The organism is Acinetobacter sp. ESL0695, assembly GCF_029392135.1.
In the GTDB taxonomy this organism is placed as follows: Bacteria; Pseudomonadota; Gammaproteobacteria; order Pseudomonadales; family Moraxellaceae; genus Acinetobacter; species Acinetobacter pollinis.
Map to the genome: position 1 here is coordinate 980415 of NZ_CP113932.1, position 57671 is coordinate 1038085.

A 57671-nucleotide genomic window follows, 5' to 3' on the forward strand; every position below is an offset into this window, starting at 1 on the left:
ATTCAGGTAAGAATATATGGCAAGAGTGATCAAGAATTAGCAACGAATGTATTAAGTTATAAAGTTGCAGATCATTTAACGACAGCATTAGATATAGATGTCAAACCATTAGATTTTATCCATAACAATAAGCATGAATCTATACGATTAGAGGGTAAAGTCATTAAGTCATATAGTTCTACATGGTTGTACTTTGCAATTATGATAGATAACTTGGCTTCAGGGTTGGCAGGTGCTGCTTTTATTGCATTTTTGTCAAGTTTGACCAGTGTATCTTTTACTGCTGTACAATATGCAATATTCAGCTCATTAATGACCTTAACACCAAAAATTCTAGGTGGATACTCAGGGACAATAGTCACCCATATTGGATATCCGAAATTTTTCCTCATGACAGCTTTGTTAGGAATTCCTATTTTAATATTGGTTTTATGGGTAGCAAAACTATTAAAAGCGCACAATGAAACTACTATCACACACAAAGGATGAATGATAATGCGTATGTTACATACCATGTTACGTGTAGGCAATTTAGATCGCTCTTTGGCATTCTATACTGAAGTATTGGGTATGAAGGTTCTTCGTCAAAATGATTATGAGGAAGGCCGCTTTACTCTGGCTTTTGTAGGCTATGGAAGCGAAGATACACACACTGTTTTAGAACTTACTTATAACTGGGATCAGAGTGAATATACATTGGGTGATGCTTATGGTCATATTGCTATAGGTGTTGCAGATGCATATGTCGCTTGTGATGAAATTAAAGCAAAAGGTGGTCGTGTAGTACGTGAAGCAGGACCTATGAAGGGTGGTAAAACGGTTATCGCTTTTGTTGAAGATCCAGATGGCTATAAAATTGAACTGATTCAGCAAGATGAATATGCACGTGCATAAATACATTAAAGCTTTAAATAATATTCGCTTACTGGCAGAAAATTAGGTATAATTGTAAGACTTGTTGAGCCTTGCCCTAACCAAATGAGTTTCGGTGGGCCAAAAGAATGGTCTGTTGTGGTGTTGATCTGCACTTTTAGTGCTTTCCTCTAATACATTAGAGAGTGATCAATTGCGATGACAGCATAAGCCTTTCTTAACTTAGGAGTAATCGAGCATGCGTGCCGGTATTCACCCAAAATACGAAAAATTAGTTGCGACTTGTTCATGTGGTAACGTTATTGAAACTAAATCGTCTGTAGGTAAAGATACACTTTACTTAGACGTATGTTCTGCATGTCACCCTTTCTACACTGGTAAGCAAAAAAGTGTTGATACAGGTGGTCGTATCGATAAATTCAAGCAACGTTTCTCTGGTATGTCTCGCTCAATCAAGCGTTAATATCTTAGAAATTAAGTTTAAAAAAACGGGCTATTTAGCCCGTTTTTTATTAGTCTTGATTATCTAATAATCTATCTAATTTCTTTTGGAAATAGTTACCCTGTAAGAAGCGTGCGTCTACGTTCCAAGCGTTTGCAAAGGTGCTCATGCTATTTAATTGATTCAGAACAAATGCTGTATCTGCACTAAGTTCGGTATAGTACTCTAGGTGTTCCTGAAGTTTTTCTAAGTCTTCATCACTGTTGAGTGCATCAGTTAACTGATCATCTAAATAGCATAGACTCGGTTGTAATTTTTCAAGTAGTTTGCCATGCGCTTGCACATTTGTACCAAACTGACGTAGTGCAATTTTAATACCTAGATCATCTAGCATTTTCCAAATTGAATGTGACTCTAAACCTTCTTCAATCAGTTCTAATGCACTGAATTTGAGAATGAGTGAATCTTGATTCGCACTACTGAGCATAGCCAGAATTTTCTGTAATAATGGAATAAGCTGATCGCCACCTGTAAGGATATGAGTATTCAGGTTAATGATTAACTTGGTTTCAGGGTGCTGTACGGCAAAATTATTCAGTTGTTTACATGCTTCAACGATGACCCAACGATCTAAGATAATTGATAGTGCAGGAGAGTCACGTAAGTCTTTTAGATCAATTAGGTTTACCCATTCATTATTATGAATAATACCGTTCAGCACTTCATACATATAAAGTTGAGCGTCTGTTTTATCATATAACTGTTGGTATTTTAAATGGATATTATTGTCTGCGAGAGCTTCTTTAATATGATCTGTAATTTGTTCCGCAACCGTAAATGCTGAAGAAGCAGCTTGGCTAATTGCTGAAATTTCTACATCAGATTTAAATTTGATCTCAGAACTGATCCCATTTTTTTCTTCAAATGTGAGTGGGTGAGCAAACGCATTAATATAACATTCATTAAAATGTTCTTGTGACTGAATTGGCTGTGTAATATCTGTGACATTTAGATGAAATGAAACGGTATAGTTGTTTTTATTAATTTCAATTAAATTATCTTTAGATAAATGCTCTAAACTCATAAGTTTAGATTTAAGTTGTGTTTGGTCTTTAGCTTGTACTAAGCCAATGTAAATAGAAGGTGTAAGCTTGATAACAGTATTTTGAATCTGTTCATGAAGAAAGTTATTTATAGCAGTAATATAGTTTTCAACTTCATTTGACTGAAGTTTAGCAAGATGTGATTGCTCTTCTGATGAAATTTTGAGTCTAAATAATATAAGCGTATTGAAAGGAATATTTTCAGTTGTAATTTTATGATTAATTGACTCATAACTATATACGCTACTGGTCGATGAAGAGGTTTTTGAATCACCATGGTCTATAATAAGACGCAAGCCTTCGTCATCGCTGTTTGGAAAAAAGTTTAGGTCTAAATTTTTATCTTTTAACGAAACATTTTTTGAAACAATAGAGAAATTCATTACCTCAGGTTGAGGTTGACTTACTTTTTTAAAGTTTTGCTTAAACTGTACGGCATCTTCAGGCTGTAATAAATCTAACAGTGGAAGTCCAATAATTTCATCTTCACTTTCAAGATGGAAAAGCTTGAGGTATTCCTCACTAGCTTCCATATGAATACCTTCTTGGATGAGGGCAATTGCATTTGCATTCTCTTTTGCACTTGTTTTTATTTGTGCATCAACTTGTTCTAATTCTTTCTCTAATTTTTTCTGTGATTGTAGCGCTCGACTAAAAGATAGAGTGCGTAATAGTCCAATATAAAAGCGCTCAGGGTAATCTAGATTAAAAAGGTCATATACACCTTTATTAATATAAGAAAGGTATTGTTCAGGTTGATAGTCTTCAGGATTCAACAACAGTAGTGGAAGCTGAGGCTGTTCTGATGCCTTAATTAAGGTAAGTGCTTGCTCAACTTTTAAATCGTAAGCGCGGCCAAATAAGATAATATCCCATGGTAGATTTAATTGTTTTTCAAAGCTGTTTAAATCATCGAGAAGACTTGCATGAACTTGATGTTTTTTTGTAGAGAGCAGCTCAGTTATTTGATTATACCGGATTTGGTTGTCATCAATAATGAGTAATCGTATTTCAGTTTGTTTCAGCTTATTTTGTAAAAAAGAATTTCTCATTTAAGACTATCCCATAAATCCAATTTTTTAAGAGACTCAGCATGCTTTTCAAGAAAAGTGTTCAGAGTAACTTCATCACTGTCATCAAGTAAATCAAATTCTAAAAGTGTGAAACTTTGATTAATTAGCTTCGCATTCATTAAATAAATTTTAATTTCCTTTTTACCCAAACGTAAAGAAACAGTTTGCTGTTCTTTAAATACTTGAGAACCAGGAACTATAATAGATAAGGATACCTCATTTAGTACATCTTTTCTAACAAGTAATGCAGGATGATAAGATGTAGATGTTTTATTTACAAAAAGTTGAACAGCACAAGGTGTAATATCTTGTGATAAGATTTCAATACCAAATTCAATATGATGGTTTTTTACTTGTTTTAACCAGCGAATGACACCTGCTCGCCAAGGACTTTGTTTATTTTCTTGAACGAGAATGAGTTCTCCTGTACGCAGTTGTTTCGGAATTTCTTGCGTCCATTTCATTCGATATCCATTTACACTGATATCTATAATCGTACAGCTATAAATTTGCTTTTGGCCTTCATCTTCAAGAGATAGTTTTTTCGTTTTAATGAGAGGTTTTTGCTGTTTTTTTACATCTGTATCCCACATCGAAGACTGAAGCTCAGAATGCCATGAAGAGGTTTGTCTAGACGCTGAAGATTTAGGAAAATCTTTTAATTTTTCTAAAGTATCTTCGAACTCCTTGCCGTTAGATAAATAGTAATGGGCAGATTGAAGTCCAAATGTAATACAAATGTTAGATGTGAAGTTATAACGCTCGAAACGACGTTCTGGAGAGTTATTTAGAATATTGAGTGTATGAAAAACAAGTGAGGAAGTTAAATTTTGCTGTTCTATCTTAGAAAGAGATTTTTGGCCTGGTAAATTTACTAAATTAATATGCTCATAGAGCGATTGTGTTTCTAAATAGAGTACACCATCTTCCATATCATTCTGAAAATGATTCATGACTGGTGGGAAGTCTTTATTTAAATCAATGATGTATCTGGAAAAATTATTTTCTTTTAAAGACAGTTTTAAGAATTTTACCCACTGGAAACTGCATTGATAGAGCTCATAAATTTCGACAGGCCGTACTTGATGTGTATTTAAGATATCAAGTAGGCACATTTGTTTATAAACATCTAAAATTGTTTGTGGTGCTTTTATGCTAGAAGAGAATTGATATTTAGATTTGATGTCCTGATCATCAAAATCATTATCTTGAGCAATGGTATAGAGTTGATGAGCACAACGCCATTGTCCAATGAGTGCACCTTTATATAAAAGTAATTGCTGGTACCTTAATAAATTTAACTGCTCTAATGCAAGATAAATACTTACAATCCGTATTTGTTGTAAGCTCTTACGTTTGAGTACAGAAAATATGGAAAATTTTGCATGATTTAATGTCTTATCTAAATCATGAGCAATATGATTATAAATACGTGCGATATAGCATCTGAATAGCTGAGTAAGATCGGTAACGCCTTCTTGATGATTAATATTGAGTGTATAGCTCCCAATAAAATTCTTTTCTAAAAAACTGATCGTTTGTTCTAACAATGAATGTAGACTTTGAATGAATTGATATCTTAATTCGGGTGCACAATCTAATTCTGATATTTCGACAATAGCATTCAACAAAGCTTTGGAGGAGTCTCCAAGCTGAGAAGAATTAAGTTGGTCAGCCCACTGTTGAATACTTTTTACATTTGTTTCACAAAAGCTTAAAGTTTCGCGAGTGGTCTCATTTGGTATTGTAAAAAAATCTGGAGATAAATTCTGCGTGTCCATAACTCACCAGTTTATTTCAGGATTTCCCATATAAAGGGGTTTTATTAGGTTCTCCCGCAATCTCTCTTACAAGTTTCGGTACGAGATAGCCAGGTAAATTTGCAAGCACTTCTGTATAAATATCGTCTACATATTCGGAATCTAAATCGAAGTGGTGGGCGCCTTTTACCTTATCTAATACGTGAAGATAGTAAGGAGTGATATGGGCCTCAAAAAGACGATAGCTTAACTTTACTAAAGTTTGAGCTGAGTCATTCACACCTTTTAACATGACTGCTTGATTAAAAAGCATAATGTTAGGATGTAAAAGACTTTTAAATTTCTCAATGGTAAAGTCATCTAACTCATTGGGATGGTTAGAGTGTAACACTAGAATGATGCGCATCCTACTTTTTTTTAGTATTTTTGTTAACTCGTTATCAATTCTAGAAGGCAAAACAATAGGTGTACGTGAGTGAATACGTAATATTTTAATCTGTTGAATTGTTTCCAAGCGTTCAATCCATAGCGATAATTTCTCGTTAGAAATTGTAAGTGGATCACCACCACTTAAGATAATCTCATTAATTTCTGGGTGAGATTCAATATATGTTTTTATATTTAGCCAATCCTGGCTCTTTGGTAAATTTTCTTGGTATGGAAAGTGTCTTCTAAAACAGTATCTGCAATGAACTGCACATGCACCAGTAATAGTTAATAGGAATCTTGATTTATACTTATGTAGCACACCAGGCAATTGATTTGCTTCTTCTTCTCCAAGAGGGTCAACAACATATCCATCGTGTTCTTCGAGCTCTAAATGATGCGGTAGAATTTGTAAAAGTAGAGGATCAAGTGGGTCTTCTTTTTTTATTTTTTCTACGAAATGACGAGGCACACGTAATTTAAATGCCTTTGACGCAAGTAATGAACCTGACAATAATTGATCTTTTGATAGGTTTAATATATCAAGGAGCTCTTCTGGATCTGTAATTAGATCACTTAGTTGAGTTTTCCAGTTTTGCTCTTGGTACAAATAGTTTATCATGCCACTTGCTGAAAAAAATGCTAGTCTAGCATTAATCGATTTAAATTAGTAAGTTTGGAGTGTGCCAGCCATGGCCAATTATTCTACAAATGAGTTCAAGCAAGGCTTAAAAGTCATGCTTGATGGTAATCCATGTTCAATTATGGAGAATGAATACGTAAAACCTGGTAAAGGTCAGGCTTTTAACCGCGTTAAACTGCGTAATTTAAAAACAGGTAAAGTATTAGAAAAAACTTTCAAATCTAATGAATCATTAGAGTCTGCAGATATTGTAGAAGTTGAAATGGAATACTTGTATAACGATGGTGAAATGTGGCATTTCATGGATCCAGCATCATTTGAGCAAATTGCTGCAGATAAAACAGCAATGGGTGATGCGACTAAGTGGTTGAAAGACGACTCAAATGAAAAATGTACAATTATGCTATTTAACGGTGTTCCTTTAACTGTGAATGCACCTAATTTTGTTGTTTTACAAATTGTAGAAACAGATCCAGGTGTAAAAGGTGATACTGCTGGAACGGGTGGCAAGCCAGCCAAACTAGAAACAGGTGCGGTTGTACGTGTTCCATTATTTGTTCAACAAGAAGAAAAAATTCGTGTAGATACGCGCACTGGCGATTATTTAGAGCGTGCGTAATTATTTTATACTGAATCATCTTTAATATTAAGGGTCTCTTTATGAGGCCCTTAATTATTATAGTGCATTTGTTGAATTATTTTTGTGCTTTATATTATTTTTCGCACCATAATATTACTTTTATATATATTTATTATTTTTCATCTAATTCATTAGTCTAATAACAGTATTTAATTATTATTTTTATTTTTTAATTATAGTATATTGATTTTCCGCTACTTTTGAATGAATTTTGGGCGGATATATTTTAAGACTATTTTGTTTCTGACGGGGAAAGAAATGAAGAAAATACTATTGATGACGGTAATATTAACATCTTTATATGCAGCTCAAACACATGCCGAAAGTACATTAGATCGAATTAAAACATCAGGAAAAATTACTATTGGTTATAGAGATGCAGCTGATCCTATTTCTTATACAGTAAATGATAAACCTGTGGGTTACGCATTAGATATTTGTAATCAGGTTGTTAGTGATATTAAAAAAACACTAAATAAACCTGATTTACAGGTGAAATATGAGTTAGTTCATCCAATGACACGTATTCCAGATGTAATTACTGGAAAAATCGATTTAGAGTGCGGAACAACAACCAACACAAAACAACGACAGGATGTAGTAGATTTCTCTACTAGCTATTTTGTAACTGAAGTGCGTATGGCTGTAAAGAGTAATACGAATTATACAAAAATCACTGACCTCAATGGCAAAGCAATTGTAACAACAAAAGGTACAACTTCAGATAAATACATTCGAACTTTAAAACGAAATGATTTAATTGATGTTAAGAATATTTTTGGTTCTGATAATAATGAAGCATTTGCTTTACTTTCTTCAGGTAGGGCTTCTGCATTAGTTATGGACGATAATACTTTGGCTGGTTTAATTGCAAAATCAGGACATCCACAAGATTATAAAATGATAGGTCCAGTATTATCAAAAGAACCATATGGGATAATGATTGCTAAAAATAATCCTCAATTAAAATCTATGGTAGATCATGTTATTCATAAAATGTGGATTTCAGGTGAAATGGCAAAATTATATAAAAAATGGTTTCAATCACCTATTCCACCAAATAACTTAAATTTAAACATTGCACCAAATAGCTCATTTAAACAATTTGAAAAAGCACCCAATGATGAAGGTATCGATTTATCCTAAATTGCTTTAGATAAAAGAGACTTCCTTGAAGTCTCTTTTTTATTAATATATAGAAAATATAACTATTCTTAATTAAAGTATTGTAAATTCTACACTCATTTTTTCACATAAATTTATATAATTGTGATGGAGTTTATATTTTGAGTAGTTTTAGTAAGTTTTTATTATCAATGACGGTTATCTTTTCTGGTTTTACAACAGTGCATGCTGAATCAGGGTATCGTGTATGTGGCGCATTTGCATATGTTCCTGGTTCTGGACAGCTTACCAAAGGTTTAGTTACCAAGGTTTCCAAAGGAAATGGTGGAGACACTTGTGGTAAAAAAGTAAGTTTTATGACCAACTACTATGCAAATGCTTATAAAGGTGAGAAAGCAGACCAGTCTATGAAAATGATAACATGTGAAGATTTTTCTAATCATATGGGAATATCAGGTGACATTTGCAGATCTATGCAAGTGAACAAAATTTATAAATACAATACGATTTATGATCGGAATCCAGCTGTAAAGAATCCAACGGTAACATTTTGGCATAATTAAAATTAGACCACCTACGTTGTAGGTGGTACTTATAGATTAATAATAAATATACAAAAAAGATAAAATGTAAATAAATTTTATATTATTATTTAATTTGTGATATATATCACATTTTAATAATTTTGAGTTTTAGTTATGTTTAACAGAATTTTTTTATCTATTTTATTATTATCTGGAACAACACTTATTTATGCAGAACCTGGCTATCGAGTTTGTTCTGTCTTAAACCAAAGCGATATGCGTACTGGATTAGTGGTAAAGGTTGCAAAAGAAAATAAGGACGATACTTGCGGTAAAAAGGTCAATTTTATGCGTAGTTATTATGGAAACGCATATCCTGGCCAACAGGCAACATTTAATACGCGGTTAATGACATGTGAAGACTTTTCACAGGGTTCTATTCGAGCAACAGGCGATGTTTGTAAATCGATGCAAGTCAATAAAATCTATAAATATACAGTCAAAACACAATATACAGATGCTGGGGTTAAATTTTGGCATAATTAATTTATAAAATGTTATTTTTCAAATATGGAGTATTTAATTGAAAAAATTAAGAAAAACATTTTTTTATTCAATTTTTATGACGGTTATTTCTTTATTTGGTTTTACCACACTACATGCAGAATCTGGTTATAGAGTATGCGTGGTGACGAACGATACAATTTTTATCAATCCTGAAACTAATTTAGTGAGAGGTTTAGGACGAGGACTTGTGGTTAAAGTTGCGAAAGAAAATAAAGACAATACTTGTGGTAAAAAAATAGCATTCATGCAACAAAACTATGGTTTGGCTTACGCAGGCGATAAATCAAAGTATAAATTTGTGATGCAACAATGTGAAGCTTTTTCAGAAGTCATTGGTTTAGATAAAGCAGATTTATGTAAATCAATGGAAGTGAATAAAATATATAAATATAGCTCAAAATATGGATACCCGCATGGAGTTTCCAATCCGAGCTTAGTGTTTTGGCATAATTAATAGTAAACCGCCTATATGGCGGTTTTTTTAATGTTGGATGGATGACACAACATGAATAAATATTAGTTTTCTAATCATAATGATAATTTCAATATAGAGCAGTAAGTAAATGCTCTATTTATAAAATGATAAGGAATAAAACAATGACAACAAACAATGAAACCTCCGAAGAAAATACTACAGTCACAACTGAATCTATAGTGACTAATATTACTGATGCAACATCTCAAAGTATATTCAATCAAAAGAGTATAACGATTGTTGAAAGTAGTAATGAATTAGAAAAACTAGATAAATGGGATTTAAGATCCGTTTATGTCAATAACGATGGGAAATATGATTATTCAGTTTCGAAGTCATTATGGGTAAAAGATGAAACTTACAATACTTATGACTTTAAAAGTGCACAGCCGATTCAATATTATTTTGATCAATTGAATGATTGGAATGATGCAATTGAATTAGCGCAACTGAATATGTTTATTAAGGGTTATTCGCCTAAAATGATTTTCCCTTCCGGTGTGATTAAAATTAAAAGGCCTATTTGGGGTGCAGCAGCACTAGGAATGTACTTAAATGAAAAGTATCCAGATTTAGGGATATACAATAGTACAAATAATACTTTTTTAGCTTACCCGCCTTTAATTATTGAAGGTCAAGGGAGAGATGCGACAACAATTGAGTTTGCGGGAGGGAAAGGACGAGGCACTCCAGACGATTTGACTTGGGTAAATTATGGAGCAATTCATACAGCACCATATGATGTATTGGAACAATGTAGTGGAAATGCAAAGATTTTTTATCATCATGGCTATTGGACTAGAGTAAATTTAAAAGGATTTACACTCTATGGTTATAACTCAGATACAAATGGTGATCGACCAAACTGTCATGGGATTGTGTTATTTAGGGGGAATCGTGCATTTGTAAGTGATGTTGTTATTAACTGTTTTAATGGTGCAGGGTTATTGTGTGATGGATATTACGATTCATTTTTAGAAAAGTTTGAAATTTTTCAATGTGGTCGAATGTCACCTGTTTATGGTGAATATAAAACAAAAAAATTAACCACATTAGATTATCAAACATATGCACCCTTACACGTGATGAAATCTGATATTGGTGATGGATGGGACAATTGTAACTTTCTACGTTTCTTAAACTTTCATATAGAAGATAATTATAATGCTGTAGCCGATATTATTGTAACAGGGGACTCCTCACCAATTTGGATTGAAAATATACATTTCGAATGTGATAGTTCTGATGGAATTGGCCAGTTAGGTACAAAAACCGTAATTGCTTTAGGTGAATATGGTGTGAGTCGATTTGCACAGGACGGTATTGAAAATTATGTATATGGCTCTGAGAAATTTACAGGTAATGGTGGAGGGTATGTATATTGGTCTAGAGGAGCTGGCTATGTACCAGCCTATGCTGATGGAATAGTCTTAGGTCAATATACACAATTAAATATTGATAATTTAGAGTTTCCTAATGCTTTAAGTGTATCTATAAATGGAGGTAATGCAAGTGCCTTGCTAAAAGCAAATAAATGTAGCTTCGGTAGCATTAATAATTCAGCAAATGCCTCTCAGATACAGTTAACTGATTGTAATATTTCAAGTTATAAACAAAGCTACGGCTTGTGTCCTGTAATGAATAATGTAAATGTATCGGGACCTATAGAGATAAACAATAGTCTCAGTACTCTAGAAAATATGATTGTTTTGAATAATGTAACCTGTGAATATGCTACAGGAACAATTCAATATGGAAACGTAAATTTGGTGTCTACAAGCTCAACTACGGGTACGACATTATTTATATCTGATGGAAGCAATAATATATATGATAATTATATAGTAAATACATTAGGAGAATTAAAATGAATAATAAAACAATGAATATTTCAAGAAGTATAGATCTAAATGAATTTAATGCACTTGGTTCATATATTTTTACAGTAAGTTTAAATACTTGTTTAAATATACCTTCAGATCAATTAACAAATACAATAAAGAGTTGGAGGTTAGAGATTTTTTCTAACACAGCTGATTTAACAATACGAACACAAGTTCTTGTTATTCCGCAAGAGGGCAATGAATACGCGAGGTATGAACGTACTGTAAAAAATACTGTAGGCGGAAGCAATTTCGGAGGTGGAACTATTTCTGTTCAATCATGGCATAAGGTTTACTTCCAAGGAGATCTCATTAATACGAATTTAGAGTTTGATAAATCAGCAACTTATAATATCGGATCATCATTAAATACAGTAAACAATCTGTATATGCAAAATGCAGTTACAGTGGTTTCTGATGAAAATCATAAAACAGGAATACAAGATATTCCCGATAATGTTCTAGAAGCATGGTCTAAAGTTAACTTTCAAATGTATAAGCTAAATAGCGAAGTACAAGAAAAAGGTGAAATTGCTCAATTCCATTTTGGTGTAATTGCTCAGCGTATCAAAGAAGTGTTTGAGCATGCTGGGCTTAATTTTAATGATTATGGACTACTAACCTATAAAAAATGGGATGCAGTTCAAGCGGTTGAATATATGCCAGCAACCTATGATAAAGAAGGGAATCAAACCTCACCTGAAATAAAAGCAGTTGAAGCAAAAGAAGCAGGAGAGATTTACATGGTGCGTTATGATGAGTGTATAATTCTAGAAATGGCTTATCAACGGAAACGTCTTGCAAATTTAGAAGAGAAACTTAAAGCCTAGAGAATGTATTTGTTGGAAAATCCATCAATAGATGGGTTTTCTTTTTATAGAAGACTGCGCTATTTAAATTTTTATGAGTATAATGATATTTATTTAGAAGAAAAATCATCTGGTAAGTGTTATAAGATAATGAAGAATTAAATAAAACTTTTAAACACAAATTATAGATTTCATGTAGAAATGAAACAGATGCATATGAGTGTATTACAATGTGTGAAATCAATTATTTTTTAAATTTTGGTCTACTCTCAAAATAGAATAGACCAGAAGCTATATAAATAATTATAATTTTTAATATAAACAGAAATTTTTAACCACCAACCATCATCCCACCATTTGCATGAATGGTTTGGCCAGTGATGTAAGACGAATCGCTACTTGCTAAAAACACAAAAATTGGCCCCATTTCGCTCGGTTGCGCACAACGTCCCATTGGTGCACCACCACCATAGTTTTCAACCAATTGAGGATCTGTTTGTCCTAAGGTTGCAGGTTGAAGTGGGGTCCAAACTGGGCCTGGAGCAACCGCATTCACTCGTATACCACGATTCATAATCTGATTGGACAATGCACGTGTAAAGATAATTTGTGCACCCTTTGTGGTTGAGTAATCAATAAGATTGCCAGGTGCAAGGTAGCCGTTTACAGATGAGGTATTAATGATAGTATCGCCTTCATGTAAGTGAGGTAATACAGCTTTACTTAAATAAAACATAGAATGAACATTCACCGCAAAAGTATCCAACCATTTTTCATCTTCTAAGGTTGCTAGATCTTCATTAATAAATTGAGTACCTGCATTATTTACAAGAATATTTATTTTTGAAAAGTCTTTTAGAACTTGTTGTACTAAATTTTGACATTCTTCACTATAACGTAAATCTACTGGGTAAATCCGACATGTGCCTCCCTGATTTTCAACCCAACTTTTAACCCATTCAGCATCTATTTTTTCCATTTCACAGTCTTTTATATAAGTAATCGCAACCTCAGCTCCTTCTTTGACAAAATGCAAAGCTGCAGCGCGACCAATACCACTGTCTCCACCTGTAATAAGAGCAACTTTACCTACCAATTTACGACTGCCTAAATAGTCTTCTGAAATAAACTCTGCTTGTGGTTGAAGTTGAGCATCACTGCCAGGAAATTCTTGTTTTTGAGCATGTATATTAAATTTATTCGTCATTATTTGAACCTTTTCATTTTTATATATTTAAGTGCAACACATTACTGCGCTTTAAGGCGAATCTGTGCAGTAAATATGTTTCATAAATTAAAAATTATGTAATTTATGTATAAGTTCTAAAAAATTGAAGTTATGAGATATATGGATTGAGAATAGTTAAGACAATATGAAATGCTAATATTCTGTAAAAATGTCTGAATCATTATAAAAGATATAGTACGATTGTTTTTGTGAACTAATTCACAATTTATTCGAGTTGATTTATGAAATTTTTTAAAAATAATTTACTCAAACTTCTGAGTTTTTTGACGGTTATTGGTGGGTTTGGATTAACAAATGCATACGCTGAATCTGGCTATAGAGTATGTGCAGTTTATCATCAGGTTGATGGAAAAGAGTTTCCTGCAGATGGTTTAGCGACAAAAGTTGCAAAGGAGAATAGAGGTGATACATGTGGTAAAAAATTATCATTTATGACTAATTATTTTGGAAATGCTTATCCTCGTGTAAAACCAACAAATAATTTTAAAATGGTTACATGTGAAGACTTTTCAAAGCATATAGGTACGGATTTTAATGAAGATATTTGTAGGTCGATGGAAGTAAATAAAATATATCAATATCACTACTACAGATATACATCTAATAAAGGAAAAACTTATTATTCTAGAATGCCAACACTTAAATTTTGGCATAATTAGATAATATTTTACATACTGCAATTAAAAACCAAATAATATTTATTATTTGGTTTTTTTATGTGTAATAGAAAATAAAATAGATTTATAAAATGTTGTATAGCAGTTAAGACAATCATAATAACTTAAAAATGATAAATACATCACATATTATTCGATTTGTATTTAATTTAATACATTTATAAATTTATATTAATATTTTAGGTGAAATATGATAACCAATGAAAATACTGTAGCAGAAACAAATAATACATTAAATGAAAGTCAGTTTAATGAAACGTATGCGGTAGATCTAAAGTTAAAAGGTGCAAAAGGTGATGGTATATCAGATGATAGTAAGTATGTATCTGATGAATTAAATAAAGGATATCGTATATTCAATGGAGGTATATATGCAGTTTTTGATAGGACTATTATTCACTCTCTTAAGTTTACTTCAGGAAATGCATATTTAATGTATGAAGGAAATAAATATCCTTTTGGTAATATTGTAAATCAACATATTGAATTAAATGTACCAAGTGTTTTTTATAATATTCAACACTGCTTTGAATGGTTAGATGGTAAAAGAATTATTGGTGACTCCAGTGTTACTATTAAAATTGCCGATGGAGTTTATCAGCAATCATGGGTAAATACTGTGAATCATGTAGATGGTAATAATATATATATTCGTGGAAATGAAGCAGATCGATCAAAATGTATTATTGAAGTTGATAATTTAAATAATCGAGATTGTTTTCTTATTTCTAATAAATGCTCTTTAGGCTGGTTAAATGGAATAACAATTAAAGGAATGAAAGGCTGGCTGAGCGAAGGTACATGGGCAACACAATGTTATGGTAGTGGTATTCGAGCAATTGATGGCTCTTCGATTGTTTGTGGTACAGAAATTGAAATTGATAAAATGTACTACGGTATGCGCTCTATGCATGGTGCAACAATTTCAGCAATAGGAAAAAGCGCAGACAATATTAAAGGCGGTGGAGTTCGTGTTACAAATGCTGGTGATGTTGGTTTTCATGCTCATGCTGCGACCATTTATTGTAACTGTGCAGAAGCTTCAAATGTAGGTCATAAAACAGAAGGTTTAGGCTTTGGATTTTGTGCTGAGGCAGGAGGTTATATTGTCTGTGAATATGCATGCGCAACTAATAATATAAAAGCAGGATTTTATGCACTTAGTCAGGGAACGGTTTGGGCACATGGCGTCAATTCTAGTAATAATTTATATGGTGTTTTGGCTTGGGGTGGAACGGTCGAATGTAATAGTTTAGGAAAATATCAAACTATACTCAATAATAACTTAATTGCTGGTATCCGAGCTACATATGGGGGGTTGGTTGGTGCGAATTCAGCAAAAGTAATTTCAAATACAATGGGGATACTGGCTGACGAAAATGGAATCATTGATGTTACAGCTGTGCAATCTAATGACAATGCACAGCATGGTTTTAGTGCTATATCTGGTGGATATATTACAGGTAATTCTGCCGTTTCAGAGAGAAATAATATTAATGGGTTTAATGCCGAAGATGGAGGAATAATTAAATCCATTGACTCTAGTGCAAATGACAATGGAAGTTATGGTTATTTTGCTAAGAATCATTCAAAAATATTTTGTAAGGGATTTGGGGGAATGAGAAATACTCTATTTTGTTCTCCTTTACAAAACTCAATTACAGAATTGGCAGGAAATAATAGCTCATTTATTATTGATGTTTAATTTCAAGCATCCCATGAATGCAAAATTCATGGGATGCTTGAAAAATATGCGCTAAGAAAGATCTATCTGTTTTAAGTAGTTGTAAATCACAATTTTTGCTGCTTCCATAAGCTGAGATGCATATCTTTCATTTTCTGTTCTCAGGTGTTTGATATTAATATTTGCTTGTTTTAATTCACAGTGATGTCCGATGAGCCATTTTTCTAAGTGTTCATCGTCTACTTCTAAATGAAATTGTAAAGCGAGCGTATTTTTAAATTGAAATGCTTGGTTGGCATAGTGAGCAGAGCTAGCAAGATGTTGAACATTTTGAGGCAATTCGAATGTATCACCATGCCAATGTAAAACAGGAATGTCTAAAAGAGGAGACAATATGTTTTCATCTAATTGAGGGAGGGTGAGGGTACTCCAACCAATTTCTTTGATAGAACCCGCGTATACATTTGCACCAAGTGCTTTAGCAATAAGTTGGGCACCTAAACAAATACCTAATGTGGGTTTATTTTCTTCAAGTCTTTTTTTGAGAAGGTCTATTTCTTGTTGTAAAAATGGATAATCTTCGACGTCATTGACACCAATAGGACCACCTAAAATAATTGTTAGTCCATCATAGTTGAATGCTTTAGACAAATCATCTACGCCAGCTTCGAAATATCGAATGCGATATCCCTTTTGATAAAAGAGATCTTCAAGTGAACCTAGGTCTTCAAATGCAAGGTGTTGAATTGCGTAAATTGTTTTAGCAAATTTTTGCATAATAGAACCTATGATGGTTAGGAAATGGGTGTTTAGACTAGCATTATTCTTGAATAAATCAATGAATTTACATCTTTTGAAATAAGATGAATGAATTAAATTTAAAGAGAGAAACTTAACTTTTCTATAAAAAATAGTTAGGCTATAGCATTCATTTTTAGAACATGGTCTTATGAAGCAAGAAACTGCATTGAAACTGTTAAAAGCGGGTGAAAATGTGTTTTTGACGGGGTCAGCAGGAGCTGGCAAGACGTATACACTGAATCAATATATTCAATATTTAAAAGCACGTAAGGTTACTGTTGCAATTACGGCATCTACGGGCATTGCAGCCACACATATGAATGGGATGACTATTCATACATGGGCTGGCATTGGAATTAAGGATCATTTATCTGATGATGACCTTAAACGTCTAAAAGAACGAAAATATTTGAAAGAGCATTTAGAAAGTGCGCAGGTGCTTGTTATAGATGAAATCTCAATGTTGCATGCGAAGCAATTGAATTTAGTCAATCAAGTTTTAAAGTATTTTAAAGAAACCGACCAAGCATTTGGTGGTATTCAAGTGATTGTTGCAGGTGATTTTTTTCAGCTACCTCCTGTAGGAAAAAATAGTGAAAAAAATAGAGATAAATTCTGTTTTATGTCAGATGCATGGGTAGAAGCAAAATTTAGAATTTGCTACTTAACTGAACAGCACCGACAAGAAGATGCAATACTTGATCAAATATTAAATGCGATTCGTGCGCAGTCTTTAACGCCACAGCACTATCAGGCGTTAGCTTCAACAACCTCACAAGATATTGGTGAGACCTTTACACGTTTATATACACACAATATGGATGTTGACAGTTTAAACATCGAACATTTAAGTCGTTTAGAGGGTAAATCACATGAATTTACTGCCAATGTAGACGGTAATGCAAAGTTAATTGAAACACTTAAATCTTCAGTGCGTGCACCAGAAGCACTCAGCTTAAAAAAACATGCCAAAGTTATGTTTGTAAAAAATAACTTTGATATGGGCTATATTAACGGTAGTTTAGGCGAAGTTGTGGGGTTTGAAGATGATGACGAATTTGGATTATTGCCTAAAGTCACTTTAACAGATGGTACGACATTAGTTGCTCCACCTGAAACATGGTCTGTTGAAAATGATGAAGGTAAAGTTATTGCAAGTTTCCAACAAGTTCCGTTAAGGCTTGCATGGGCAATTACGATTCATAAAAGCCAAGGTATGACCTTAGATGCTGCTGAAATTAACTTAAGTCACACCTTCGAGAAAGGTCAAGGCTACGTTGCCTTATCACGCTTAAAATCTTTACAAGGGTTACGTTTATTGGGTTTTAACGATGAAGCGCTGGCTTTAGATAGTTTGGCAATAAAAGCAGATCGTCGTTTTCAAGAACTGTCGCAAGAAGCAGAAATAAATTTTGAACACGTAGATCTCTCGGTTCAGCATAAAGCATTTATTCGCCATTGTGGTGGAACCTTAAACGAAAAAGAAATTGAGCGAAATCAAAAAAGATTAGGTCAAGGTCAAGCACAAAAAAGCTATGGTGCTGCAACCTTGGAGGAAACGAAAGAGTTATTTGAAAATGGCTATGAAATTCAAGATATCGCTCAAGAACGACAACTTACGCCGTCTACCATTATTAACCATTTAGGAAAATTACAAAAAGAAGGATTGGATATTTCTGTTGCTCATCCAGGCGATGAAGTGGTCGAGCAAGTTCGTAAAATTTATAAAAAACTTCAGCGAACAAAACGTACAGAAAACTTTAACGATGATGGTTCAATTCGTTTACGACCTATTGTTGAGGCGACGCAGCCACGAATGGGATATGACCAAGTTCGTCTTGCATTACTTTTTATTGAATAAACCTCGTCATATACGAGTTGTGAAATAACACTGTAAATGTAAGTAATTAAAACAAGAATACTTACTGACATAGTGCTATGGTGTTATTTCATTCATGGGATTTTATTTATTTGTCAGTTGATATCATTCAGACGAAATAAACAATAACGAGATAAGGGGAAAGTAGTGCGGTTATATATTTATGAACATTGTCCATTTTGCTTAAGAACACGCATGATTGCGGGTTTTAAAAATTTACCTATTCAATATAGCATTATTATGGAAGGCGACAGTGAAACACCAATTCATTTGGTGGGTAAAAAAGTGGTGCCTATTTTACAAAAGTCGGATGGTCAATACATGACAGAAAGTCTAGATATTGTAAAATATTTAGACGATTTGAGTCCTCCATATTATGCTCAAGGTGAGGTAAATACAGAAATTGAGGCATGGATTAAGAAAAATTCATCACTCATTTTTAGATTGATTGTACCAAGATTTACACAAAGTGATTTCAAAGAGATCTCTACACCTGAAGCAAGACAGGCATTTATTGAAAGAGAAACGGCCTCTTTTGGCGACCTTAAGCAGTTGTATGAAAATAGTGAACCAGATATTCATGCAATGAATACGTCTTTAACAGAAATAGATTCATTGATAGAGCATCATGAAGAGATGAATATAACAGACTTTATGATTTTCCCATGGTTACGTTCTTTAAGTATAGTTGAAGGCTTAATATTTCCATCTCATACAAAACGCTATATGAATAGGATTGCTACAGCAGCAAAAGTAAATTTACTATTTGATCAGGCAAGATAATATTCAATTATCATATATTAATAAAACCAGTATATATATACTGGTTTTATTGCACTAAAATAGCGTTTTTCTTATATATTGCACATCAAGTGTGCATATTCTTTAGTTAAAAGGTCTATAGACTTTAGTTTAATTTATTATCTAAAAATATGATTTTTATAGTTAAATTTGTAAAAAAGAAGAATTACACTTTCTTGACCAAATAAAAAAAAAGCGTATTGTGAATGTGAAGTGATAAAAAAGAAGGAAACACCTGAACCTTTCTAATATTTCTATGGAAAGAAACATTACATTTAAACAGGAAATCACCATTTCATCTTAGATTATTTCGTTAAAACCAAGGTTGGCATTATATATGCATAGTTTTATTCGGATGAATAGTGAAAATTTCAAATATTTAAAAGATAATTAGGTGTGTTTATGACACAAGCAAAGTCAACCAATCTTTCACAAGGATTAAAAAATAGGCATGTTACGATGCTTTCTATTGCAGGAGCAATTGGAGCAGGCTTATTTGTTGGTTCTGGACACGCAATTGCAGCGGCAGGTCCCGCTGTTTTAATTTCTTATATTGTTGCAGGTACATTAGTTGTACTCGTAATGCGAATGCTTTCAGAGATGGCAGTTGCACAACCCGATAGTGGATCGTTCTCAACTTATGCAGACCGCTCTATTGGAAAATGGGCTGGTTTTACAATTGGCTGGTTATATTGGTGGTTCTGGGTGTTGGTTATTCCATTTGAAGCCAATGCTGCCGCAGCTATTATGCATTCTTGGATACCGGATGCACCAGTTTGGCTACTTGCTTTTCTAATTACTATTGCTTTAACAGTAACAAACTTATTTAGTGTAAAAAACTATGGAGAGTTTGAGTTTTGGTTAGCAACCATTAAAGTAGGTTCAATTATCATCTTCATTATGATTGGTTGTGCTGCAATTTTTGGTTTTTCTTTAAATCCTTCTGTCAGTGGTGTACAACATTTATACGACCATGGTGGTTTTTTGCCAAATGGTTGGGGTGCAGTACTGGGTGCATTGTTAACAACGATGTTTTCATTTATGGGTTCTGAAATTGTAACGATTGCTGCAAGTGAGTCTAAGGATCCTGAAACACAAATTACTAAAGCAACGAACTCAGTCATATGGAGAATTGGTTTATTCTATATACTGTCTATTTTCATTGTGATTAGCCTTGTGCCATGGAATGACCCAACTTTGGCTAAAATTGGTTCATACCAAGCAGTTTTACAATTATTAAATATTCCATATGCGAAACTTATTGTAGATATTGTTGTATTAACTGCTGTAACAAGTTGTTTAAACTCTGCATTATATACAGCATCTCGTATGGTATTTTCGCTTTCTAAGCGTGGCGATGCACCGCACTTCGTACAAAAGTTGAATAGCCAACAAACACCAGTTTATGCAGTATTACTGTCTACGGCTGTCGCTTTTATCTGTACTTTTGCAAACTATGCTGCTCCAGCAGAAGTATTTAACTTTCTGTTAGATAGTTCAGGTGCTATTGCGTTGCTTGTGTATCTCGTTATTGCATTTTCTCAGTTGAATATGAGAAAGCAATTGATCAAAACAGGTGAACCTATCCGTATGAAGATGTGGCTTTATCCATATTTAACATGGGCTGTCATCATTTTTATTATTGCAGCATTGGGTATTATGGCATTTGATCCAAAACATGTTCACGAAATTACTTCGACAGGAATTTTATGCTTAATTGTTGTAATTTCTGGTGTAATTGTATCTAGACGACATCGTACAAAAAAAGCGGTGAAATATAATACAGCGCAAGACCAGTTATAATAAGAAAGACGTTATAGAAAGTTATTTATGGCATGAGGGTAATACTCCACCTCATGCCATTTTTTATTGTTTATTTTAGAGCTTGAGGTGTAGTCGAACCATAAGAGATACTTTTATAAGACGGAACAAATTCACCTGTATTTGCATCTCTGCCTTGTAGTAAGTACTTGGCACTGTCTTGTCCGTATGTATCGACAGCAAGCTTAGAAAAGTGGCCTATGTCTGTGGTTGGTTTTCTTAAGCGATTTACAATGAGAACTTTCTCTGTTTCTCTAAAGTCTTGCATCATGTTTTGGTCGCCCTCGCTGTCACCTGCAATAAAAATAGGACCATAACCATACTGGCTTACTAAGAATTTTTTAATCATTTGACTTTTGCCTATACCTTGAGTTTGAAAGTATCCTTTTCTAAACTCTGGCAAAATTCTTCCTTGAGAATCTCTTTCTAGTTCCATTGCCAATACATGTTTTTCATTTACGCCGTAGCCAATTTTGGGATTAGATACAATTTCTTTAACCACATCAATGAATGATGCAGAGCATACATAGACTTGAATTCCATTTTCTTGGAATGTCGCAAATAGATTTTGCATTTCTTTATACGGACGTAAACCATTATCCCAACGAATTGAAACAACACCTGCTTTACCTACAAGTGACTCAGGAGAAGTCCATTTAATCGGTTCAATGTTCTGTCGCTTTTGCCACTCTACAGTATGTTTAACTAGATCTCGTACTTCAGGCGCAGTAAAACCTGTAAATAGATAGGTAACCCAAGGGTATGATACATCATGTGCAAATGTGTCGCCGATTGCAGCATAGAGGTAACGCATTTTTGTAATGAAGTTGCTATAGTTTGGATTTTGACGAACCTGTTCGAGTGTTTCTGTACCTTCTAAGCCTTTATAGTGATGATATAGCCATGTATAGCTTTCAATAATATCGGGGGCGACTTTTTCGATATTTACAGATTGTCCTTGAGCATTATTGTATTCAGAAACAAAGTCTTTATCGCTGATATTTTTTCGAATGATACTATTGAGTTGTTCAGGAGTTACTTTGAAACGTAGATGCTCCAATTGATAGATCAATGTAGCTTCTTCGATATCTAGAAAAACGGATGTATTGTCAAAATCGGCAACAATATAAGAGGGTTTCGCTGGATTGTAGTTTGGACTATGTTTGCCGTATTTTAAAATAAGTGAATTAATTTGCTGTCGGTTAAATTGATCCCAATGTCCTTCGGCTAATAAAGGTATATTTTGTGTGTGTGCCACTTCTTTAGCATAGGTACCAAAAGGCGTAATAGCACTAATTGCAAGCGCAAGAGAAATACTGAAATGTTTTTTTAAATTGCTCATTTTAAGTAATGAATTTCTATATTGAATAAGCAAAATAATATAGGAAAGCTCTATGACATTATCATTAATAAATAAAATAAAGTTTTGCTAAATGTTCCATGTATAAAAATTTTGCTCTCCAGTCTCTAAAATTTCTAAGACTTGAGCTTCGCCTGAAGATTCTCTCCAATCACCGAGTACAATTCGTTGCTGATCGTGTAGGTAGTATTGATGAGGACGATGCGTATGGCCATGAATAAGTATATCTACACCTGTTAAAGCCTCTTCTACAGCATGATGATTTACATCCATAATTTGATAGGCTTTGTTTTGCTGAGAAGCTGTACTTTTTTTACGAAAGCCATTAGCAAGTTTTTTGCGAAAGTTTAGAGGGGTTCTTTTTAGTAGCCCCAAAAGCAATGGATTTCTAATGATTTTTTTAAATCGTTGGTAGGAAATATCATCGGTACATAATGCATCGCCATGCTCTAAGCGATACTTTTTATGATGAATTGTCAGTACATAGGTATCGGGTAAGAGTTGACCTGAAAACTGGTTTAAAAATTTTTGTCCAAGTGCAAAGTCTCGATTACCAACTTGAAAATAAATATGATTACCTGCTTGGGTAAATAACTGAAGGTGTTGAACAATTTCTTCTAGCCATGGGGCAGTATCATCATCGCCAATCCAAGCATTAAACCAATCACCTAAAATGTAAAGCTGGGTATGTTTATCTCTATAATATTCAAGCAATGCCAAAAACCCCCGAACGAGTCGAGGGTGATTTTGAGATAAATGTAAATCTGCAATAAACAGATAAATCACTAAATACTCAGTTTAACTTATTCAGCAATAATTTTAGCAGATTCGATGACAACATTTTCCAGTGGTACGTCTGCATGGTAGCCACGGTTGCCAGTACGAACATTTTTAATTTCGTTTACGATGTCCATACCTTCAACAACTTTACCAAATACAGCATAGCCCCAACCTTGTGTAGTTTTACCACTGTGGTTTAAGAAGCTGTTATTTTTAACATTAATAAAGAATTGTGCAGAAGCAGAGTGAGGTGCTTGAGTACGCGCCATAGCAACAGTACCTACATCATTGCTTAGACCGTTGTCAGCTTCATTCTCAATTGAATCGCGTGTTACTTTTTCTTTAAAGTTTTCATCAAAGCCGCCACCTTGAACCATAAAGCCATCAATCACACGGTGAAAGATAACACCATCGTAGAAGCCATCACGTACGTATTCTAGAAAGTTTGCAACTGTTTTTGGTGCTTTTTCGCTATTTAATTCAAGAACAATACGTCCTTTATTTGTATTTAATTCAACTTGAGGCAAACTCATATTTGTATCTCCTATACATGGACTAAATTAGCCATGGGTTTTTGGTTGAGAGAAGCATAAGCAAACTGTAAACTAGATAGCAAGTATAAACGTTAATTATCTTAGAAAAAAAGTTAAGATAACGTTTCATTCAGTCAAAATTTAACTTTATAGAAGTGAATTATCTATTATGAAGCCAAATGATGTTGTTTCAGATCTGCCAAATCACCCGACACAAAACAGTCAAGCCTCTACTGATTCTGTGCAGCAAGAACAACAACCCGGCTTAGATTTTGTACGCCAAGTGATTACTGATGATTTAGCACAAGGTCGTACAAGCTCAGTCGTTACACGTTTTCCACCTGAACCAAATGGCTACTTACATATTGGTCATGTAAAAGCAATTTGTCTAAATTTTGGTGTTGCTGAAGAATTTAAAGGCGTATGTAATTTACGTTTTGATGATACAAACCCAGACGCAGAAGAACAAGAGTACGTTACTGGCATTGAAAATGATGTGAAATGGTTAGGTTTTCAATGGGATGGTGAGGCGCGTTATGCATCAAAGTATTTTGATCAGTTGTATACGTGGGCTATTCAACTCATTGAACAGGGCGATGCATATGTCGATTTACAATCTCCTGAAGAAATTAAATTAAATCGTGGTAACTTTGTAGAGCCAGGTAAAAACTCACCTTACAGAGAAACAAGTGTAGAAGAAAACTTATCACGTTTTGAAAAAATGCGTGATGGTGAGTTTGGCGAAGGAAAAGCTGTACTTCGTGCAAAAATTGATATGTCTAGTCCGAATGTACATATGCGTGACCCAATTTTGTATCGTGTATTACATGCATCACATCATCAAACAGGCGATAAATGGAAAATTTATCCAATGTACGACTATGCACATCCTTTATCTGATGCTATTGAAGGTGTAACTCACTCATTGTGTACCTTAGAATTCCAAGATCACCGTGCATTTTATGACTGGGTTGTCGCAAAGGTAAATTCAACTGCTGTACCTCGTCAGTATGAATCATCTCGCTTAAATGTGGACTACACAATTACCTCTAAACGTAAGTTACGCCGTTTAGTAGAGGGTAACTATGTTCATGGTTGGGATGACCCTCGTATGCCAACAGTGGTAGGTATGCGCCGTCGTGGCTTTACAGCGGAAGGTTTACGTGACTTCTGTAAACGCGTTGGTGTGTCTAAAACAGATGGTATTGTCGATGTTGCGATGCTTGAGTTCTGTATTCGTCAATCATTAGAAAATACGGCTGCCCGTGGTATGGCAGTACTTAATCCACTTAAAGTAACACTGACTAACTTATCTGAAGCAATGGATTTGGTACATGCACGTCATCCCAATGTAGATATGGGCGAGCGTACGATTCCATTAACCTCAGAACTGTATATCGATCGTTCAGACTTTGAAGAAGTTCCACCAAAAGGCTTTAAACGTTTGGTGCCAGAAGGTGAAGTAAGATTACGCCATGCTTATGTGATTAAGTGCGATGAAGTTGTTAAAGATGCTAATGGTGAAGTGGTTGAACTTAAATGTTCAATTGATCCTGACACATTGGGCAAGAAACCTGAAGGGCGTAAGGTAAAAGGTGTTATTCATTGGGTATCTGCTGAGCATGGTCTGCCTGCTGAAGTACGTATTTATGATCGTTTATTTACAGAAGCTGACCCTGAAGTCGGTGAAGATTTCCTAGATAACTTAAACAAAGACTCTTTGAAAGTTGTTCAGGCGATTATTGAACCTGCTTTGGCAAATGCAAAAAATGAAGAACGTTTCCAGTTTGAGCGTGAAGGCTATTTCGTAGCAGATCGTTATGATCACTCTAGTGATAAACCTGTATTCAACCGTATCTTGGATTTAAGAGATAGCTTTAAACCAGAAAAATAAGCGCTTTTGGTTAGATTACTGTCCTCACAATCTTAATGATTGTGAGGATTTTTATTTTTTTGTATACGTTTTAAAAAAAGATGAATAGGGCCTTCCATTTTTGCTTTATCCCTCAATTTCTTTTTTATATACAATACCAATGCGAAACTTGCAGTTGCAACAGTAATAAAAATGCCATTCATATAACTCATTAAAGAGCTAATGTAGCCAATAGTTGTAAGCCTACGCATCATCTTTTCAACTTGTGGGCTATCTTCTATACCTGTAATTGCCCATGAACATAAATGCTCGCAGTTATTCATAATTAAATGATAGTGGTTTTCGTTCATACGTAAACGCATTCGCCGTACTACAGCACGACCTTTAAATTTTGGATTTTTGTAGGTACGAATATGTAATGGCTTATGATGTGAAAATTTTTCAAGTTTTGTAATTTCAATAGGATGCTTTTTAAAGAAATGGGCAAATCCAGAGTAATGGATGACGCGGCCTTTACCTGCATAAATACCGTGGTGCGTATAACCAAAGTGTTTCACTAAAAGATGTGAACCAATTGGAATATTTAAGGCATGATGTTGTCGTTTTCTCATAGCAGAAACAAAAGTATCTATATGAAACCTGAGTAATTATAACAAAATTATTGGCTTTTCTAACGGTTTCCTCACAAATGCTCACGAAAAGTCATTTTAGAAAAGTTAAGATTGGCATGTGATTTGCTTGGTCATTCCTATAAAGAAATGATAAGGATAAAGTGATGAAGCAACGTCAAATCGCTTATGAAGATGAATATCTCGGATTAAATAAAAGTATTGCTTATGGATTACAACACGTTTTAACAATGTACGGTGGAATCGTTGCACCACCATTAATTGTAGGTTCTGCAATTGGTTTGACACACATTGAAATTGGAATGTTAATTACTGCTTCTTTATTTATTGGTGGATTGGCAACACTATTGCAAACGCTTGGTATGAAATGGTTTGGAGCAAAACTCCCCCTTGTTCAAGGTGTTTCTTTTGCAGGTGTAGCAAGTATGATTGCAATAGGAACAACTGGGGGTGGTTTTCAAACAATACTTGGGGCAGTTTTGGCCAGTTCACTTATTGGATTAATTGTTGCACCATTTTTTTCAAGGATTATTCGATTTTTTCCACCTGTAGTGACAGGTAGTGTGATTACAATTATTGGATTTTCTTTGTTGCCTGTTGCACTCAATTGGATAATGGGGGGGAACAATAAAGCATCAAATTGGGGAAGCTTATCTAATTTGGGTTTAGCTGCATTTACATTAACTGTTTTACTTGTGTTTAGTCGCTTTGGCACGATTGGACTACGTCGAGTTGCAATTCTATTGTCAATAGTGATTGGTACTGTATTCGCTTATGCTTTAGGGTATTGTAATTTTTCAGGAGTAGCAGATGGTCAGTGGCTTGCTATTCCAAGCTTTTTATCATTTGGGATGCCTATATTTAGTATCCCTGCGATCGTTGCTATGTGTATTGTTATGATCGTAACGCTGACAGAAACAACAGCAGATATTTTAGCAGTCGGTGAAATTGTTGGCAGTGAAGTGACACAGCGACGCATCGCCAACGGACTGCGTGCAGATATGCTATCTTCTGCGATTGCACCATTTTTTGGGACCTTTATGCAAAGTGCATTTGCTCAGAATGTTGGATTGGTTGCAATTACAGGAGTAAAAAGCCGTTTTGTTGTGGCAGCAGGTGGCATGATTCTTATTTTACTGGGATTATTTCCTATTATGGGAAGATTTATCGCTGCAATACCCGCACCTGTTTTGGGTGGCGCAGGTATTGTCCTGTTTGGCTCGGTGGCGGCAAGTGGTATACGAACACTTGGACAAGTCGATTTTAGCGATCAAAAGAATTTAATTATTGTTGCTGTGGCACTATCTGCAGGCATGATTCCCATGATTAATCATGACTTCTTTATTCATTTCCCAAAATGGGTGCAAATGATGTTTCATTCAGGAATTAGCATTACATGTGTCATGGCAGTAGGATTAAATATCTTTTTTAACCATTTACGTGTGAAAAAGCCAATATCTAATTCTGCGTCCTCCTCACTTTTGTCACATAAATAACTATTTAGGAAATATCTCGTGGTCGAGTAAATAATTTGATTCGATAATCTTTTTTACAATATAAAGGTTATCTTTTTTACGAATAAGAAGGACTTGTGTGTGGGTAGGGATTTCACCAAATTCAGAACATACCATGACATAGTGAATTTGACCGTATTCATCTCTTACACGTGCTGTTGCCTGAATTTCTGGTTTTGCGCTACCTGTAGAAATAGTCGCCAATCGACCCAAAAGATTAAGTTCTCTATGAATAAATTTAGGCTTAATGACTTGGTCTAAGCAATGAATCATAAAAATAGTAAAAAATAATGCTGTAACGAGTGTGGGTATAAGCACATAAATACTTGAGGCAAAAGATTGCTGATAAGCATAATAGGCGAATTGGAAGAAGTAGCCTGCAAAGCTAAAATTAATCAGGAAGAAAACTAAAATGAGTGTTCGAGAGAACTTGATTTGTAATAGCGGGTTATTTGGTCGAAAAGGAATAAGCCGTTTTAAAAATCTAAATGGTGAAATACCAATATAAAGCCCAAGTGTTTCCGATGCACTTAAGAGAATGAATGTTACTACGCACAGATGAAAAGGGAGTAGTTCTGGACTTTGTAAGAAATTATCTAGGCTATTATTCATCATAACGTTGCTTATGCGAGATAAATGCCGCCGTCAGAATGAACTTGAATAGGAACAACTGTAAGTGATTCTCCCAAACAAGGCCCAGAGATGCATTCACCAGTTTCGACCTGAAATAATGCACCATGGGTTGAACACTGGATGAATTCTTTGTCTTGGTCTAAAAATTCATTTTCTAGAAACTCAAGTTCTACTTGTAGGTGAGGGCAAATATTTTTATAAGCAAAAAATTGGCCATCGCGTTGAGTAATAAATAATGTGCCATACGCCGTTGTATCAAAAGCGCGCGCTTCTCGGTCGGGAATATCATTCGTCATACAAAGTTTTAACATTCTTCCACCACATTCCTTGTTGTAGCTGACTTTGTATTTTACCATAAAAAAGCATATTACAAACAAATAGAGGTCGATTGTGTATGATCGGGCCCCCATGTTCTATAGCCTTGAGTATCGATATGAATTTGGCCTGTTGTATAAGTACCTAAGCCCATATTTAGATCTGAACCGTACTGTTTCCAGAATTGGCATAATTTAAATTTTGTTTTTTCAATATTGGTATAATCTTTTGCTGTAGGGTGTTCAGGGCCAATACGAAAATCAATTGCAGCATTTAAGATATGACGAGATGAAACAGCACCACCTGCACAGCGGTTCATCTGAAAGTCACGATAGGCAGATGTTACTTCAAATTGTGTTAGTGTTTTTGTGGCCATAAGGTATCTAAATACCTTTAAAGTTGGAACTTGGTTTTCCCAAACTGTTTTTGGAGGAATTAAATATTCTTCTCGTCCACATTGTTTCCAATCTCGAGCTGTTCTTAATAACTCAAAAGTAGGAATTACATTGTTTACATTATTCTTTGTTAAAAAATCTTCATAGGCTTTGACATGTTGTAAATGATTGTCTTGAGAAATCCATAAGAAGTAGGACGAAGGAATTTTTTTAATCAGATAATAACTTGGAATAGGGTTCACAATTAAAGGCACAGAAGGTTTTGCGGAACTTGAGCCACATAAAAGAAAGAGAATAGATGTAATTCCAATTTTTCCCAGTTTTAGCGTATTTGGCATAAGTCGTAATATAGATATTTTAATTATGAACACATTTTATAGTTGAAAATAAAAATAGGATATTTAATTTAAGTAAATATTCGAGTGATAAAAAAGACCAGCATATGCTGGTCTTTTTTTATTTTTCTAAATATTGAAGCTTGTCTGCTTTACCATTCCATTCTTCACGATCTTCTGGTTGCTCCCCAATCTCGGTAATGTTCGGCCATTTTTCAGCAAGTTCAGCATTGAGTTCAATGAAGACTTCTTGTCCTGCTGGTAGCTCATCTTCTGAAAAGATTGCATTTGCAGGGCATTCAGGCTCGCATAAAGCACAGTCAATACACTCATCTGGATGAATGACAAGGAAGTTTGGACCTTCGTAGAAGCAGTCTACAGGACAAACTTCAACGCAATCTTGATATTTACATTTAATACAGTTTTCAGTGACAACAAAGGCCATAGCGACAGCTACCTAAAAAATTTGGTGTTCATCTTTAATTGCTATATTGTAGGCAAAAAATGGGGCAAGTAACAATTCCTTTTATTGATATTAATTATTTAAATCTATGAAATACCCATTTCTATATGATTTTTACTGATAATGAGAATTAATATCAGTATGTTATTTACTGTATTCCACCAAATATCACATCAAATTAAAGAATAATTGCCAATTTTAATAATTTGAGGAAGATGTCATGAACTCTTCTTATATTTGTCATATTTTGTTCAAAAAGATACGTGATGCTGAGAATGAAGTTTATTTTAATTGAACTTTCAACTGTGTATAAAAATACGGAAGGTAGAATGAATATTAAAGCAGAACTTAACTATCAGAAACAAATGAAGAATGCAAAACGTGGTGGACACAAACCCAATATCGCAAAAGATGTGAATAAACATAAAATACAAAAAGTACAAAAATTAATTAAAGAATTAGAAACAGAATATATGGAACATTGGGAATTCTGGCGAGAAAACTCTGAAATGTATGATCAAGGATATGCAAATGCAATTAGTCATGTACAAAATAAGCTTGTAGAAATATTACAAGTGAAATAAGCGGAAAGCCATGCAATCTACTAAGGAGTGCATGGCTTTGTATATTTATTTTGGAGGATGCCACGCAAATGAAGCTGGCTGAATAGGGTTTGGAATTAATTTTAAGCTAAAGAACAGATTTCCTAAATCTTGCTGGGACTGTAAAACCACAGGTGTAAGTGGTTCAACGGAATTAGGATTTGGTTTGGTTGTTAGTACTTTTTCTGCAATATTCAGGCTTAGGCCTGTACTATTTGCCAAAATTTGTGCTGTTTCTTTGGGGTGGGTATTAATCCATTGGTCTGTTTCATTCAGTACTTGTAATACTTTTTTTGCACTATCTGGGTGTTGTTGAATAAAACTTGGCTGTGCAAGGTAATAACCATAGGTTTTAGGAAGAGTTGTTGAGTCAAAAACAGCTTTTGCTGTACCAGATAGTTCAGTAGCACTGACGTATGGTTCCCAAACAGCCCATGCATCTATAGCTTTCTTATCCAACGCTGCGCGTGCATCTGAAGGAGTCAGCCAAACAGGTTCGATATCTGCCCATGTAAGATGAGCCTTTTGTAAAACTTCTGCTAAGAAATTATGTGCACTTGATCCTTTGGTTAAACCAATACGTTTACCTTTTAGATCTTCAATTGATTGTATATGACTATTGTTTGGAACAAGTAGGGCATGACCACGTTTTGCAGCTTCTTCATAACCCAGATAGTTGAGTTTTTTTCCTGCCGAAAGTGCAAACACAACAGGTGCATCGCCTGTATAACCAAAGTCAATCGCACCTGCAGAAAGCGCTTCTAATGTAGGTGGTCCTGCTGGAAATTCATTCCAACTGATTTTCACATTTGGAAATTCTTTTTCAAAAAAATGATTTTGTTTCGCGACAATGAGCTTAAGTGCTGCTTTTTGATAACCAATATTGAGCGTGGTAAGTGCCTCACTTGTATGAGGTGAGTTGGTTTGAACTGACTGCACATGATCAGATTTTTGGCATCCCAGTATTGAAATGCTAATTGTAAGAATTGTCGCTGTTGTTGCTAGAAAACTTTTCATTGTATTTTCAATAAATATAAATTTATATGTAATGTATAGCGTTTCTTTTGTTCCTAAAATCTGAATATTTTATATACTTATTAAAAAACCGAGCATAGGTAAGCTCGGTTTTTTGGTTTTTTTGCAAAAGTTAAGATGAGTGTTTGAGCAACGCTTTTAGCTGATAAAGCTGATCTAATGCCTGACGTGGTGTCAGGTTGTCGATATCTATTTCAGTGAGTGTATCTTCAACAACGGATTGTTTAGGTACTTCAATCAACCGTTCGACAGTTTCAACAGAAGGCATGTCCAACGATGGTTGTTCCTCTGAAAATAGGTCATTTTGAACGCTTGTATTTGTGGCAGTAATATTTTGTTTTTCTAAAATTTTTAGACGTTTTTGAGCCTCTTTAATGACGCTTATAGGTATGCCCGCCAGTTTTGCAACTTGTAGGCCATGACTTTGACTTGCAGGGCCTGCCTGTACTTTATGTAAAAGGATTAGGTTTCCATTCAGTTCCTTCGCCGTCACATGATAGTTATCAATCGTACTTTCATGCCCAAGTTCGGTAAGTTCAAAATAATGTGTTGCAAATAAACACAAGCACTTAATGCGTTTAGATAAATCGAGTACACAGGCCCATGCTAAAGATAAGCCATCATAGGTACTGGTACCGCGACCAACTTCATCCATAAGTACGAGAGATTGCTGAGTAGCATGATGCAAAATCTGAGAGGTTTCTGTCATCTCTACCATAAATGTAGATTTACCTGTAGACAGATCATCTGCTGAACCAATACGAGTAAAGATGCGGTCAATTGGCCCAAGAGTTGCACTTTCTGCAGGAACAAAACTACCGCAATAGGCAAGTAAGCTAATAAGGGCTGTTTGTCGCATAAATGTTGACTTGCCACCCATATTTGGCCCAGTAATAATAGCAAGACGATGATGGCTATTTAGTTGTGTACTATTGGGTGTAAAAGGAGTTTTACTGACAGCCTCTACGACTGGATGCCTACCTGCAACAATATGAACGCCTACTTCAGGACTAAAGTCAGGGCGTGCCCAGTGGCGTATACGTGCTTGATGTGCAAAATTAGCAAGAACGTCAATCTGAGCAATGGCACTACTCATTAATTGTAATTCAGCAATGTTTGCGCGCAACTGTTCTAAAAGTTGTTCAAACAGCATTTTTTCACGTGCCAGTGCGCGAGATTCACTAGATAGTACTTTATCTTCAAAGCCTTTTAACTCAGGCGTAATATAACGTTCTACATTCTTAAGTGTTTGGCGACGGATGTAGTGACTTGGTGCTTGCTCGGCTTGTGCTCGTGTAAGCTCAATATAATAACCACTTACACGGTTATAACCAATTTTGAGCGTATTTATTCCTGTTGTTTGTCTTTCTTTAGCCTCTAAGTCAATTAAAAATTGCCCTGCATGGTCACGAATTTGTCTTAGTTCATCAAGCTCAGCATCGAATCCTTCAGCAATAACATTGCCGTCACGTAAAAGAACGGGAGGGTTTTCGACAATAGCAGCTCCTAAATGCTGATGTAATGCTTCTACGTCGCCAAGATCTTCATTGAGTTGTTGTAAGAGCTTTGGTGCAGAATTATGCTGAAGAAGTGGTAAAAGTGATTCGTGTAAGTAAGGGATTTGTGCGCAAGCTTGGCGAAGTTGTACCAAATCTCGAGGACGAGCAGAACCTAAAGCTACACGACTTAAAACGCGTTCAATATCTCCAATTTCTTTAAGAGCTAAACGAATTGGAGACTCGTAGTAGCCAGTTAGTATTTGTTCTGTTGCTTCTAAACGTGCTTCTAAAATGGCACAATCTCGTACAGGTTGCATGAGTGTACGACCAAGAAGTCGGCTTCCCATTGCGGTTTGACAATCATTAATTAAATTAAAAAGTGATGTACCATGTTCGAATAGTGGCTCAATAATTTCTAAATTACGCCGTGTAACAGGATCTAAAGCAATAAAATCTTGGCTTTGTTCTAGTGTAATGTTTCGAATATGTGGTAGGGCTGTTTTCTGCGTTTCTTTTGCATAGTGAATAAGTGCAGCCGCCGCCGATTTTGCAAGTGGTAAGTGATCAACACCAAAACCTGATAGGGTGGCTACGTTAAACTGGTCACAAAGAGTTTTATCTGCATTTTTGGAATTAAAGTCGACATTTGGACGCTTTGTAATGGGGCATTCCAACTGCTTTTTAATCATATCTATAATGTTTTGATCAACTAAATCTTCGTTAATCAAAATTTCACTTGGCATTAGACGTGCCAGTTCAATAGTTAACATTTCAGGTTTGAAATCTTGCTGTTGAACTTTAAAAATACCTGCGCTCAAATCTAAAAGCGCAATACCAATTTGGTTCTGATGAATACTTAAAGCCACAAGATTTGAGTTCTGTGTACTATTAAGTAAGGCATCATCTGTGAGTGTGCCTGGGGTAATAATTCTTATAACTTTTCGCTCTACAGGCCCTTTTCCTGTAACTTCTCCTACTTGTTCGCAAATAACGACAGCTTCACCCTTTTTAACAAGGCGTGCAAGATAACCTTCAGCAGCATGAAATGGCACACCTGCCATGGGAATAGGATCGCCGTTACTTTTTCCACGATGCGTTAAAGTAATACCAAGAAGTTTTGCAGCTTTCTTTGCATCATCAAAAAATAGCTCGTAAAAATCTCCCATGCGGTAAAACAATAGGCTATGTGGATGCTCCATTTTTACGTTGATATATTGTTGCATCATTGGAGTATGGGATGAGATATTTTGTATGATCTGATCTAAGTTGGACACACGTACGCCTTACATTTGAGAAAGTCGGAGAATTTAGGTTTTGAACATCCTCATTTTGAATAAATATAGGGGTGTTGTACAGAGGCTTTTTATTTCTTGCTTAAAAAATGTGAAGGTGATGTACTGTAAAGAAAGAGAAAATATAAAATAAATGAAATGGAGAAAACGATGACCCAACAATTAGATGCAACTATTTTAGTACTCGGTGAACAATCCGATATTCTTTTAAATTTACTCAAAAAGCAATTTTCAACTATTTATGAGTTAGAACATATAGAAGATAAAGACAATTTTTTTAAGGAAAATGGAAAAGATATTATTGCAGTAGCCACTAGTAGTAATATTGGAATTACAAAAGAAGAAATTGATGCATTGCCTAAGTTAGAGATTATTGCCAGTTTTGGTGTGGGCTATGACAGTATAGATATCGACTATGCCAAAAAACGGGGTATACAGATTACAAATACACCAAATGTATTGAATGACTGTGTTGCTGATACTGCCATGATGCTCACATATGCAGTAGCAAGAAAACTGATATCAGCAGATGCATATGTAAGACAAGGAAATTGGATTTCTCCTTTTCCTTTGACGACAAGTTTATCTAAAAAAGTTTGTGGTATTTTGGGCATGGGCAATATTGGTGAAGAAATAGCAAAACGTGCGGTCGCTGCAGGTATGGAGGTTATTTATCATAATCGTACCGAGAAAAATAATGTTCCTTATCACTACGTAGCAACATTAGAAGCATTAGCAGAGCAAGCAGATTTTTTAATTTTGGCTTTACCAAGCACAAGTCAAACACAGCATATTATTAACACAAATATTTTAGAAAAAATGAAGCCAACTGCTTATATTATTAATATTGCTCGTGGTTCAGTCATTGATGAGAAAGCGCTCATTGAAAGTTTAAAACATGAAAAAATTGCGGGTGCAGGTCTAGATGTATTTGAAGAAGAACCATGTACACAAAGTCCACTGTTTGAAATGGATCGCGTGGTTCTAACACCACATTATGCAAGTGGTACTTATGAAACACGACAAGCAATGGCGCTATTAGTTTGCCAAAATTTAACTCAGTTTTTTAATAAAAATTCCTTAATTACGCCAATATAGCTATAAAAGGTTAAATAAATTATATGGATATCAAGCAGTTCGAAGTTTTGGTGCGCTACAATATTTGGGCAACTGAAAGACTCACGCATGCTTTAAAAAATATTTCGGATCAAGATTTTTCCAGACCCTGTGGTTTATTTTTTAATAGTATTTGTGGCACCCTGAACCATCTGCTTGTTGGAGAACATTATTTTTGGTATCGAAGGTTTACCAATTTGCCTATAGCGTCTGATATACAGCTAAGTACTGTGATTGAAACAGATAAAAATAAACTTTTAAATTTGTTAAACCAAAGTACACGTTATTGGAATAAATTTTTAAATCAATTTGTAGATAAAGATTTTCCAAAACAACTGGATTATTTGACATCTACAGGTAAGGCAATGAGTTTACCTTACGCTGAAACATTAATGCATGTGTTTCATCATGGAACACATCATCGTGGGCAAGTGACTGCGATACTGACATCAATGGGCTATCCTTGTCCTGAGTTAGACATGGTTTATATGATTGCTGAAGAAGCTGGATATGTCTAAAAAGTTTAATATTTATACAGTTTTAAAGCTGAATCTTAGATTTTTTCAGCAAAGTGAAAGTCACTATTTTTCTAATATTCGTGCTTATGCTAGAATTGCCAAACTTTTTATATTGCATAAAAGACCAATCTTTTAGGAGCATTTTGCATGGCGGGTCATTCTAAGTGGGCCAATATTAAGCATCGTAAAGCAAAACAAGATGCAAGCCGCGGTAAGGTTTTTACTAAATATATTCGTGAACTGGTGACGGCTGCGAAATTAGGTGGGCCTGATCAACAAGCAAATCCACGATTACGTGCAGTGGTAGAGAAGGCACTTTCTGTAAATATGACACGTGATACCATCAATCGTGCGATTCAGCGTGGTGCTGGTGGTGAAGATAATGAAGACTTAAAAGAAGTAACTTATGAGGGTTATGGCGTAGGTGGTGTTGCTGTTTTAGTCGAAACAATGACAGATAATCTTAACCGTACAGTCCCTGACGTACGTCACTGCTTTTCTAAAACAAATGGTAATTTAGGAACATCGGGTTCAGTTGCTTATTTGTTTACGAAACGTGGCGAAATTTCTTTTGAAGATGTTTCTTTAGAAGAGAAAATTATGGAAGCAGCGCTTGAAGCAGGTGCTGAAGATATTGAAGTGACAGAAGATGGTATTCTTGTCATTACAACGCCAGAAACATTTGGTGAAGTTCAAGATGCGCTGACGACGGCAGGTTTAAAATCAGATAATGCTGAAGTTGTAATGAGTCCATCGACAAAAGCTGAAATTACAGATGTTGATCAAGCAAAGCAAATTATGAAAATGATTGATATGCTTGAAGATCTAGATGATGTTCAAAACGTGTATACAAACGTAGAAATTCCTGATGAAGTACTTGAACAATTAGATGCCTAAGTACAAGTTAAAAATGGTGACTATGTTGTCACCATTTTTTTTACATGTTTGAAATTTAGATAACAAAAACAATAAAGTATTATTGATATATTTTAGTAATAATGTATAAAAAGGAGATAAGAATGCTTAAAAAATTAATATTACCTATTATTTTAACCTCTCTTAGCAGTTCAATTGTTTTTGCAGCGCCAACGATTGTAGAAAAAAATCAGTATAATAAAGATGAAATTACGGCTTTGGCTTTCCATAAAAAGCCGATAAGTATTTTGAAAGCCAGTCGAGAACCTATAGGCAGTGTTGTTAAAATAAATGCGAAGGTCGACTACAATATAGATGAAAAAACATATGTATTAAGAGACTATTCAGGTGTTATTTATTCGAAAATTGACCCTAATGTCTATACTTATGGAACTCTATATAGAGGTGTTCATGTCCAACTGACTGGCGTTGTAAATAGTAAAGATAAGAATGTGCCACCAATGATTGATGTCAGCTCCATAAAAGTATTGCGTTAAAATTTAATAATATAGAAAATAATACTTTAATATTTAAAAAATTATTTTAAGAGGATGGCTGAATGCCTTTATTGTTCAGTCAGCTAATTTTTTAAATGAATTTAAAAAATAAGACAGTAAATTTTTGTATAAAAAATAAAGTAGAAATTAAAGAATAATCGCTTTTATATATATTAATTATTATTTTTATCATTATAAATGTGATTTTTTTCACATTTTAAAGGTTAAATTTAATATTTTTAATAGTTTATTAAATAAGTTTTATTTGAGTTATATATATATTTCTTATTTGTGTTTTATGTAATTTTGCTTTAAGATTTGTATATAAGCAATAAAAATAAAAATGGTGAAAACTATGTCAAAAATAGAGCTGTTTTTAACGTCTAGTTCGGTACTTGTAATTATTTTTTTAATTTACTGGTTTGCCCAAACTGCAACACGTACGGTGCATTTATTTCTATAGGCTGTACTGTATCTATTTATGCTAATCTAACTTAATGTTCAGTGGATACCACTCTTCATTAAGTTAGACTTACGCATGTCTTATTATATCTATTCACTTTTTAAAGCGATTCTTTATCTTTACTTTTATAAGTATAAAATATCAAAAATATATAATCTTTTATTTTTAATTCTGTTTCTTACACTACACAACGATAATTTATTGAAAGGTTTATGTGCAAATCGCACTATCTATTTAACCTTTACGATATTTATTTTTGGTTATAAATTTCTTAAAAAATAATATTTGCAAAGGGATACTTCAAATTATTAAAAATTAGAAGAAGGCAAGCCCTTATGAGTAAAAAAACAAAATCTAAAATAGCCATTGCTTTATTAACGGCTTCTGGTGCACTACTAAGTGGTATAAAAGTAGATGAAGGTTTTACTGCAAAACCTATTATTCCTACGCAGGGTGATGTACCTACAATTGGTCACGGAACAACAGTCTACCCAAATGGAAAACCTGTCCGTATGGAAGATCAGCCAATTAGCCGCCAGACAGCAGATCATTATTTAGAGAATCATGTATCAAAAGTCGAACAACAGCTCAAAGCATCTATTCCAAATGTACAACTTTCACAAGATGAATATGATGTTTATCTAGACTTTGTGTATCAGTTTGGTATTGGTACGTTTAATCAATCTTCTATGCGAAATTATTTACTAAAAGGTGACTATAAGCAAGCTTGTACAGCGTTATTAAAATATAAATATACGGCTGGTCGGGATTGTTCAGTCCGATCAAATAATTGCTATGGTGTCTACGTTAGACAATTTAATAGATACCAAAAATGTATAGGGGTGAATCAATGACTTATTTCATTGCAATATGTAAATATTGGAAAGAGTTTATGATTTTACTTCTAATATTTTTAGTACTTGGTCTTGTTGTCATCTTAAGTCATAAAGACAATCAAATGATGTTAATTAAACAAAAGTATCTCTCTTATGTGGCAGAGCAATCGGAGCAACATCTAAAAGCACAGCTTGCTTTACAGGAAAAACAAAAAGAATACGACAATCAAATTATTATTGCGGAGAAAAACTATAATGAAAAAATCAAAATTATCTTGCGTGATACTCATATGGCTGAGTCTTATGCTAACAGCTTGTCAGAGCAACTTGCCTCAGCAAATAAAAAGCTCAGCACTGTTGATCGACAAACCGAAACAGAATATACCTATAAACTCGCAAACGTATTCCAAAGTTGCGTTACAGAATATAGAAAAATGGCAGAAAATGCTGATAATGCCACAGCTACTCTGAATAAATTAAGTTATTGATATTATAAAATAAAATAAGTTTTTGATTTGAGGGGTATCTATTTTTTAACCGAATATTCGGATAGTTCATAAAATTACTTGCAAAATATACTGGGTTTAGATAAGATTCATGCCAGAACGAATCCTTTGAAATACAAAGAGTTGTCGTTTGGGCCTATAGCTCAGTTGGTTAGAGCAGCGGACTCATAATCCGTTGGTCCCGTGTTCGAGTCACGGTGGGCCCACCATTATTAAACCTCGTAACTGATTGAGTTATGAGGTTTTTTAGTCTCTAGATCTCCAGTTTTTATGCTGTTCTGAAGGACTGCAAAGTGGTCTGTCTCGTGTGTGTAAGCAAATTTATCTATATTTCACTATCTACAAACTTTCAAAACCCTCCCTTACTATTTCTACATCAGCAACTTTTCGAGTTCATTTAAGTCGTGAAGACTCACAACTAAAAACTCTGATCGGCTGCAATGAAGTCGAAAGCTTGTGGATGCTTAGGGAATCTTTAGAAAAATGGAAATGTAGGTTTTTCCCTAGTTTTAGTAGAAAAAGTGGTCTTTTAAGGTGTAGTTTTACCAAAGAGTTGTATTTATGATTGCCCTTGAAAGTTATTCCAACTTTAGGTAAGGGCAATGTATTATTGAGATTGATTTTACTTATAAACCTTTATAAAACTTTTCAATGAATGATTTTGTCTTACTGACTAAATTGGTTAATACAGACTGACGTTCTTTGAGCTTTGGTGGCTTAGTTGGTAATTTTGAGATGTCATTACGCTCAGGCATTCTTTTTGTATACTCGTACTGTTCGAGTACTTTCTTAAATTCATCGGCTTTTAGGTTTTCTTCTTTACAAATGTGTTGGTAGGCTTGCTCTTTTTCTATATCCCAGAAAGACTTAAAAGCATCTTCGACCTTTTGCCCTGTAATGAGTTTAGGGATGTTTTGATCGATAAACTTTTTAATCAAGTCTTGTTTGTCATGTAGACTAACTTCACCTTCAATGAGGTCATTAACCTGAGCTTGATATTGCTGTCTTTTTTCTACACTGGGATTATCAATTGCAAGTTGTAGTAAGCTGATGATGTATCCCACATTAATGCGGTCACTGTGTAGTAGTTCCAGTTGAAAATCAACTTCATCTAAAATAGATACTTTCTCTTTGCTTGATGTTTTACGGACTACATGGCACAAGTCTTTGTACTTTGATGCAAAATCAGCAAAGCTTTGTTTGTCTAAGGTTGTATTGTCTTGATTGTATTCGACAAAGGTTTCTAATTGAGCATTAGTACGCATGACTTCACGAAAGGCTTTAATAAACTCTAGTTGATCGTCTTCTGTCAGTAAATCATCTACGTCTTGGCAGTTGGGTGTTAATTCATATAGCTTTTGAACCGAAGTTTCATAGTTGTGCTGAATCTCTGCAAATTCAGGGACTAAAACCACTTGAGGTGTTTCTTTGTTAGAGAAAATTTTAAGTGCTTCGTCTGTGGCTTGTTTTAGGTTTCTGAAACAAATGATATTGCCAAAGGGTTTATTGTTATTAAACACGCGGTTAGTACGTGAAAAAGCCTGTATGAGTCCATGATGCTTTAAGTTTTTGTCTACATACAAAGTATTAAGCCGTTTTGAGTCAAAGCCTGTAAGGAACATGTTCACTACCAGTAATATGTCAACTTCACAATTTCTGACGCGTTTAGCAATATCTCTATAGTAATCGTAGAACTGATCACCTGAATTGTAATTGGTTTTAAACTGTTGGTTATATTGGGCAATGTAATGGTCGAGCTTATCTCGTTTAGATGGATTGACTGTACTTGGAATGTCAGTATTTTCTTCATCTAGTAAACCATTTGCATCATCGTTGACTGCTTCGTTGGCTGCGTATGAGAAAATGGTGGCAATGGTGAGAGGTTTAAACAAACGCCCATGTTCAGCATCTTGTTGTTGCTTTTGAGTTTGTAAGCGTTCAAAGATGTCGTAGTATTCTATGAGGGTGTCTACTGAACTGACACAAAACATAGCTGTAAATTCACGTTTTTTGGTTTTTGTATCGTGGGTATCTAAAATGTACCGTGCAATTTGTTCTAAGCGTTTTGGGTCTTCCAATAACTCTTGTGTATCTATGCCTTCAACCTGATCTATAGATTGATGTGATGAATGAGTTTTCAAACTGTACTGTCCACGATAGTCAATTTGAAAGGGAAGTACGTTTTTATCTCGAATGGCATCTACAATGACGTATTGGTGTAATAGCTCATCAAACAGATGACTTGTGGTGAGTTTTAATCCTGCTATTGTTTTTGCATTGTCATCTAAAATAGGTGTACCTGTAAAACCGAACATTTGGGCTTTTTGGAAGAACTTTTTAATTTTTAAGTGAGTTTCACCAAATTGACTACGGTGGCATTCATCAAAAATGAATACAACTTTTTTGTCGCGTAGTTGTTCAATCTCTTGGCTGTATTTATCTTTTCCAATAGCATTGTTGAGCTTTTGAATGGTAGTCACAATCAGCTTGTCATGCGGTAGGTTTATTTGTTCGATGAGTTTCTTTGTATTTTTAATTTGATCAACACAGTCTGGTTGAAATGCATTAAATTCTTTGGCTGTTTGTGTATCTAAGTCATTGCGGTCTACTACAAACAGTACTTTTTCAACATCAGGCATATTCATAATAATTTGACTGGCTTTAAATGAGGTCAGTGTCTTACCTGATCCTGTCGTATGCCAAATGTAACCGTTTTTATTACTCTGTTTAACCTGTTGCGTAATTTGTTGTACAGCATAAATTTGATAAGGGCGTAGTGCCATTAATACTTGGGCATCTTTAAGCAAGACCATGTATTCATTAAGCATCTTTGTTAAAAAATCAGGTGTTAAGAAACTGCTTGTAAATGCTGAAATGTCATTAATCTGTTTATTTTTGCTGTCTGTCCAAGGAAAGGCAAAGGCATCGTTGGTTGTACCATGTGCAAAGTAACGTGTATTTACGCCATTGCTCATAATGAAGAGTTGTACAAAGTTAAATAGCCCATAGCCTGTATGGTACGTTTCTCGTTTGTAACGTTGTATTTGGTTAAATGCTTCAGCCATTTCCATACCACGTTTTTTGAGTTCAATTTGAACTAGTGGTAAACCGTTAACGAGAAGCGTAACATCAAAACGGTAGGTTCGTTTATTGTTATACTTAGGGTCAATGGTCACTTGATTGGTGACTTGAAATCTATTTTTATGGGGCTCTTTAAACAGTAGGTCGATATGGCGACTTGTGCCATCATCTAGTTTAATCGGAAGTTTATTTCTGAGTTTGGTTGCACGTTCGAAAACGTTGCCTTGACTAATTTGGTGAAAGACTTGTTTCCACTCAGTATCAGACAAAGTTGGAATACCATTAGCTCGTTCTAACTGTAGTTTTAGATTGCTCATCAGTTGGGCTTCGTTATGAATGCTGACACGTTCGTAATGAAGTTGATTGAGTTGTTCTAATAGTTGATTTTCGAGTTGATATTCGCTTTGTGTAGTCATGTTTGTTATCTATATTCTCAGATTAAAAGTCAGCAAGTTTTTTTACAATGTTTGTAATGTATTCAAGGTCATTATTACTTGTTGCCGTGTAAAAGGGATGTTTTTGTGCTGTATTGTACTCTAAAAGCCCCGATTCATCTTTTAAGATACCTTCTCGTTGTTGAAGATTAATATGAATTTTTGATGGGAATACATACATAGTCACGACATTGAAATCATTCTTCTTAAAAGCAATGTATTTCTTTTTAATGACTATATCTAAACCAACATTTAAATTTAGAAATGCATCTTTAAACTGATGGTAAAGGTTTTGTATTTGTGAAGTTTTGGTTTCAAGGTGGAGGATTTCTTCATACTCTCCATTGACCTGATCTTCTTGCCACTCACCAAAAGTTAAGTCTGTACCGACTTGTTTCCAGACTTTTCTGCCATTGCTTTCACGGCCAGTTATGACGGCACTTGCCGCTGATGGACTACTAAATAAATAGTCTTTGGTAAAAGTGAACGTTGATGAATCAATTATTCCACTATTTAGTAATGTAGGACGTAAGCTAGAGATATAGTTATGAGTTGATTGACTTGCATCTTGTCTAACTTGTGAACCTTTGAGTACATAAAACTCACCATCTATAACCTTAGCTCTTGCTTCAACTCCTCTTACACTAAGGTAAAATTCAGCAGGTTGCTCTACTAAGCTCTCTACTTCAGAAGGGTAGCTATTTTCATGTACTTGAGGTGTAGGTGGGGTGATGGTTGATGTTTTAAGTTCGCTTGGTCGTTTTTGTTCTTTCAAAAACTCATAACCTAAAACAGGCAAAATGACTTGTATTTGCTCTAAAAAATACTCCATATCTGCAATATCTGACTCAGGTAGTCTATTGTAGATGTGTGCTGTACCATTTTTAAGCTGACATTGACCATTTGAAAGGGCGATATCTATTAAACGACTTTCTAAGTATTTGATATGCGCTTTAGTAATGTTTTGATCTTTGCCTGTGACTACACACACTTTATTCCAAAAGTCTTTACCACCACTTTCTTCTGTTCGGTTGTGTTGTGCTAAACGCTGAGCAATATTGTCAGACTCACCAATATAGACTAGCGGATATGTAGAATTACTTTCATCAGAGCCGACTAAAAAGTAAATACCTGTACTTTGCTGACATTCTTCTCGTTGAATCAAATCTTTTAATTTACTGCGTGGTGCAGAAAGAATATGACCTGTCCAGTTTATAATTTCTGCAGTGAGAATGCCGTTTGGTGTACCATCAACCAAGAATAGTTTAACGCTTTTACCATGTGCCATTTTTTCTAATTCCTAAATAAACATTTGTTGTAGTAAGCCTTTTTTCCATTGTTTGGCTTGTTCGAGTTGTTGGGTGGTGAGGTCTATTTTTTGGTCTATGGCTGATAAGAAGTTAGCGATTTTGGTTTGTTCGGGGAGGGTGGGTAAATGAATGTTTAAATTTTTAATTTGTTCACTATTAACAGATTCGAATGTACTGCCTTGAGATAAACTAGCCCATTTAGTTTCTTTTAATAATAAAACTTGATAAATAAAACCTTGATTAATGTTTGTTTTAGCTCTGATAGAGGCTAGACCACGTCCTATGCAAGCGTTATGTTTAGATAAAGCGACAAAACCGACTGGAGCTCGGACACTTAACAAGATATCTCCAATATTGCATTTTTTAGTTATTTCTGAAGTAAATATACGTGGATGAGATAAACGATTTTTGATATCAGCATTTCCTTGTAGTAGAGGTAAACCTAATTGATTTTCATTGTAATTCTCTGATTTTGGTGAGCTACCCATAGTAATTTGAGTAATATCATTAAGCAGTTTTTCCTCCCACTCCCCAAACTCACTCCCATCATCTGCTTTAAAGCGAATCTGTTGGCTAAACAGCTTTTGCATCATACCTTTTTTGTATTGAGTAAGCAGTTCTTGCTTTTGGCTGAGTTGACTAATCTTTTCATCTACTGCGGTGAGGAAAGTGGCAATTTTGGTTTGTTCGGGTTTTGAAGGACAATTAATATTAATATTTTTTATAATAGCTGCACTTAAGTTTTTTTGCCCACCATCATTGCTCAACTCCCTAATTTCTTCATAACGATTCATGATATTTTGAAAAATGAATGTTGTATTAAATGTTGGCTTAAGTGTAATGGCAGCACAAGCTTGGTTAGTTGTTGCCTCAATCCCTAGTATAGCAACTTTTCCGCGTGTAACTCCTTGACCATACATTGCGATTAAGATTGTATTTTTACTAAATATTTTTGCTGATGAGTTATTTAGACCTTCTTCAGTAATAAATTCATTTGCATCTTTAATGATATTAAAGTCTACTAAACTTGTTGTTATCCAAGGTATTGTTCCATTATCCCAAAATTTACTATTAGAGCGACTCGGTGTTCCCCCAGATGTTACAGTTGAAATGTCATTTATTTGATAATTATTCCAATCCCCACTAAACTCCTTAAACCTCAATTTAGGTGCACTCATGACTTCACCTCCGTAAATGGTGAATCAATTCCAAGCTCTGCACAAAAGGCATTAATGGTTTGGTCGGTTTCTTGGCTTTGTTGTTCTAAGTCTTGCAGTTGCTTAGCAACCTCAGCTAAATCAATTTCAGCTTCAGCTTCAAAGGTATCTACATAGCGAGGAATGTTTAAATTAAAGTCGTTGTCTTGTATATCTTGTAGTGTCGCGACTTGTGCAAACTTGTCTACGTTCTCACGAGCATGATAACACTTAACAATTTTAGTAATGTGTTCGGGTCTTATATAGTTTTGAGCTTTTTGCTTTTCAAATTCTTTACTGGCATCAATAAACAAAATGTTGTCATCGTTGCTACGATTTTTCTTAAGTACAAGTACACAAGTTGGAATCGTTGCACCATAGAAAATATTGGCAGGCAGTCCAATCACTGCATCAATGACGTTCATCTTTTCAATGAGGTGCTGACGAATCGTACCTTCACTTGAGCCTCGGAACAATACACCATGTGGAAGAACCACTGCCATTGTGCCATCTTCATCAAGTTGATACAGCATGTGCTGTACAAAAGCCATATCTGCTTTGGTTTTTGGGGCAAGCTTACCGTAAGGTGAAAAACGATCATCTTGTAAAAACAAAGGATCAGCTGACCAATGCGCAGAGAAGGGAGGATTTGCGACAACCGCTTCAAACTTTTGGTTTAAATGCTGTGGTCGTGTCAGGGTATTGTCTTGCTTAATATCAAACTTAGAAAAATGCACATCATGAAGAATCATGTTCATACGTGCTAAGTTATATGTTGTACGGTTCATTTCTTGACCGTAAATCATATCGACATCGTTTACTTCACGCTTTACACGCAACAGTAAAGAACCTGAACCACATGTCGGGTCGTAGACTGAACGCAGTTGTGTTTTACCATCGGTAACAATTTTAGCAAGTAAGGTTGAAACTGCTTGCGGTGTATAAAATTCACCTGCTTTTTTACCTGCACCACTGGCAAACTCACCAATTAAGTACTCGTAAGCATCACCTAAAACATCGGATTCGGTATTACTTAAATCGAAATCAATTTTATCTAAGTGAGAGAGCACTTTAGTGACTAAAGTATTTCGATCTGTCGCATTACTTCCTAGTTTTGTTGAATTGAGATCTAAATCTTCAAACAAATTTGCGAAGTCATTTGCTGAATCTGTACCTGCGGTACTTTGTTCAATGGCTTTAAATGTATTGGTTAAATCATCGAGAATAAAGCCATCTGCCTGACGACCACGTTCAGCAAGCGTATGAAACAGTTGTTTCGGTGCAAGTGCAAAACCAACATCTTCAATGGCATTGTCTTGAATGGCTTCAATAAATTCTAAATGTTCAGCATTGCTTTCATCAAGTTTGTAATACGGTTCGTTAATGCCTTCTTCTTGCAGTAGAGCATTGGCAAAGTTAACGGTTTTTTCAGAAAGGTACTTATAAAAAATGAATCCTAAAATGTAGTCTCGAAACTCATCTGCACCCATCGTGCCACGAAGATCATTGGCAATATTCCAAAGATGCTTTTTAAGTTCTTGTAGTTGGGCTTGAGACATGGGTAACGCTTCTCTAATCATTTTAAATTTGGTCTATTGTACAAAAAAAAGAGGGCTTTGTAGCGATTCTCGTATTTAAAACGACAGTCTTTGTCGTTTATATAAATGACTAATCAATATATTTTAATTAAAATGAAACATGATTATACAGACCCTAGCTATATTTAATCTTTTAAGAATACTTCCAACCTTTCATAAAGGTGACGTAAAAATTACTAAAAAATGGGTTAGTTCTTAAATTTAAATTATATCTATGATTAATAAAATTTTTGGTATAAACAATCAAAGTTTGAAGTCAATGTGTAATCTTTTAACTGGTATTAAACAAGTATTTTATTTTATTATTTTCTTGCGTTTTCGACCGATGATAATGTGAATAGGTAGAAATATAATTACAAATATACCCATCCAAATATGTAGCATTTTGGCCGTTGCCATCCATGACTCACCACTGTAATACAGGGCAATACCACTAAATGCAAGTATAAACATGGTAATTAACATCGGAATACCAGACTTTAGATTTCTTTTCGTTTCTAAAGAAAGTTGTATATGAATGGGAATTAATGAACCAATTAAGATAAGCATGAGACTTGCAGAAATACCATGTAGTTTTAGAGTATATGTTGTCCATATGGTTGGATCATACATTTTCCAGTCTTGTGTATAGGCAAAATATAGCCCTGTTATACTTAAAACTGACCATATAACATATAAAAATGTTCGATGAAATTTGGGTAGGCGAATAGAAACTTTCACAACAGATCCTAAAATGATTCAGTCAGTACAGCATGTGCACCAAATTTGGCTAAACAAGGGTGGTTCGTATTTAAACTTGTTGCAACTACTTTTGTTAATGCATCTGCAAGCCATGCTTGTGATGCAATGACACTAAAACTTATATTTTTTACAATTGATTCACCTGTGAAAGGATGAATAAGATGAGAAATTTTTTTTCCTTGCCATGTTTTTTCGGTGAAATAACTTGCGGATGTTGCGATGGCACCATTTGACAACAAACCTATAGATTTTACTTCAGAAGGTCGATTTGGATTACGAATACAAATTTGTTCATTCATTTGACCTAAAACTCTTAAGTCTCCACCTGCATTGACCACTGCATTTTTGATACCACGTTGATTTAACCAATGTATTGCTAAATCTACTGCAAAACCTTTTGCAATCCCACCCAGATCAATGGCGATGGGCTGTAAGAAACGGACTTGATTATTTGGTAGCAATTGCATGGCTGATTGATCTATAACCTGAGAAATATGACGATGACGAACTGGTAAGTATTCAAGTTGCATTAGCTTAGATGCCACGGTACAGTCAAATAATCCATGGGTATATTGATATATTTTTTGTGCTCGACACAGCACTTGATATAACCAAGGATGAACAGTCACAATTTTTTGATATGCGTTTGAATTTAATCGACTGAGTTCACTTTCAGCATGGTGAAAACTCATAATATTCTGGACATCTTGAATGACTGCATAAGCTCGATTAATTATATGATGTACATCTACTTCGCTCATGTCAGAAGTCTGATCTACTTTTATTTCAACAAATGTACCTAGAAGTGGCCTAGAGCGGACTATTTTAATGACTTTAACTCCATTGCATAGAGTCCCATAATACGATGAACGCCGTCGGTGATATGTTTAGAAGATAAGGTTGCACCACTAATATTTTGAATATCTTTTCCTAAAGTGATTGCAGAGCTTGAAGTTTTACCCACAAATTGATCACGCCAAGAAGCATTTCTAACTTGAGAACCATAAGTTTCGGTGTACTCCATAATCTCAATTTGTTTTACTGCACCTTTTGCATTAATACCTACGGCATAAGTAATCATTTCATGCTTTCCTAAAACCTGATCTATTACCAACCAATCACCTTCTTTTGTTTTAAAAATTTGATCTGTTTTTAAAGGTGAGGTAATACCAGATACTTCTTTTAATTTCTTTTCTTGATCTTTCGTGAGTTGAATATTCTGCTGTGTCAGTAGCTGATGAGGAAAAATAACTTGTTTTACCTGTTCAGCTGTTAAGTATGTTGTTGCATGCGAAACAAGTGGTGTAACGAATAATGTTGTACCAACAACAGATGTCCACTTCATAATAAACCCCTATTTTTTGAGGCTTTATTTTTAACATTTCATCTTAAATATTTCTTAAATTTAATAATAATTTAAGGAAAAGTGATAATCATTATATTTTAGGTTAACGAAAGAGCAACAATTAATGCACATGCATTCTGTAAGAAAAACAATATTGTCTCTATGTTTGGCACTTGGTGTAGGTCATCTCTCGCATGCAGGTGAAAGTTTATTCGGATTTGCTTACACACTTGACACACAGCCCAAAGGAACCTTTGAGTTTGAACAACGCTTTGATGTTACTCATGGGCAGAGAACAGGTACATATAATTTAGGTTTATATCGTTCAGAAATTGAATATGGCCTAACCGATAATCTTCAAGTTGCTGGTTACCTAAATGCTTATTCTATTCAAGCAAAGAAAAACTATTTAAACGCAGATATGTGTGAAGGCCATACCGACGGCGAACCATGTACTGCAGGTTTTGGGGTGCCAAGTAGTGCGCACGATTCAGATTCTTATAATAAATTTAAAATTGATGGTGGCTCTCTAGAGCTAATTTGGCGTATTTTAAACCCAGTAACATCTCCTGTTGGTGTAGGGGTATACATTGAACCAACGCTGGGTCAACTTGAAGACTCACTTGAAATGAGACTTCTTTTACAATCTAACTTTTTAGATGATCGTCTTATTCTTACACTGAATTTCTTATATGAACCTGAAAAAGAAAAATATGATGATGCAGGAACAATCAGAAATTCAATGGGTGATATCCTTTATGGAGCGAGTTATCGTTTTGCACCAAACTGGTCTGCAGGTATAGAGGGTCGATATCATACCGATCATGATGGTTATTTTTGGAATACACATACACAAACAGCTCATTTTCTTGGTCCGACAGTACATTATGCCAGTGAAAAATGGTGGGCAACAGCAAGCTGGCGTTATCAATTAGAAGGTAAGTGTTATGCAGATGGAACGGCTGATTGTTCTGTACGTACAGGATACGATAAAGTGTCTGATAACCATGGTAAAAACCAGTTTGTCGTAAAATTTGGTTTCCCATTTGGTTAATAAAGTGATTATGCTAGCGTAAGAGCGAAAGCCTTTATGCTAGCCAAAAGTTCCGTTAAGTTTAGGTAAAAATAACAAAAGTCTGCAAATGTTTTTATGCACCTCTTATAGAGCAGTTCTAGTTTATAAGTTTTGATATGTAAAAATTCATTATATTGATCCGATGTTGAAACTTTATCGTTATATCGGATTTTACTTTAGCTTGGTGCTACAGTAATTCTTTGATTAAACTTAAAATATATTCTAGGTGATGAGTGTCTGATACATCGAGTTGATAATCTCCTATCCCCCAATGTCCAATATTGGAGACATCACGAAATAAATGTTTTGTATCATCTAACGTAGTTATTTTTGCATTTAACGTAATTCGAATAAGTTTTTGATATATCTCTATATATACAATATTCTTTTTTTGCTTTTTGAAGGCAATGTAGAGTTTTTTAGGATTAATTTCAAAGTTAGAAGATAAATTTAATATCGCATTACGAAATGCTTCATATAGTTCTTTAATTTCCTCAGATTTATTATTGAGATGATATTCTTCATCGTAGTTCTGAATTTGTTTAGATATATTCTCAATATTGTGAGATTCAGCTTTTTGTACTTGCTTTATTGAAGGTGCAGATTTAGATTTCTGTAATGGATGAATTGAAATAATACCTTTTTGATATCTTTTAATCTCCCAGAGTTCTATGCCTAAATCTTTAAAGTTAGTGGATTGTTTTTGAAAGTCTGTAAAACTTGGAGATACGAAAAGAATTCTACTTTGCGACCAGTCGATGTCTGTTCTTTTGAGGGTGTGATGCTGGCTCTCATTATACTCTATAATAAAGTCCGCTTTATACTCTAGCATTAAATTAAGATAGGACACACCTTGATCGACCACGCTATAGTTGCGATCGCGTTTATATTCAATAATTACAAATGCGTTACTTTCAGCATCAAAAGCTAATGTATCTATACGATAATTTTTTATAGTGAATTCAGATTTAATCATTTTTAAGTCTGTAAATTTTTCTAAATTTTTTTCAAATAAACTTTGTATTTCCTTTTCTAATTTAAAAGGCTCCTCATCTAATTCAAGTAATAAATCATTCTGTGATTGATAGATTTGCATGAGTAATCCTTAGCCTATAGAAGTATTAGCTTTATGTGATTCTTATCTTATTGAAGTCACAGTTTAGTATATTTAAAGTGCTTTATGGAAAAGATCTTTATATTTCAAGATGATATTAGTTTTTTACGATTGCTGGCATAATATTATTAATGAAACTATCTATTTAATATATTTTTTGTCTAATCGAGAAATAAAAGAGGCATTATTTCCCATATTAGGAAAATGCCTCTTCGCTTTTATGATTAGTGATTATCCATTGGAATATTAATTTTTACTACTTTCCAGCTGAGTCCATCTCGCTCTAAAACGATACTTATAGTTTCTGGTTTTCCTTGAGCTTTAATATTGACTTCGAATTGATTGAAGGACAAATAACGTGTTGAATAGGTTTCTACCGAATTTGCTGTATTAGAAGTAGATGTATGAGATGGAGTATTAAATCCAGTGTTCGGCTTTTTTCCTTGCATCATTAAAGTTATGCCTTCTGGTGTGATGGCAAGATCTACGATTTTTTCAACCATTGACATTGCAAACATACTACTAAGTTGCTCCATCCCATCTGTACGGTTTGAAGTACTCATTTTTTTCATAATATATGCATTCACTTGATCTTTTAAATTTTGACGTACGCTTGGAAAATTAATATAGGTTGATACCTTATTGCTGTCGTTTGCTTCTACCGCATTTTTCATATTATGAAGCGTAATATACGGCGATGCATAAAAATATACTGCAATAAGTAAAATAACGGCGAGAACTTTTTTATTCATGAAAAACTTTCCAAGTGTCGTAATTAACATAAAGCCGAATGAGTCAGATTCAACTTATGGTGATTGCTTTTAAAATATGATTATACACTTTATTATAGTTGAAATTAATTTAAGATAATGAATTATAAGATTTTTAATTCTAATTTAGGCATCATTCGTTATAAAATAAGAGAAAAGTGCATATAAGGAAATCACTTTTTACACTACATATGTGTCATAAATAAGCTGTCTTAAATCTTTTTTTTTCATATAGATAGGTTTAAAAGTTAATTTACATGATTTCAAAAATTAATAACATAAATAAACAATATCTTAAAAATGTATGACCAATGGAAAACACGTTTAGAGTTAAGTTACTCACATTATTGGTAGCTAGTAGTCTTTACCAAGTTACGCATGCAGAAAATAATACAGATGCATCTTCTGAGAATAAAGTTCAATCATTAAATAAAATTATTGTTACGGGTACGAGAAAAGTAAATCGATCTGCGACTCAGTCAGCACAACCTATTGATGTGATTACAGCAGATGATTTGCAGCAACGCACAGGTACAAGTGAATTAGGTACCGCACTTGCTAAAATAATTCCTTCAATTAATTTTCCAAGACCTTCGGTGGCCGATGGTGCTGAATTCGTACGTCCTGCACAATTGAAAGGTTTGTCACCTGATCAGGTATTGGTTTTAGTAAATGGTAAACGACGTCATACTAGTGCATTTATTAATATGGGTGGTGCTATTGGGCGTGGTTCATCACCATCCGATTTAAATGCCATTCCTATGTCGGCAGTAGCGCGAATTGAAGTTTTAAAAGATGGCGCATCTGCACGCTATGGTTCTGATGCAATTGCAGGTGTAATCAACATTATCTTAAAAACAGATACCAAGCATGGTGAAGCTGGGGTACGTTACGGGCAGTATTCAGAAGGTGATGGTGCGCAAAAACAAAGTTTTGTTTCGGGTGGCGTGAATTTAAATGACCATGGCTTTGTAACCGTTGCAGGTGAATTGGAAAATGATGACTATACCAATCGTGCAGGGTTAGATAAACGCGATGTTAAATCTACGACTTACGGACAGCGAACCTTTCGTTATGGTGACCCTAAGCAGGATACTGTAAAACTTGCGATTAATAGTGAATACGATATTTCAGATGCTGCAACTTTATATGGTTTTGGTACATATAGTCGTAAAGATGGTGAGTCCACTGCATTTTATCGTTTAAGTAATGGAACCAATAATGTCAGTGCAATTTATCCAAATGGTTATTTACCTTTAATTTTAGGCGTATCTGAAGATCTGGCAGCTGTCGCAGGAATTAAAGGCAATCTTGCAGATTGGCGTTATGATGCATCTATTAATTTTGGCCGTAATAAATATACGGTAGATACAGATACGATTAATGTAAGTGCCTATAAAGATTTTGGTTACACACCAACACGCTTTTATAATGGTACGCTTATTAATGATCAGACTGCGCTAAATTTTGATTTATCTAGAGACTTTAATATAGACTTCTTAGATGGTCCATTAACATTTTCGACCGGATTACAGTATTTAAATCAGAACTATCAAATTAAAGCAGGTGAACCACTTTCTTATTATAAAACAGGTTCTTCAGGTTTAGCAGGTTTTAGAGATGCAGATGCAGGGCAATGGTCTCGAGACAGTTACGCTGCTTATGCAGATTTAGAAGCGAATATTACGGAAAAACTGTCAGGTTCTGCAGCATACCGCTATGAATATTATAATGACTTTGGCAGTACAAATAATGGTTCTTTGTCTTTAAGATATGCGCAAAGTCCCGCAGTTGCTTTTAGAGGAAGTGTTTCTACAGGCTTCCGTGTACCAAGTTTAGCCCAAACTCATTACGCGCAAACGTCATCTCAATTAATTAATGAAAGTGTCGTAGAAGCTGGAACATTCCCTACAGATTCTAAAGTTGCACGCCTTTTGGGCGCTGAAGATTTAAAACCAGAAACATCACGTGACTATAGTCTTGGTATAGTCTTAACACCGACAGATAATTTTTACTTAACATTAGACGCTTATCTAATTGATATTAAAAATCGTATTAGTCTTTCATCGAATTTAGATGCGAGTAGTAGTACAGTACGTTCATATTTAGCACAAAATGGCATTACGGATATTAATTTTAGTACTGTGAGATTCTTTAATAACGCTGCAGATACACGTACTAAAGGGATAGATCTTGTTGCAAACTATGCTTGGAACGATTTACCTTACGGTCATTTAAATACATCTGTGGCGTATAATTACAATGAAAATAAGGTTACTAAGGTCAGAGCAAATCCAGCTATATTAAATGCGCTTAATGTTAACCTGAACAGAATTGATCGCCGTGAACAGTATGGTATTTTAGCTGCAAGTACGCCAAAACATAAATTAACGATTACGAACGACTATACAATTGGCAATTGGGGAATTAATGCCAATGTAACGCGTTATGGTAGTTTTAAGACGTATAGCAATAGCGGGCCTGCATTTGACCAAAAATATAGTGCGAAATGGTTGCTAGATTTAGCGCTGTCTTATAAATATGACAACTGGAAGTTTGAGCTAGGTGGTGACAATATTACCAATGTATATCCAGACAAAGATGTGACGACGGCGGGTTCTACAGGGGGTAGTATTCAATATAGCTTATTCTCTCCATTTGGTGCCAATGGCGCGTTTTATTACACTCGTATTACATATCATTGGTAACTATAAGAAAGATGTTTGATGCAATATATACCTATTGCATCAAATACAATAAGGATAATGCTGTGCGACTTAAAACAAAGCTTTTGGCTTATGCATCTATGGCTATATGCATAAGTATGTTAATAGGATGTGAGCAGTCGACCTCAAGTTCTATTTCAGAAGCAACCATAAAAACCATGCCTGTTCATATGCGTGAGTTACTTGCAAGAAATACCATTCCTATTCATACCTTACCCAATAAAGATGCGATTCAAGCGATTCCAAGCCATCACCCTTTTGTCAATGATGGCTTTTTTACAGTTGCTATTATCTCTGGCAATTCACCTCCCATTACTACGCTTGCATTAGATAATAAAACACCAATTGGTATAGAGGTTGATGTCGCACGTCTAATTGCAGACAGTTTGGGTTTGAAACTCAAGCTGATTCCAACCTCTTGGGAGGATTGGCCACTTGGTATTGATTCAGGTAAATATGATGCTGCACTCATTAATATTTCTGTGAGTAAAGCACGTAAGGCACGATTTGATTTTGTGACATATCGAAAAGATAGTCTAGGGCTTTTTGTGTCTGTAGACAGCCCTATTCAAAAAATTGAAACAGCTAAGGACGTTGCAGGGCAAAGAGTTATTGTTGGTGCTGGAACGAACCAAGAAAAAATATTATTAAGTTGGATGGATGAAAATAAAAAAGCAGGATTAGCTGAAACAGTGCCTGTTTATTTTGAAGATAAAGCCATGGCAATTTTAGCATTAGAAGCAGGTAGAGCAGATGTTTACTTTGTACCAAATCCTTCTGGAACATGGCGAATGGAAAATGGTGCAAAAATAAAGCGTGTGGGATATTTGAATGGTGGATGGCCTAAAACAGCAGATATTGCGGTGACATTAAAGAAAAATTCAGGGCTCTCTGAGGCAATACAAAAGGCCATTAATGGCGATATCCAAAATGGAAAAATGCATGAAGTTCTCAGTCGTTGGGGATTGGGTGACGAAGCATTACAACATTCTGAAATTAATCCACAAGGATTTGGTGAGTAGAGTATTTACATGGCTAAAGCGTTTTCATCTTATAAAATAATAAAAGCAAAATATCCGTTACGTTATCTAGGTAGTGCGATTTCTATTCTTTTTATTTTAATTATTTTGGAGTCGGTATTTTTTAATGACAAATGGGAATGGTCAGTTTTTCGATTATGGTTCTTCGATCCAGCCGTCATAAATGGTTTATATTTGACATTAAAACTTACGTTTTCCGCAATGTTTTTAAGCTTCTTTTTAGGTGGTATTTTGGCCATGATGCGATTGTCTACATCTTGGTTAGTCAGAGGGGTGGCGTGGTCTTATATTTGGTTGTTTCGCTCGGTTCCATTATTGGTAGTACTTATAATTTTATATAATTTTTCATATCTTTATGAACGTATAGCCATAGCGATTCCTTTTACCGAAGTGGTTTTTGCCAGTTATAAAACTGTGAATGCTTTAGATCAGTTTACAACAGCACTGATTGGTTTAGCAATTGTGCAAAGTGCTTATACTGCCGAAATTATACGAGGTGGTATTTTATCGGTAGATAAAGGGCAGTCCGAGGCAGCAGCAGCTTTGGGACTTTCTTGGTGGCATAAAACATATCGTATTATTTTTCCGCAAGCGATTCGCGGCATCTTACCTGCATTGGTAAATGAATGTATTAGTTTATCTAAAGGGACAGCAATTGTTTATATTTTAGCCATGCCAGAATTATTTTATACAGTTCAAATGGTGTATAACCGCAATCAACAAATAATTCCTTTACTTATGGTTGCAGCAGTGTGGTATACCATTATTACGAGTGTTTTTTCTGTCGTACAATATTTTATAGAATCGAAGTTATCACGTAATCAGCGTAAAGAAAAAAAATCACTAAAATCGATGTTGGGGTGGGGTAAAGCATCATGAGTCGCCATCAAAAATTAGGTCATATTTCGATTCAAGATGTTTCAAAAAAATATGGTTCAGATTATGCACTAAAAGAAGTGAGCCTTGAAATTCCAGCAGGTTCAGTGACTGTAATTTTAGGCCCTTCAGGTTCTGGAAAAACCACGCTTTTAAGAACATTAAATCATTTAGAACGACCAGATAAGGGGATGATCAAAATTGATGATGCATTTATTGGATATAGACTTAAAAATAATGCATTGTATGAGCTAAAAGACAAAGACGTATTATTACAACGTATTCATGTAGGGTATGTTTTTCAGAACTTTAATCTTTTTCCACATTTGACAGTATTGCAAAATATTATAGAAGCACCACTTGCTCATAAGAAAATGTCCAAATCTGAAGCTATACAAAAAGCCAAAGTGCTCTTACAAAGTGTAGGGTTATTAGAAAAAATAGATGCTTGGCCTCAGCAACTTTCGGGTGGTCAGCAACAACGCGTTGCAATTGCACGTGCACTTGCCTTAGACCCCAAAGTTATTTTATTCGATGAACCTACGTCAGCACTCGATCCTGAACTTGTAGGTGAGGTACTCAGTGTTATTCAAAAATTGGCTCAACTTGGTAAGACTATGGTTGTGGTCACTCATGAAATTGGCTTTGCAAAAGAAGTGGCCGATCATGTAGTTTTTATGGATAAAGGTGAAATTATCGAATCAGGCACAGCAGAACAAGTATTAAATCATCCAACACATGTGAGAACTCAAAGCTTTCTGTCTAAAGTCATCTAAATCAGTTCTAGCGTTGATCATCCCTTATTTTGTTCTATTATTTTTAGTATGATTTATTTCTATTAGAATAAATCTAGGAAAAATAATGGGTGATCATACCAAACCATATTCGATGTTTCTTGTATTGTTGGCATTAGCATTAGGCGGTTTTTGTATAGGAACAACCGAATTTCTTGCGATGGGGCTTATTCAAGAAATTGCAAATAGCCTAAGTATTTCAGTGCC

The 57671-nt window shown here is 34.7% G+C and carries 54 protein-coding genes and 1 tRNA gene (2 of these 55 cut by a window edge); 31 read left to right on the top strand and 24 right to left on the bottom strand.

What is annotated here, in order from left to right:
* The 3 genes from OZX61_RS04645 to rpmE form a co-directional block, all read left to right on the top strand.
* Positions 1–489, top strand: the 3' portion of a protein-coding gene (locus OZX61_RS04645) for an MFS transporter (RefSeq protein ID WP_277095454.1). The gene continues 1671 nt to the left of window position 1, outside the view; the window shows 489 of its 2160 coding nt (coding positions 1672–2160); the start codon falls outside the window, past its left edge; it ends in the stop codon at positions 487–489.
* A gap of 6 nt (positions 490–495) precedes the next feature.
* Positions 496–894 (top strand): lactoylglutathione lyase, encoded by a 399-nt coding sequence (gloA, locus tag OZX61_RS04650; RefSeq protein WP_211140201.1) that lies wholly within the window; start codon positions 496–498, stop codon positions 892–894.
* 217 nt (positions 895–1111) lie between these two features.
* Complete coding sequence (gene rpmE / locus OZX61_RS04655; protein ID WP_023271811.1) at positions 1112–1336, top strand: 50S ribosomal protein L31; 225 nt, start codon at positions 1112–1114, stop codon at positions 1334–1336.
* Positions 1337–1385: 49 nt separating this feature from the next.
* Here the strand turns inward: rpmE and OZX61_RS04660 are convergent, their stop codons facing one another.
* From OZX61_RS04660 to epmB, 3 genes are read right to left on the bottom strand one after another with little or no spacing between them, the layout of a single operon-like run.
* Positions 1386–3470: an EAL domain-containing protein gene (locus tag OZX61_RS04660; protein WP_196337652.1), complete on the bottom strand. Its 2085-nt coding sequence runs from the start codon at positions 3468–3470 to the stop codon at positions 1386–1388.
* Entirely contained in the window at positions 3467–5272 is a 1806-nt protein-coding gene (locus tag OZX61_RS04665; RefSeq protein ID WP_277095455.1) for a GTPase, read from the bottom strand. Before OZX61_RS04665 ends, OZX61_RS04660 begins: the two co-directional genes overlap by 4 nt.
* Before the next feature lie 16 nt (positions 5273–5288).
* Complete coding sequence (gene epmB, locus OZX61_RS04670; protein WP_196337650.1) at positions 5289–6299, bottom strand: EF-P beta-lysylation protein EpmB; 1011 nt, start codon at positions 6297–6299, stop codon at positions 5289–5291.
* A gap of 70 nt (positions 6300–6369) precedes the next feature.
* Here epmB and efp point away from each other — a divergent pair, with 70 nt between their 5' ends.
* From efp to OZX61_RS04705, 7 genes are all read left to right on the top strand, one after another.
* Positions 6370–6939 carry an elongation factor P gene (efp, locus tag OZX61_RS04675; RefSeq protein ID WP_195771887.1) on the top strand — a complete coding sequence of 190 codons (570 nt, stop codon included), beginning with the start codon at positions 6370–6372 and terminating at the stop codon, positions 6937–6939.
* 279 nt (positions 6940–7218) lie between these two features.
* Positions 7219–8106, top strand: a complete 888-nt coding sequence (locus OZX61_RS04680; RefSeq protein WP_196337649.1) for an amino acid ABC transporter substrate-binding protein — start codon at positions 7219–7221, stop codon at positions 8104–8106.
* A 140-nt stretch (positions 8107–8246) separates the two neighbouring features.
* On the top strand, positions 8247–8648 hold the full coding sequence (locus OZX61_RS04685) for a hypothetical protein (RefSeq protein ID WP_277095456.1): 402 nt from the start codon (positions 8247–8249) through the stop codon (positions 8646–8648).
* A 135-nt stretch (positions 8649–8783) separates the two neighbouring features.
* Entirely contained in the window at positions 8784–9155 is a 372-nt protein-coding gene (locus tag OZX61_RS04690; RefSeq protein ID WP_195771891.1) for a hypothetical protein, read from the top strand.
* Between the two features lie 37 nt (positions 9156–9192).
* Positions 9193–9630, top strand: a complete 438-nt coding sequence (locus tag OZX61_RS04695; RefSeq protein WP_195771892.1) for a hypothetical protein — start codon at positions 9193–9195, stop codon at positions 9628–9630.
* A 143-nt stretch (positions 9631–9773) separates the two neighbouring features.
* Complete coding sequence (locus OZX61_RS04700; protein ID WP_277095457.1) at positions 9774–11522, top strand: hypothetical protein; 1749 nt, start codon at positions 9774–9776, stop codon at positions 11520–11522.
* Complete coding sequence (locus OZX61_RS04705; protein ID WP_277095458.1) at positions 11519–12364, top strand: tail fiber domain-containing protein; 846 nt, start codon at positions 11519–11521, stop codon at positions 12362–12364. Before OZX61_RS04700 ends, OZX61_RS04705 begins: the two co-directional genes overlap by 4 nt.
* A 310-nt stretch (positions 12365–12674) precedes the next feature.
* Here the strand turns inward: OZX61_RS04705 and OZX61_RS04710 are convergent, their stop codons facing one another.
* Positions 12675–13550 carry an SDR family oxidoreductase gene (locus tag OZX61_RS04710; RefSeq protein WP_195771897.1) on the bottom strand — a complete coding sequence of 292 codons (876 nt, stop codon included), beginning with the start codon at positions 13548–13550 and terminating at the stop codon, positions 12675–12677.
* Positions 13551–13813: 263 nt separating this feature from the next.
* On the opposite strand from OZX61_RS04710, the gene OZX61_RS04715 reads away from it, so the two are divergent.
* Positions 13814–14251, top strand: a complete 438-nt coding sequence (locus tag OZX61_RS04715) for a hypothetical protein (protein ID WP_277095459.1) — start codon at positions 13814–13816, stop codon at positions 14249–14251.
* Positions 14252–14459: 208 nt separating this feature from the next.
* Positions 14460–15974 (top strand): hypothetical protein, encoded by a 1515-nt coding sequence (locus OZX61_RS04720; protein ID WP_277095460.1) that lies wholly within the window; start codon positions 14460–14462, stop codon positions 15972–15974.
* A gap of 51 nt (positions 15975–16025) precedes the next feature.
* On the opposite strand, the gene OZX61_RS04725 is transcribed toward OZX61_RS04720, so the two are convergent.
* Entirely contained in the window at positions 16026–16730 is a 705-nt protein-coding gene (locus tag OZX61_RS04725) for a glutamine amidotransferase (protein ID WP_277095461.1), read from the bottom strand.
* Between the two features lie 172 nt (positions 16731–16902).
* On the opposite strand from OZX61_RS04725, the gene OZX61_RS04730 reads away from it, so the two are divergent.
* The 3 genes from OZX61_RS04730 (at position 16903) to gabP (ending at position 21237) form a co-directional block, all read left to right on the top strand.
* Positions 16903–18615 carry an AAA family ATPase gene (locus OZX61_RS04730; RefSeq protein ID WP_277095462.1) on the top strand — a complete coding sequence of 571 codons (1713 nt, stop codon included), beginning with the start codon at positions 16903–16905 and terminating at the stop codon, positions 18613–18615.
* Between the two features lie 165 nt (positions 18616–18780).
* The gene (gene grxB, locus OZX61_RS04735) at positions 18781–19416 is read left to right on the top strand and encodes a glutaredoxin 2 (RefSeq protein ID WP_277095463.1); all 636 of its coding nucleotides are present in this window, start codon (positions 18781–18783) and stop codon (positions 19414–19416) included.
* Positions 19417–19836: 420 nt separating this feature from the next.
* Complete coding sequence (gene gabP / locus OZX61_RS04740; RefSeq protein WP_195771905.1) at positions 19837–21237, top strand: GABA permease; 1401 nt, start codon at positions 19837–19839, stop codon at positions 21235–21237.
* 70 nt (positions 21238–21307) lie between these two features.
* Here gabP and OZX61_RS04745 read toward each other — a convergent pair whose 3' ends face one another.
* From OZX61_RS04745 to OZX61_RS04755, 3 genes are all read right to left on the bottom strand, one after another.
* Complete coding sequence (locus tag OZX61_RS04745) at positions 21308–22597, bottom strand: haloacid dehalogenase-like hydrolase (protein WP_277095464.1); 1290 nt, start codon at positions 22595–22597, stop codon at positions 21308–21310.
* Positions 22598–22684: 87 nt separating this feature from the next.
* On the bottom strand, positions 22685–23401 hold the full coding sequence (locus OZX61_RS04750; RefSeq protein ID WP_277095465.1) for a UDP-2,3-diacylglucosamine diphosphatase: 717 nt from the start codon (positions 23399–23401) through the stop codon (positions 22685–22687).
* 17 nt (positions 23402–23418) lie between these two features.
* A complete protein-coding gene (locus OZX61_RS04755; RefSeq protein ID WP_195771907.1) occupies positions 23419–23928 on the bottom strand; it encodes a peptidylprolyl isomerase in 510 nt (169 codons plus the stop codon).
* A 169-nt stretch (positions 23929–24097) separates the two neighbouring features.
* Here OZX61_RS04755 and OZX61_RS04760 point away from each other — a divergent pair, with 169 nt between their 5' ends.
* A complete protein-coding gene (locus OZX61_RS04760) occupies positions 24098–25822 on the top strand; it encodes a glutamine--tRNA ligase/YqeY domain fusion protein (RefSeq protein WP_195771909.1) in 1725 nt (574 codons plus the stop codon).
* A 32-nt stretch (positions 25823–25854) separates the two neighbouring features.
* On the opposite strand, the gene OZX61_RS04765 is transcribed toward OZX61_RS04760, so the two are convergent.
* Entirely contained in the window at positions 25855–26412 is a 558-nt protein-coding gene (locus tag OZX61_RS04765; protein ID WP_195771910.1) for a lecithin retinol acyltransferase family protein, read from the bottom strand.
* A gap of 164 nt (positions 26413–26576) precedes the next feature.
* Here OZX61_RS04765 and OZX61_RS04770 point away from each other — a divergent pair, with 164 nt between their 5' ends.
* Positions 26577–27926 carry a nucleobase:cation symporter-2 family protein gene (locus OZX61_RS04770; protein WP_277095466.1) on the top strand — a complete coding sequence of 450 codons (1350 nt, stop codon included), beginning with the start codon at positions 26577–26579 and terminating at the stop codon, positions 27924–27926.
* Here OZX61_RS04770 and OZX61_RS04775 read toward each other — a convergent pair whose 3' ends face one another.
* From OZX61_RS04775 to fdxA, 4 genes are all read right to left on the bottom strand, one after another.
* Complete coding sequence (locus tag OZX61_RS04775) at positions 27927–28556, bottom strand: OB-fold-containig protein (RefSeq protein ID WP_277095632.1); 630 nt, start codon at positions 28554–28556, stop codon at positions 27927–27929.
* An 11-nt stretch (positions 28557–28567) separates the two neighbouring features.
* Entirely contained in the window at positions 28568–28888 is a 321-nt protein-coding gene (locus OZX61_RS04780; RefSeq protein ID WP_195771913.1) for a Rieske (2Fe-2S) protein, read from the bottom strand.
* 56 nt (positions 28889–28944) lie between these two features.
* The gene (locus tag OZX61_RS04785) at positions 28945–29625 is read right to left on the bottom strand and encodes a D-Ala-D-Ala carboxypeptidase family metallohydrolase (RefSeq protein WP_195771914.1); all 681 of its coding nucleotides are present in this window, start codon (positions 29623–29625) and stop codon (positions 28945–28947) included.
* A gap of 118 nt (positions 29626–29743) precedes the next feature.
* The gene (fdxA, locus tag OZX61_RS04790; protein ID WP_195771915.1) at positions 29744–30067 is read right to left on the bottom strand and encodes a ferredoxin FdxA; all 324 of its coding nucleotides are present in this window, start codon (positions 30065–30067) and stop codon (positions 29744–29746) included.
* Between the two features lie 347 nt (positions 30068–30414).
* Between fdxA and OZX61_RS04795 the strand changes: the two genes are divergently transcribed.
* Positions 30415–30669: a hypothetical protein gene (locus OZX61_RS04795; RefSeq protein WP_277095633.1), complete on the top strand. Its 255-nt coding sequence runs from the start codon at positions 30415–30417 to the stop codon at positions 30667–30669.
* 45 nt (positions 30670–30714) lie between these two features.
* Here the strand turns inward: OZX61_RS04795 and OZX61_RS04800 are convergent, their stop codons facing one another.
* A complete protein-coding gene (locus OZX61_RS04800) occupies positions 30715–31704 on the bottom strand; it encodes an aliphatic sulfonate ABC transporter substrate-binding protein (RefSeq protein ID WP_277095467.1) in 990 nt (329 codons plus the stop codon).
* 130 nt (positions 31705–31834) lie between these two features.
* A complete protein-coding gene (gene mutS / locus OZX61_RS04805; RefSeq protein WP_277095634.1) occupies positions 31835–34447 on the bottom strand; it encodes a DNA mismatch repair protein MutS in 2613 nt (870 codons plus the stop codon).
* 216 nt (positions 34448–34663) lie between these two features.
* Between mutS and OZX61_RS04810 the strand changes: the two genes are divergently transcribed.
* The 7 genes from OZX61_RS04810 to OZX61_RS04840 all read left to right on the top strand — a co-directional run bounded on the left by OZX61_RS04810 (position 34664) and on the right by OZX61_RS04840 (position 39573).
* Complete coding sequence (locus OZX61_RS04810) at positions 34664–35611, top strand: 2-hydroxyacid dehydrogenase (protein WP_277095468.1); 948 nt, start codon at positions 34664–34666, stop codon at positions 35609–35611.
* A 23-nt stretch (positions 35612–35634) separates the two neighbouring features.
* Positions 35635–36147, top strand: a complete 513-nt coding sequence (locus OZX61_RS04815; RefSeq protein WP_277095469.1) for a DinB family protein — start codon at positions 35635–35637, stop codon at positions 36145–36147.
* Positions 36148–36294: 147 nt separating this feature from the next.
* The gene (locus OZX61_RS04820) at positions 36295–37044 is read left to right on the top strand and encodes a YebC/PmpR family DNA-binding transcriptional regulator (RefSeq protein ID WP_195773998.1); all 750 of its coding nucleotides are present in this window, start codon (positions 36295–36297) and stop codon (positions 37042–37044) included.
* Positions 37045–37166: 122 nt separating this feature from the next.
* Positions 37167–37559 (top strand): hypothetical protein, encoded by a 393-nt coding sequence (locus tag OZX61_RS04825; RefSeq protein ID WP_277095470.1) that lies wholly within the window; start codon positions 37167–37169, stop codon positions 37557–37559.
* A gap of 798 nt (positions 37560–38357) precedes the next feature.
* Positions 38358–38876: a glycoside hydrolase family protein gene (locus OZX61_RS04830; RefSeq protein WP_277095471.1), complete on the top strand. Its 519-nt coding sequence runs from the start codon at positions 38358–38360 to the stop codon at positions 38874–38876.
* A complete protein-coding gene (locus OZX61_RS04835; RefSeq protein WP_277095472.1) occupies positions 38873–39346 on the top strand; it encodes a hypothetical protein in 474 nt (157 codons plus the stop codon). Before OZX61_RS04830 ends, OZX61_RS04835 begins: the two co-directional genes overlap by 4 nt.
* Positions 39347–39496: 150 nt before the next feature.
* Positions 39497–39573, top strand: a tRNA-Ile gene (locus OZX61_RS04840).
* A gap of 417 nt (positions 39574–39990) precedes the next feature.
* Here OZX61_RS04840 and OZX61_RS04845 read toward each other — a convergent pair.
* The 7 genes from OZX61_RS04845 to OZX61_RS04875 form a co-directional block, all read right to left on the bottom strand.
* Positions 39991–42861, bottom strand: coding sequence for a type I restriction endonuclease subunit R (locus tag OZX61_RS04845; protein ID WP_277095473.1), 2871 nt, complete (start codon positions 42859–42861; stop codon positions 39991–39993).
* Between the two features lie 22 nt (positions 42862–42883).
* Complete coding sequence (locus OZX61_RS04850; protein WP_348521173.1) at positions 42884–44167, bottom strand: DUF4357 domain-containing protein; 1284 nt, start codon at positions 44165–44167, stop codon at positions 42884–42886.
* A gap of 12 nt (positions 44168–44179) precedes the next feature.
* Positions 44180–45367 carry a restriction endonuclease subunit S gene (locus OZX61_RS04855; protein ID WP_277095474.1) on the bottom strand — a complete coding sequence of 396 codons (1188 nt, stop codon included), beginning with the start codon at positions 45365–45367 and terminating at the stop codon, positions 44180–44182.
* Positions 45364–46944, bottom strand: a complete 1581-nt coding sequence (locus OZX61_RS04860; RefSeq protein ID WP_277095475.1) for a type I restriction-modification system subunit M — start codon at positions 46942–46944, stop codon at positions 45364–45366. The genes OZX61_RS04855 and OZX61_RS04860 overlap by 4 nt, the downstream gene beginning before the upstream one ends.
* A gap of 333 nt (positions 46945–47277) precedes the next feature.
* Positions 47278–47703: a hypothetical protein gene (locus OZX61_RS04865; protein ID WP_195772044.1), complete on the bottom strand. Its 426-nt coding sequence runs from the start codon at positions 47701–47703 to the stop codon at positions 47278–47280.
* 8 nt (positions 47704–47711) lie between these two features.
* Positions 47712–48485, bottom strand: a complete 774-nt coding sequence (locus OZX61_RS04870; protein WP_277095476.1) for an FAD:protein FMN transferase — start codon at positions 48483–48485, stop codon at positions 47712–47714.
* Positions 48486–48544: 59 nt separating this feature from the next.
* Entirely contained in the window at positions 48545–49069 is a 525-nt protein-coding gene (locus OZX61_RS04875) for an FMN-binding protein (RefSeq protein WP_277095477.1), read from the bottom strand.
* Positions 49070–49193: 124 nt separating this feature from the next.
* Here OZX61_RS04875 and OZX61_RS04880 point away from each other — a divergent pair, with 124 nt between their 5' ends.
* The gene (locus OZX61_RS04880; RefSeq protein ID WP_211140202.1) at positions 49194–50123 is read left to right on the top strand and encodes a DUF6662 family protein; all 930 of its coding nucleotides are present in this window, start codon (positions 49194–49196) and stop codon (positions 50121–50123) included.
* A 208-nt stretch (positions 50124–50331) separates the two neighbouring features.
* On the opposite strand, the gene OZX61_RS04885 is transcribed toward OZX61_RS04880, so the two are convergent.
* Positions 50332–51240 (bottom strand): DUF5655 domain-containing protein, encoded by a 909-nt coding sequence (locus OZX61_RS04885; RefSeq protein WP_277095478.1) that lies wholly within the window; start codon positions 51238–51240, stop codon positions 50332–50334.
* A 242-nt stretch (positions 51241–51482) separates the two neighbouring features.
* Positions 51483–52010, bottom strand: coding sequence for a DUF2939 domain-containing protein (locus OZX61_RS04890; RefSeq protein ID WP_195772048.1), 528 nt, complete (start codon positions 52008–52010; stop codon positions 51483–51485).
* 329 nt (positions 52011–52339) lie between these two features.
* Between OZX61_RS04890 and OZX61_RS04895 the strand changes: the two genes are divergently transcribed.
* From OZX61_RS04895 to OZX61_RS04915, 5 genes are all read left to right on the top strand, one after another.
* Positions 52340–54736: a TonB-dependent receptor gene (locus OZX61_RS04895; protein ID WP_277095479.1), complete on the top strand. Its 2397-nt coding sequence runs from the start codon at positions 52340–52342 to the stop codon at positions 54734–54736.
* 62 nt (positions 54737–54798) lie between these two features.
* Complete coding sequence (locus OZX61_RS04900) at positions 54799–55776, top strand: ABC transporter substrate-binding protein (RefSeq protein WP_277095480.1); 978 nt, start codon at positions 54799–54801, stop codon at positions 55774–55776.
* Between the two features lie 9 nt (positions 55777–55785).
* A complete protein-coding gene (locus OZX61_RS04905) occupies positions 55786–56673 on the top strand; it encodes an amino acid ABC transporter permease (protein ID WP_277095481.1) in 888 nt (295 codons plus the stop codon).
* Complete coding sequence (locus OZX61_RS04910; protein ID WP_277095482.1) at positions 56670–57446, top strand: amino acid ABC transporter ATP-binding protein; 777 nt, start codon at positions 56670–56672, stop codon at positions 57444–57446. Before OZX61_RS04905 ends, OZX61_RS04910 begins: the two co-directional genes overlap by 4 nt.
* Before the next feature lie 85 nt (positions 57447–57531).
* Positions 57532–57671, top strand: the 5' portion of a protein-coding gene (locus tag OZX61_RS04915; protein WP_277095483.1) for an MFS transporter. The gene runs 1048 nt beyond the window's last position; only the first 140 of its 1188 coding nucleotides appear in the window; it begins with the start codon at positions 57532–57534; the stop codon falls past the right edge of the window.

Coding starts and splice junctions, on each gene's coding strand:
- gloA (WP_211140201.1), top strand. CDS start 496: ATGCGTATGTTACATACCATGTTACGTGTAGGCAATTTAGATCGCTCT.
- rpmE (WP_023271811.1), top strand. CDS start 1,112: ATGCGTGCCGGTATTCACCCAAAATACGAAAAATTAGTTGCGACTTGT.
- OZX61_RS04660 (WP_196337652.1), bottom strand. CDS start 3,470: ATGAGAAATTCTTTTTTACAAAATAAGCTGAAACAAACTGAAATACGA.
- OZX61_RS04665 (WP_277095455.1), bottom strand. CDS start 5,272: ATGGACACGCAGAATTTATCTCCAGATTTTTTTACAATACCAAATGAG.
- epmB (WP_196337650.1), bottom strand. CDS start 6,299: ATGATAAACTATTTGTACCAAGAGCAAAACTGGAAAACTCAACTAAGT.
- efp (WP_195771887.1), top strand. CDS start 6,370: ATGGCCAATTATTCTACAAATGAGTTCAAGCAAGGCTTAAAAGTCATG.
- OZX61_RS04680 (WP_196337649.1), top strand. CDS start 7,219: ATGAAGAAAATACTATTGATGACGGTAATATTAACATCTTTATATGCA.
- OZX61_RS04690 (WP_195771891.1), top strand. CDS start 8,784: ATGTTTAACAGAATTTTTTTATCTATTTTATTATTATCTGGAACAACA.
- OZX61_RS04700 (WP_277095457.1), top strand. CDS start 9,774: ATGACAACAAACAATGAAACCTCCGAAGAAAATACTACAGTCACAACT.
- OZX61_RS04705 (WP_277095458.1), top strand. CDS start 11,519: ATGAATAATAAAACAATGAATATTTCAAGAAGTATAGATCTAAATGAA.
- OZX61_RS04710 (WP_195771897.1), bottom strand. CDS start 13,550: ATGACGAATAAATTTAATATACATGCTCAAAAACAAGAATTTCCTGGC.
- OZX61_RS04715 (WP_277095459.1), top strand. CDS start 13,814: ATGAAATTTTTTAAAAATAATTTACTCAAACTTCTGAGTTTTTTGACG.
- OZX61_RS04720 (WP_277095460.1), top strand. CDS start 14,460: ATGATAACCAATGAAAATACTGTAGCAGAAACAAATAATACATTAAAT.
- OZX61_RS04725 (WP_277095461.1), bottom strand. CDS start 16,730: ATGCAAAAATTTGCTAAAACAATTTACGCAATTCAACACCTTGCATTT.
- OZX61_RS04730 (WP_277095462.1), top strand. CDS start 16,903: ATGAAGCAAGAAACTGCATTGAAACTGTTAAAAGCGGGTGAAAATGTG.
- gabP (WP_195771905.1), top strand. CDS start 19,837: ATGACACAAGCAAAGTCAACCAATCTTTCACAAGGATTAAAAAATAGG.
- OZX61_RS04745 (WP_277095464.1), bottom strand. CDS start 22,597: ATGAGCAATTTAAAAAAACATTTCAGTATTTCTCTTGCGCTTGCAATT.
- OZX61_RS04755 (WP_195771907.1), bottom strand. CDS start 23,928: ATGAGTTTGCCTCAAGTTGAATTAAATACAAATAAAGGACGTATTGTT.
- OZX61_RS04760 (WP_195771909.1), top strand. CDS start 24,098: ATGAAGCCAAATGATGTTGTTTCAGATCTGCCAAATCACCCGACACAA.
- OZX61_RS04765 (WP_195771910.1), bottom strand. CDS start 26,412: ATGAGAAAACGACAACATCATGCCTTAAATATTCCAATTGGTTCACAT.
- OZX61_RS04770 (WP_277095466.1), top strand. CDS start 26,577: ATGAAGCAACGTCAAATCGCTTATGAAGATGAATATCTCGGATTAAAT.
- OZX61_RS04775 (WP_277095632.1), bottom strand. CDS start 28,556: ATGAATAATAGCCTAGATAATTTCTTACAAAGTCCAGAACTACTCCCT.
- OZX61_RS04780 (WP_195771913.1), bottom strand. CDS start 28,888: ATGTTAAAACTTTGTATGACGAATGATATTCCCGACCGAGAAGCGCGC.
- OZX61_RS04785 (WP_195771914.1), bottom strand. CDS start 29,625: ATGCCAAATACGCTAAAACTGGGAAAAATTGGAATTACATCTATTCTC.
- fdxA (WP_195771915.1), bottom strand. CDS start 30,067: ATGGCCTTTGTTGTCACTGAAAACTGTATTAAATGTAAATATCAAGAT.
- OZX61_RS04795 (WP_277095633.1), top strand. CDS start 30,415: ATGAATATTAAAGCAGAACTTAACTATCAGAAACAAATGAAGAATGCA.
- OZX61_RS04800 (WP_277095467.1), bottom strand. CDS start 31,704: ATGAAAAGTTTTCTAGCAACAACAGCGACAATTCTTACAATTAGCATT.
- mutS (WP_277095634.1), bottom strand. CDS start 34,447: ATGATGCAACAATATATCAACGTAAAAATGGAGCATCCACATAGCCTA.
- OZX61_RS04810 (WP_277095468.1), top strand. CDS start 34,664: ATGACCCAACAATTAGATGCAACTATTTTAGTACTCGGTGAACAATCC.
- OZX61_RS04815 (WP_277095469.1), top strand. CDS start 35,635: ATGGATATCAAGCAGTTCGAAGTTTTGGTGCGCTACAATATTTGGGCA.
- OZX61_RS04820 (WP_195773998.1), top strand. CDS start 36,295: ATGGCGGGTCATTCTAAGTGGGCCAATATTAAGCATCGTAAAGCAAAA.
- OZX61_RS04825 (WP_277095470.1), top strand. CDS start 37,167: ATGCTTAAAAAATTAATATTACCTATTATTTTAACCTCTCTTAGCAGT.
- OZX61_RS04830 (WP_277095471.1), top strand. CDS start 38,358: ATGAGTAAAAAAACAAAATCTAAAATAGCCATTGCTTTATTAACGGCT.
- OZX61_RS04835 (WP_277095472.1), top strand. CDS start 38,873: ATGACTTATTTCATTGCAATATGTAAATATTGGAAAGAGTTTATGATT.
- OZX61_RS04845 (WP_277095473.1), bottom strand. CDS start 42,861: ATGACTACACAAAGCGAATATCAACTCGAAAATCAACTATTAGAACAA.
- OZX61_RS04850 (WP_348521173.1), bottom strand. CDS start 44,167: ATGGCACATGGTAAAAGCGTTAAACTATTCTTGGTTGATGGTACACCA.
- OZX61_RS04855 (WP_277095474.1), bottom strand. CDS start 45,367: ATGAGTGCACCTAAATTGAGGTTTAAGGAGTTTAGTGGGGATTGGAAT.
- OZX61_RS04860 (WP_277095475.1), bottom strand. CDS start 46,944: ATGTCTCAAGCCCAACTACAAGAACTTAAAAAGCATCTTTGGAATATT.
- OZX61_RS04870 (WP_277095476.1), bottom strand. CDS start 48,485: ATGAGCGAAGTAGATGTACATCATATAATTAATCGAGCTTATGCAGTC.
- OZX61_RS04875 (WP_277095477.1), bottom strand. CDS start 49,069: ATGAAGTGGACATCTGTTGTTGGTACAACATTATTCGTTACACCACTT.
- OZX61_RS04880 (WP_211140202.1), top strand. CDS start 49,194: ATGCACATGCATTCTGTAAGAAAAACAATATTGTCTCTATGTTTGGCA.
- OZX61_RS04885 (WP_277095478.1), bottom strand. CDS start 51,240: ATGCAAATCTATCAATCACAGAATGATTTATTACTTGAATTAGATGAG.
- OZX61_RS04890 (WP_195772048.1), bottom strand. CDS start 52,010: ATGAATAAAAAAGTTCTCGCCGTTATTTTACTTATTGCAGTATATTTT.
- OZX61_RS04895 (WP_277095479.1), top strand. CDS start 52,340: ATGGAAAACACGTTTAGAGTTAAGTTACTCACATTATTGGTAGCTAGT.
- OZX61_RS04905 (WP_277095481.1), top strand. CDS start 55,786: ATGGCTAAAGCGTTTTCATCTTATAAAATAATAAAAGCAAAATATCCG.
- OZX61_RS04910 (WP_277095482.1), top strand. CDS start 56,670: ATGAGTCGCCATCAAAAATTAGGTCATATTTCGATTCAAGATGTTTCA.